This window comes from Lentzea sp. NPDC036955 (assembly GCF_055608005.1).
Genome location: NZ_JBVJRC010000005.1, coordinates 280388 through 333538 on the forward strand (window position 1 = coordinate 280388; position 53151 = coordinate 333538).

A 53151-nucleotide genomic window follows, 5' to 3' on the forward strand; every position below is an offset into this window, starting at 1 on the left:
TCGAAGAGGCGCTCCCGTGCCGCGTCCTCCTGTTCGGTCGGGACGGTGACCTCGACCACCCACAGGTCGGTGCCGTGGGGGAGCACGCGGGAGAAGTGCGAGCGCCGCAGCCCGGTCGCCTCGTCGCCCTCCACGGTCCGGTAGACGAACTGGATGCCGTCCTCCGACCGCGGCCCTGCGAGGTTGGGCGTCGGCACCTTCTCGCCGCCGTAGAACCGCGTCGCCCACCGCGCCTGCACGGCCGCCACGTACTCGGCGATCCGGCGCTTCGGGTAGAAGTCGGGGAACCGCTGCACCGCCACCTCGTACGCGCCGGGCGGCGACACGAAGTGCACCACCGCCGAGGCCGGCACGCGCTGGTCGGCCGCGCGCTGCTCCGCGTACTTCGTCCAGCTCTTGTCCACCTTCAGGGTGAACTTGCCGCCCTGGTCGCCGATCGCGGTCACCGCGTCCTCGGTGCGCTGCTCGAACGTCGGCGAGGCCGGCAGCGTCGGCAGGGTCGGCGCGCCCTGCTGGGCCGGCGGCAGCAGCGGCGCCCCGGCCACGAGCCGCGTCAGCGCGAACCCGCCGCCCGAGCCCACCAGGAACAGCAGGACCGCCGCGACCAGCACCAACGTCCTGCCCACCGGCGTGCGTTCCGGCGCCGTCGACCGCGTGACCAGGAACGGCAGCGGCCCCGGATCGGCGGCCAGCGGTGCGTCCGGCTCGATCCTCGGCTTCGGCCGCACGATCACCGGCGGCGTGCGCGGCGCACGCGCCTCGAACGCGTCCGTGCCCGGTTCCGGCAGCAGCGGGTACACCTTGCGCCGCACGTCGACCAGCGACATCCGCTGGTCCGGGTCCTTCTGCATCAGCCCGCTGATCACCGGCGCCAGCCGCCCGGCGCCCGCGGGCACCGGCACGTCGCCGTGGATGACCGCGTTGATCGTCTGCATGACGTTGCGGCCCACGTACGGCGGCTCACCGGCCATCGCCGCCCACACCGTGGCGCCCAGCGACCACCGGTCGGCCGCCGCGGACACGTCACCGCCCTGCGCCACCTCGGGCGCGATGTAGGCGGGCGTGCCGAGGGTGATGCCGCGGGCGGTCATGGTGGCCTCGGCGACGTTGCGCGCGATGCCGAAGTCCGTCAGCTTCACCCGCCCGTCGTCGGCGATCAGGACGTTGCCCGGTTTGACGTCGCGGTGCGTGATCCCGACCCGGTGCGCGGACTCCAGCGCCGCCGCGACCGCGTCCAGCACCGCCGCGCCCTGCTTCTCGGTGAGGCAGCCCTGTTCCTTCAGCACCTCGCCGAGGCTGCGCGAGGGCACCAGCTCCATCACCACGTACGGGTCGCCGTCGTGCTGGACCACGTCGTAGAGCGTCACCAGGTTCGGGTGCGACAGCGCGGCGACCGCGCGCGCCTCCCGCATCGTGCGCTCGCGCAGCTGGGCGGCCTCGGCGTCGGGCATGCCGGGCGTGTGCAGGATGCCCTTCACGGCCACCTGCCGCCCGAGCACCTCGTCGTGGGCGGCCCAGACCGTGCCCATGGAACCCTGGCCGAGCAGGTGCAGCAGCCGGTACCTAGCCGCGATCAAGCGCTCCTGGTCGTCCACCGGTCCATTGTTCCTGAGACACTTGCTGCATCGTTAACGGCGGTGAACCTCACATAGCCGAGCGCGTACCGGTCGGTGACACTGCAACGCATGATGGAGTTGGCCTTGCCCGCCGAATTCCGCCCGAACGAGTTCCCCGCGGCGTCGCGGGAACAGTGGCGTGACCTGGTCGACGCCGTGCTGAGCAAGACCGGCGCCAGTTTCGACTCCCTGGTCACCCAGACCTATGACGGCTTCTCCCTCCAGCCGCTCTACACCGCGGACGACGCGCTCGGCACCCCCTACGCGCTCGCGCCGGTCAAGCAGGGCTGGGACGTCCGCCAGCGCCACGTCGTGCCCGACCCGGTCGCGCTGATGAACGACCTCGAAGGCGGCGTCACGTCGCTGTGGCTCGCCGTGCCCGCCTCCTCGCTGGAGCGCCTGCTCGACGGCGTCTACCTCGACCTCGCACCGGTCGTGCTCGACGGTGACGTCGAGGCGGCGCGGACGATGCTGCGGATCTACGACCAGGCGCCGCTGCTGGCCGCCGACGTGCGCGGCAACCTGGCCCTGGTGCCGTCGGCGGACACCTTGCCGGTGATCCGGGACGCCGTGTCGCGGTTCCCCGGCCTGCGGACGGTCGTGGTGGACGCGTTGCCGTTCCACGACGCGGGCGGGTCGGACTCGGAGGAGCTGGGTGCGTCGCTGGCCTTGGCCGTGTCGTACCTGCGTGCTCTGGTTTCCGGTGGTCTGTCGGTCGAGTCGGCGTTCGCGCAGTTGGAGTTCCGTTTCGCGGCCACGGCGGACCAGTTCGCGACGATCGCGAAGCTGCGTGCGGCGCGCCGGTTGTGGGCGCGGGTGGGCGAGGTGTCGGGCGTGGACGTGCCGCAGGTGCAGCACGCGGTGACGTCGTCGGCGATGATGACGCGCCGTGATCCGTGGGTGAACATGCTGCGCACCACCGTCGCCACCCTGGCCGCCGGTCTGGGCGGTGCCGACGCGGTGACGGTGCAGCCGTTCGACGCGGCGATCGGGCTGCCGGACGAGTTCGCGCGCCGGATCGCGCGCAACACGCAGAACCTGCTGCTGGAGGAGTCGCACCTCGGCGCGGTGATCGACCCGGCGGCGGGGTCCTGGTACGTGGAGCAGCTGACCGAGTCGCTGGCCGTGGCGGCGTGGACGTGGTTCCAGGAGCTCGAACGGGCCGGTGGGCTGCCGGACGCCTCTGCGCTGGTCGCCTCGCGGATCGCGGAGACGTGGGCGCGGCGGTCGGCCCGGCTGGCGGACCGCAGCGACCCGATCACGGGGGTCAGCGAGTTCCCGGACCTGGCCGAGAAGCCGGTGGTCCGCCCGCCTCACGCACCCGCGCCCGCCTCGGCCTCCCCGGTGTCCGTGACCCCGCCCTTCGGAATCGATACCGACTCGCAGGCCCCCTGGGGGGACGCACCCCCCATCCCGATCATCTCAGGCGGGTCTGACAGTTTCGGGCTGCCGCGGGTGCGTTATGCACAGGCCTTCGAGGAGCTGCGCGACCTCGCCGACGCTCAGCCCGAACGCCCCGTGGTCTTCCTCGCCACCCTGGGCCCGGTCGCCGCCCACACCGCACGCGCCACGTTCGCGGCCAACCTCTTCAACGCCGGCGGTTTCGCCACCCCGAGCGCGGGCCCGACGAAGACCGCCGACGAGGTCGCGGACAGGTTCACGGGCTCGGGCGCCAAGATCGCGGTCGTGTGCGGCAGCGACTCCAGCTACGCCGAACTGGCCGTCGACACCGTCGAAGCGCTGCGGAAAGCCGGTGCGGCACGGGTGCTCCTGGCCGGCAAGAAGACCGATGCCGACGTCGACGGCCGCGTGTACGCGGGCTGCCCGGCGCTGGAGATCCTGAACAGCACCTACGACTTCCTGGGAGTGCAGCGATGATCCCCGACTTCGCGGACGTCGACCTCGGCTCGCTCCCGTCGGCGAAGTACGAGACCGATCTGCCCGTGTGGGAGACGCCGGAGGGCATCGCGGTCAAGCCGGTCTACGGGCCGCAGGACCTCGACGGTCTCGACTTCCTGCGGACCTATCCCGGTGTCGCGCCGTTCCTGCGCGGCCCGTACCCGACGATGTATGTCAACCAGCCGTGGACCGTGCGCCAGTACGCGGGGTTCTCGACGGCGGAGGAGTCGAACGCCTTCTACCGGCGCAACCTCGCGGCCGGTCAGAAGGGCCTGTCGGTCGCGTTCGACCTGGCCACGCACCGCGGGTACGACTCGGACCACCCACGGGTCGCCGGTGACGTCGGCATGGCCGGTGTCGCGATCGACTCCATCTACGACATGCGCACCCTGTTCGACGGCATCCCGCTCGACAAGATGTCGGTGTCGATGACGATGAACGGCGCGGTGCTGCCGATCCTCGCGCTGTTCGTGGTGGCCGCGGAAGAGCAGGGGGTGCGGCCGGAGCAGCTCACGGGGACCATCCAGAACGACATCCTCAAGGAGTTCATGGTCCGCAACACCTACATCTACCCGCCCCAGCCCTCGATGCGGATCATCTCCGACATCTTCAGCCACACCTCCGAGCACATGCCGAAGTTCAACTCCATCTCGATCTCCGGCTACCACATGCAGGAAGCGGGCGCGACCGCCGACCTGGAACTCGCCTACACCCTCGCCGACGGCGTGGAGTACCTGCGCGCCGGCCAGGCAGCCGGGCTCGACGTCGACAGGTTCGCACCGCGGCTGAGCTTCTTCTGGGCCATCGGCATGAACTTCTTCATGGAGATCGCCAAAATGCGGGCCGCGCGGCTGCTCTGGGCCAAGCTCGTCAACGGGTTCGAGCCCAAGTCGCCGAAGTCGCTCAGCCTGCGCACCCATTGCCAGACGTCCGGGTGGAGTCTCACGGCGCAGGACGTGTTCAACAACGTCGCGCGCACCTGCGTCGAGGCCATGGCGGCGACGCAGGGGCACACGCAGTCGTTGCACACCAACGCACTCGACGAAGCGCTCGCACTGCCCACCGACTTCAGCGCCCGCATCGCCCGCAACACGCAGCTGCTGCTGCAGCAGGAGTCGGGTACCACGCGGGTGATCGACCCGTGGGGTGGCAGCGCCTACGTCGAACGGCTCACCAATGAGCTGGCGGCGAAGGCGTGGGGGCACATCAGCGAGGTCGAGAAGGCCGGCGGCATGGCCCGCGCGATCGACGAGGGCATCCCGAAGCTGCGCATCGAGGAAGCCGCCGCGCGCACGCAGGCGCGCATCGACTCCGGCCGCCAACCGGTGATCGGTGTCAACAAGTACCCGGTGACCGGCGACGAGCAGATCGAGGTCCTCAAGGTCGACAACGCCGGCGTGCGCGCACAGCAACTGGAGAAACTGCGCAGGCTCCGCGAAGAACGCGACCAGTCCGCCGTGGACAGTGCCCTCGAAGCCCTGACGAACGCGGCAGGCGGCGGGGGAAACCTGCTGGAGCTGGCCATCGGCGCCGCCCGCGCCAAAGCCACCGTCGGCGAGATCTCCGAGGCGCTGGGCAAGGTGTGGGGCCGGCACTCCGCGCAGATCCGCACCATTTCCGGTGTCTACCGGCAGGAGGTCGGCCCAGTGTCCAACGTGGACGCCTGCCGCGAGGTCGTCGACACGTTCGCGCGGCAGGAAGGCCGCCGCCCGCGCATCCTGGTCGCCAAAATGGGCCAGGACGGGCACGACCGCGGCCAGAAGGTGATCGCCACGGCGTTCGCCGACCTCGGCTTCGACGTCGACGTCGGCCCGCTGTTCCAGACACCCGACGAAGTCGCCCGCCAAGCCGTCGAAGCCGACGTGCACATCGTCGGCGTCTCCTCCCTCGCCGCCGGGCACCTCACACTGGTACCCGCCCTGCGCGAGGAACTGGCCAACCTCGACCGCGCCGACATCATGATCGTCGTCGGCGGCGTCATCCCGCCACAGGACTTCGACGAGCTGCACGCCGCCGGAGCGGCGGCGATCTTCCCACCCGGCACCGTCATCGCCGACGCCGCCAAGGACCTCCTGGTCAAGCTCGCGGACCAGCTCGGCCACCATGGCTAGGGCGATCGACGTCGCCGAGTACGCGAAGGGTGTGCTCGGCGGCAACCGCAGCGTGCTCGCCAGGGCCATCACGCTGGTCGAGTCGACCCGCGCCGACCACCGCGCGCAGGCCCAGGAGCTGCTCGTCGAGCTGCTGCCGAAGTCCGGCGCGGCGGTCAGGGTCGGCATCACCGGTGTCCCCGGCGTCGGCAAGTCCACGTTCATCGACGCACTCGGCACGATGCTGGTCGAGCGGGGCCACCGGGTCGCGGTGCTCGCCGTCGACCCGTCGTCCACCCGCACCGGCGGCAGCATCCTGGGCGACAAGACGCGGATGGCGCGGTTGTCGGTGAGCCCGGACGCGTTCATCCGGCCCTCGCCGACCTCCGGCACGCTCGGCGGCGTCGCCCAGGCCACCCGCGAGACGATCGTGCTGGTCGAGGCGGCCGGGTTCGACGTGGTGCTGGTCGAGACGGTCGGCGTCGGGCAGTCCGAGGTGGCCGTCGCCAACATGACGGACTGCTCGCTGTTCCTCACCCTCGCCCGCACCGGCGACCAGCTCCAGGGCATCAAGAAGGGCATCCTGGAGCTCGCGGACGTCATCGCGGTCAACAAGGCCGACGGCGAGCACGAGCTGGACGCCCGCAAGGCCGCACGTGAGCTGGCGGGCGCGCTCAAGCTGCTGCGCGCGCCGGACGCGGTGTGGCACCCGCCCGTGCTCACCTGCTCCGGCCTCACCGGGGTCGGTCTCGACGAGCTGTGGTCCCGCGTGCTGGAACACCGGACGACCCTGAGCGAGGCCGGGGAGCTGGACGAACGCCGGCGGCGCCAGCAGGTCGACTGGACCTGGATGATGGTCCGCGACTCGCTGTGGCGGCAGGTGCGCGAGAGCCCGGCCGTGCGCGCGTCGGCACCCTCCCTGGAGGAGAAGGTCCGCAGCGGGGAACTCACCGCGACACTCGCCGCGGAGCAGATCCTGAAAGCCTTCCAGGCCGACGCTGGGTGAGTGCGTAACTAGTTTGGGTGACCTTCGATCGTGGTATTCGTTGTAGAGTTCAGGGCATGTCGAGGTTGCTGCTGGCCTGCGTGTTCGCGCTGATGGGCGTCTTCGGGATCGCCGGGACATCGGTCGCCGACGAGGGTGCGAACGCCCCCGCGGTGGTGGTGGCGCAGACGACGGCGAACCCCGGTCCGGCCCTCGACTCGCCGCAGGAGCCGTCCCCGGAGGTGCGGCAGGAGACCAAGCAGAAGCTGTGGATCGGCGGCATCGCGCTGGTGCTGTTCACGATCGTCTACTACCGCAACAAGAAGCGGTGGGCGGCGTGGAAGAAGGCGCGAGCGGCCAAGAAGGGCTGACTCGAGGACGTTCGAGGTGTGTTCGCCTGAGACGCCGCGTCCCACCTGATGGGACGTAATAGTCAAAGTTAAGCGTGCTTCTCGGCCATTTGCGTCATCGTTGATCGGTCAGACCGAAACTCGCTCGCCGCTCGGCGCAGCGCTGCGACCGGCCAGCCGGTTGATCATCATCAGCGCGTCGCGTCCTGGGGGCGGTGATGCAGGATGGTGGCAAATGGGTACCGACTTGAAGATCAGCACACGCTCGACCGTCGAGCGGTACTCCGACGCGCTGGTGGACCTGTCGCACTCGATCCACGCCGAACCGGAGCTGGCGTTCGAGGAGCACCGCAGCGCGGAGAAGATCACCTCCCTGCTGGCCCGCGAGGGTTTCAAGGTCGAGTCCGGTGTCGCCGGCCTGGACACGGCGTTCGTCGCGACGTTCGGCGACGGCGAGCTCGTGCTGGGACTGTGCGCCGAGTACGACGCGTTGCCCGAGGTCGGGCACGCGTGCGGGCACAACGTCATCGCTGCCGCTTCGGTGGGAACCGCTCTTGCGCTGCGTGACGTCGCCGACCGCCTGGGTGTCACCGTGAAGGTGATCGGGACGCCCGCGGAGGAGGTCGGTGGCGGCAAGGTGCTGATGCTGGAGCGGGGCGTGTTCGACGACGTCTCGTTCTCGATGATGGTGCACCCCGCGCCGTACGAGTCGTGCGCCGCGCGTTCGCTCGCCATCACCGACCTGGAGGTGCACTACAGCGGCAAGCCGTCACACGCGGCCGCCGCCCCGCACCTGGGCATCAACGCCGCCGACGCGGTCACCGTCGCGCAGATCTCGATCAGCCTGCTGCGGCAGCACCTCGAGCCCGGCCAGATGGTGACCGGCATCGTGACGAACGGCGGCACGGTCCCGAACGTAATACCCGCCCGCGCATCGGCGATGTTCGATGTGAGGGCGGAGAACCTGGAATCGTTGCAGCGCCTGGAGAACCGGATCCGGGACTGCTTCGGGGCCGGAGCGCTGGCGACCGGCTGCACCCATGAGGTCGTGCAGGTCTCGCCGATCTACGCCGAGCTGACCCCCGACCCGTGGCTCGCCGATGCCTACCGGCACGCGGCCACCGAGCTGGGGCGACGGCCGCTCTCCCGAGAAGAGGAAGCGGGCAGGAAGATCGGAAGCACCGACATGGGCAACGTCACCAGAGTGTTGCCCGCAATCCACCCGACCATTGCCATCGACTGCGGAGACGCGGTGAACCACCAACAAGAGTTCGCGACCGCCTGTGCGTCGGCATCGGCCGATCGCGCGATGCTCGACGGAGCACTCGCCATGGCCTGGACGACGATCGCGACAGCCACCGACCCCCAGCAGCGGGAACGCCTGCTGGCCAGCGGAGGTGCCGCATGACGGTCCTGGACTCCCGCCTTTCCGGCGCTGCGGTTTCTTCCTCCCCTGAGATGCTCGTCGACCCCACCGGGGTGAGCATGTCTCCTGTGGATGATCTCGGAGAGGGCCGCGGCCCCGCCTGGCTCGACGACTGGCTGAAGGCACACGCCTCGGACGTCGTCGCGTGGCGCCGCCACATCCACGCCCACCCCGAGCTCTCCCGGCGCGAGTACAACACCACCGAGCTGGTGGCGAAGCTGCTGCGCGAGGTGGGCCTCAAGCCCCGCGTGCTGCCCGGCGGCACCGGCCTGATCTGCGACATCGGCCGCGGTCCCCGCATCGTGGCCCTGCGCGCCGACATGGACGCCCTGCCGTTGCACGAGAACACCGGCTCGCCGTTCTCGTCCACTGTGGACGGTGTGTCGCACGCGTGCGGTCACGACGCCCACACCACGGTCCTGCTGGGCGCTGCGCTGGCACTGGCCTCCGCCACCGAGCTGCCAGGACGGGTGCGGCTGGTGTTCCAGCCGGCCGAGGAGGTCATGCCCGGCGGAGCGCTCGACGTGCTCGCCGCGGGTGGCCTCGACGGTGTGGAGCGGATCTTCGGCCTGCACTGCGACCCGCGCCTGCAGGTCGGCCGCATCGGCACGCGCATCGGCGCCATCACCTCCGCCTCCGACCTGCTGGAGCTGCGGCTTTCGTCACCGGGCGGCCACACGTCGCGGCCGCACCTGACCGCCGACCTGGTGCACGCGCTGGGCACGGTGATCACCGGCCTGCCGACGATGCTGTCCCGCCGCGTCGACCCGCGTTCCGGCACCGTGCTGGTGTGGGGTGCCGTCCACGCCGGTGAGGCGCCCAACGCGGTGCCGCAGGACGGCTTGGTGCGCGGCACCCTGCGCACCGGCGACCGCGACATCTGGGCCGAGCTGGAACCGCTGGTCAAGGACCTGGTGACCGGTCTGCTGCTGCCGACCGGCGTCGGGTTCGACCTGCACCACCGCCGCGGCGTCCCGCCCGTGGTCAACGAGCGGGAGTCGACGCAGATCCTGCGCGCCGGCATCGAGGCCGCACTCGGCGACGACGCGCTGGCCGGCACCGAGCAGTCCTCCGGCGGTGAGGACTTCGGCTGGTACCTGGAGCACGTTCCCGGGTCGTTCGCGCGGCTCGGCGTGTGGAACGGGGTGGAGAAGCAGCGGGACCTGCACCAGCCGACGTTCGACCTGGACGAACGGGCCCTGCTCGTCGGGGTGCGCGTGCTGGTCCACACGGCCCTGGCCGCCCTCGCCTAGCTGTGAAGGCGTCCGCAAGTACCACCAACCACGTGGTTGGTGGTACTTGCAGACGCCGTTCGCGTCAGAGGACCTGGTCCACCTGAGCGGTGTCGTGCAGCGTCCGCCACGAGTGCGCGAGAGTCACCGCCGTGTTCGGGTCGCGCTTGTCGGCGAGGTAGTGCCAGTCCATCCGCACCTGCTCCGGCGTCACGGTCAGCACCTGCGCGCCGTGCGAGTCGAGCTCCACGAACTTCACGTGCGGGTTCAGGGCGCGGAACTGGGCCTCGATCTGCCGTGACGCGGAACGCGGCGGCACGCCGATGCGTTCGTCGAAGTTGTCCGAGGTCACCGAGGTCGAGACGAACTCCGTGGCGACCGTGCCCTCGCCGAACGGCACGTCGATCGCCCACGACGAGTGGATGTCGCCGGTCAGGAACACGGCGTTCTTCATGCCCGCGCGGTCGAGGGCGCGCAGCACGACCTCGCGGTCCGCGGGGAAGCCGTCCCACTGGTCGGTGTTCGTCGGCGGCAGGCCGGGCAGGGGCGGGATCTTCAGCGGGGCCAGCATCACCGAGTTGCCGACGAGCTTCCAGCGGGCGCGGCCGTCGGTCAGCGCGGACGTGAACCAGGCGCGCTGGGCGGTGCCCAGGATGGTCGTGTCGGTGCGGTAGCTGCGCAGGTCGAGCATGGTGAGGTCGGCGAGGCGGCCGAAGTGCAGGCGGCGGGTCAGCTTGCCCTCGCGGACCGGCATCCACTCGAAGTAGGCCTGCGTGGCCGCGGCCAGGCGGGCGCCCCAGGGGCCCTCGGTGGCCGGGTCGTGGACAGGGGAGCCGATGGACGAGGAATTTTCCGCCGACTCGTGGTCGTCCCAGGTCGCGATGACCGGGTGCGCCGCGTGCAGGGCCTGCAGGTGCGGGTCGGTCTTGTACTGGGCGTGGCGGGTGCGGTAGTCGTCGAGCGTCTCGCACTCGTGCTGCGGTTCGGTGACGCGGACGCCGGGCTCGAAGTACTCGTAGACGTAGTCGCCGAGGTGGATCACGGCGTCCAGGTCGTCACGGGTGGCGAGGTAGCCGTAGGCGCCGAAGTGGCCGGCGATCCAGTTCGCGCAGGAGACGACGCCGAACGTCAGCGAGCCGCAGTCGGCGGACGGGCGGGGAGCGGTCTTGGTGCGGCCGACGGGGGAGACCACGTCGGCGGCGGTGAAGCGGTAGTAGTAGCGGGTGGCCGGGCGCATGCCGGAGACCTCGACCTTCACGGTGTGGTCGCGGTGGGCGCCGGTGAGGGTGCGGCCGCGTGCCACGACGTGCGTGAACGACGCGTCGCGGGCCACCTCCCAGCGGATCGGCCCGTCGGTGACCACGCGGGTCCACAGCAGCACGCCGTCCGGGTGCGGGTCACCGGAGGCGACGCCGTGCTCGAAGACGGGTGCGGTGGTGGCGTGCGCGGTGCCGGTGACGGCGGCACCGGCGGCACCGGCGGCGGCAGTGGCTTTCAGGAACGTTCGACGATCGACCCCGGGCATGCCGCCCAGCATGCCCGAGGCCGGCTCGTCAGCTCACGGGTTCGGTCAACTGCGGACGGGCCTCGGGAGCCGCGGCACGAACGGCGTCCGCAGCTTGGTCGTCCGCCTTCGTCTGCGAGGTGCGCTCGGACTCGACCCGCGCGTTGTAGACCTCGACCTCGCGCTTCACCGCGTCGTCGTCCCAGCCGAGGACCGGGGCCACCAGGCGGGCCACGGCCTCCGCGCAGTCCACGCCGCGGTGCGCGTACTCGATGGAGATGCGGGTGCGGCGGGTCAGGACGTCCTCCAGGTGCAGGGCGCCCTCGTGCGACGCCGCGTAGACGGCCTCGACCTGGAGGTAGTCGGGGGCCGCGGTGATCGGCTTGAGCAGCTCCGGGTTGCCCGCGGCCAGGCCGAGGACCTCGTGCACCAGCGAGCCGTAGCGGTCCAGCAGGTGGCGGACGCGGTACGGGTGCAGGCCGTGCCTGGCCGCGAGCTGGTCGGCCTGGTTGACCAGGGCGTGGTAGCCGTCGGCACCCACCAGCGGCACCTTGTCGGTGATCGACGGCTGGATGCGGCCCGGCACGTCGACCTGCGCCGCGTCCACGGCGTCGGCGCCCATCACGCGGTACGTCGTGTACTTGCCGCCCGCGATCGCCACCAGACCGGGCGCGACCCGTGCCACGGCGTGCTCGCGCGACAGCTTCGACGTCGAGTCGGACTCACCGGCCAGCAACGGGCGCAGACCCGCGTAGACGCCCTCGATGTCGTCGTGCGTCAACGGCGTCGCGAGCACGGAGTTCACGTGTTCGAGGATGTAGTCGATGTCGTGCTTGGTCGCGGCGGGGTGCGCGAGGTCGAGGTTCCAGTCGGTGTCGGTGGTGCCGACGATCCAGTGGTTGCGCCACGGGATCACGAACAGCACGGACTTCTCGGTGCGCAGGATCATGCCCGCCTCGGCCACGATCCGGTCGCGCGGGACGACGATGTGCACGCCCTTCGACGCCCGCACCCGGAACCGGCCGCGCGAACCCGAGAGCCGTTGCAGCTCGTCGGTCCACACACCGGTCGCGTTGATCACCGCGTGCGCCCGCACGTCGACCTCACGGCCGTCCTCGACGTCGCGGACCCGCACGCCGGACACGCGGTCCGCCTCCCGCAGGAAGCTGATCACCTGGGTCGACGTGCGCACGACGGCGCCGTAGTGCGCGGCGGTGCGGCCGACCATCATCGTGTGCCGGGCGTCGTCGGCCTGGGCGTCGTAGTAGCGGATGCCGCCGATCAGCGCGTCGCGCTTCAACGCGGGCACGAGCCGCTGGGCACCCGCACGGGTGAGGTGCTTCTGCCCGGGAACGGACCGGGCCCCGCCCATCGTGTCGTAGAGAAACAGGCCGGCCGCGGTGTAGGGGCGTTCCCAGATCCGGTTGGTCAGCGGGTAGAGGAACGCGACGGGCTTCACCAGGTGCGGCGCGATCCGGGTCAGCATCAGCTCGCGCTCCCGCAGCGCCTCGCGGACCAGGCCGAACTCCAGCTGCTCCAGGTAGCGCAGGCCACCGTGGAAGAGCTTGGACGACCGGCTCGACGTGCCCGACGCCAGGTCACGGGCCTCCACCAGGGCCACCCGCAGGCCGCGCGTGGCCGCGTCCAGTGCCGCGCCGACGCCGACCACGCCACCGCCGACCACGACGACGTCGAACGTCTCGGACCCCAGGCGCTGCCACGCCTCCTCGCGTTCGGCGGGGCCCAGCCCGCCGGTGACCGGAGGGGCGACGGGGGTCTGCGGTGCTTCAGCTGCGTCCTTGCTCGTGGCCACGACGGATGCCTCCCCTGTGCCGACTCGCGGATCACGTTACCTGCAGTCACCGACCTCCGCCCACGGGCGAGCGCACCGGGTCCCCACGGCCTGAAAACGGCCCGGCGAACCCACCTCGCGTGGACAACTGATCAGCCCGGTAATAGCGTCCGAGCACGTTGCAGGCGGGCAGCGCGGCCTGACGTCCGGGTGTGCGCTCCTCCTGGCCGCAGACGAAGGAGGCCGACGGTGGGTGCAGGCTCGATCTTCGTGTGGGAGGTGCTGGGGACGGCGGTCCTCATCCTCCTGGGCACCGGTGTGGTCGCGAACCAGGTGCTCAAAGACACGCTCGGCAACAGCACGGGGTTCCTGTTCGTCAACGTCGGCTGGGCGTTCGCGGTCTTCGCGGGTGCGAGCATCGCGAACCCGAGCGGTGCGCACCTCAACCCCGCCCTCACGTTCGGGCTCGCCATCGCGGGCAAGACGCCGTGGGGTGACGTCCCGTTCTACGTCCTCGGGCAGATGGCCGGTGCGATCATCGGCGCGATGCTCTGCTGGGCGACCTACAAACTGCAGTTCGACACCCACGACGAACCGCAGAACACCCTGGGCATCTTCGCCACCGGGCCGACCGTGCCGAACGCGCTGTGGAACACGGTCTCCGAGGTCATCGGCACGTTCGTGCTCGTCGCCTGGGTCCTGCTGTCCCCGTCCGCGAAGGCCGCCGAGGGCGGACTGCCGCAGTTCGGCAACTCGGCGCTCGGCTACGCGGGCGTGGCGTTCGTGGTCCTGGTCATCGGCACGTCGCTGGGCGGCCCCACCGGGTACGCCATCAACCCCGCTCGCGACCTCGGTCCGCGCATCGCCTACGCCTTCCTCATGCCCATCCGCAACAAGGGTGGCGCAAACTGGGGCTACTCGTGGGTGCCCGTCGTCGGCCCGCTGGTCGGCGGCGCACTCGCGGCGTTGCTCTACCTGGTTCTCCCGGTCTGAAAGGACACACGCGCATGACCCAGTACGTGGCCGCGATCGACCAGGGCACCACGTCGACCCGCTGCATGATCTTCGACCACTCCGGGCGGGTGGTGTCGGTCGACCAGAAGGAGCACGAGCAGATCTTCCCGAAGGCCGGGTGGGTCGAGCACGACCCGAAGGAGGTCTGGCAGAACACCCGCCAGGTCGCCGCCGGCGCGCTCGCGAAGGCCGACCTGACCACCGCGGACATCGTCGCCGTCGGCATCACCAACCAGCGCGAGACCGCGGTGGTGTGGGACCGCAACACCGGTGAGCCCGTCTACAACGCCATCGTCTGGCAGGACACCCGCACCGACCGGATCGTCACCGAGCTCGGTGCGCTGGGCGGCGGCCAGGAGCGCTACCGGGCCAAGGTCGGCCTGCCGCTCGCCACCTACTTCTCCGGCCCCAAGGTCCGCTGGATCCTCGACAACGTCGAGGGCGCCCGCGAGAAGGCCGAGGCGGGCGACCTGCTGTTCGGCAACATGGACACCTGGGTGCTGTGGAACATGACCGGCGGGGTGAACGGCGGCGTGCACGTCACCGACCCGACCAACGCCTCCCGCACCATGCTGATGGACCTCGACACGCTGCAGTGGGACTCCTCCATCGCATCCGACATGGGCATCCCGATGTCGATGCTGCCGGAGATCCGGTCCTCCTCGGAGGTCTACGGCCAGGTGCGGGAACGCGGCGCGCTCGCCGGCGTGCCGATCGCGGGCATCCTCGGCGACCAGCAGGCGGCGACGTTCGGGCAGGCCTGCCTCTCGCCCGGCGAGGCCAAGAACACCTACGGCACCGGCAACTTCATGCTGCTCAACACCGGCACCGAGAAGGTGATGAGCGAGAACGGCCTGCTGACCACGATCTGCTACAAGATCGGCGAGGCGGCACCCGTGTACGCGCTGGAGGGCTCGATCGCCGTCACCGGCTCGCTGGTGCAGTGGCTGCGCGACAACCTCGGCATGATCGGCGACGCGGCCGAGGTCGAGCGGCACGCGCGGTCGGTCGAGGACAACGGCGGCGCGTACTTCGTGCCCGCCTTCTCCGGCCTGTTCGCGCCCTACTGGCGCTCCGACGCCCGCGGCGCGATCGTGGGCCTCACCCGGTTCGTCAACAAGGGCCACCTGGCGCGCGCGGTGCTGGAGGCGACCGCGTTCCAGACGCGCGAGGTGCTCGACGCGATGAACGCCGACTCGGGCGTGGACCTCACCGCGTTGAAGGTCGACGGCGGCATGGTCGTGAACGAGCTGCTGATGCAGTTCCAGGCGGACATCCTGGGCGTGCCGGTGATCCGGCCGGTCGTGGCCGAGACGACCGCGCTGGGCGCCGCTTACGCGGCCGGGCTCGCCGTCGGGTTCTGGAAGACCGAGGACGACATCCGCGAGAACTGGGCGATGGACAAGCAGTGGGAGCCGCAGATGGACGACTCCCGCCGCACGTCGGAGTACGCGAACTGGAAGAAGGCCGTCACGAAGACCTTCGACTGGGTCGAGGACTAGGAGTCACGGCACGGCGAGTTCGTGCCGGACGACCGGCACGAACTCGCCGTCAAACAGCGTGCACGATCACGTTGTCGCGGGTGCCGCACGTGATCAGCCGCAGCCCCTGCTGGTCCGCGTCCTTCGCCACGGCCTCGGCGAAGTAGTCGTCGCGGATGACCCGCTCGGTGCGCGTCACCGTGAACCGCGCCACCGAACCGTCCTTCTTGGACACCTCGACGACGTCGCCCTCTGCCAGGTCGTTCAGCCGGTAGAACACGCCGCGGGCCCCGTTGCTCTCGATCCGCCCGACGATGATCCACTGCTTCGGTTGCGTCTGGTGCCAGCCGGCCTGCATGCCCTCGTTGGCCGGGGGCATCTGCACGGCGCCGTCCGCGCCGAGGGGCAGCTGGATCAGCGAGGACCGCACGCCGATGCGCTCGACTCTCAGCTCCATCGGATCCGAGTTGCCGAGCGGCGACACCACCGGCGGCGGTGCGCTCTCGCTCGTCGCAGCCGTCGGCTTCGGCGCCGGCTGCGAGCAGGCGGTGCCGGCCAGGGCCACGCTCAGCACCGCGATCAAGACACGAGTCCCCACGAACCCATTGACGCACATCCAGTGGTCGGGTTGCTCGTCCGGCCAGGACAGTGCCGAACTGTGATCAGGCCGTGCCGCCTCCACCGGTCTGCGGCGCGCCCTTGGGCTTCACGATGGGCGGCTTGGGCTTGGCCGTGGGCGCTGCCGGAGGCGTCGTGGAGGTCGGCGGGGTGGTCGGCGGGGCCTTGACGGTGAACGTGTTCACGAAGGTCTGGTTCTTGTAGCAGTGGACCGTCGCTTCGTACGTTCCTGGCGTGCCGGTCGCCTTGCCTTCGCCGTGCGCGCTGCCCCCGGGGTTGTTCGGGAGGCTGATCGGTGCGACGAAGCCGTTCGACTCGGCGGTGGGGCAGAACGAGTACCCGGTGACCTGCACCTTGATCGTCTCGCCCGGCGCGTACACCTCCTTGTCGAGGAACCGGCCGTCGAACGGGGGCACCGGCGGCTGCGGCTTGTCCAGCCGGTAGCGCACGACCCCCTGTGCGCTGGTGCCCTTGCACTCCAGGTACGCCGCGAACGGGCCCTGCACGTCGGCGAACCTGCCGCGCAGGGTGGCCAGGTCGAACGTCGCGAAGCCGGGCGACGTGAGCGACGTCGGACCGCCGGGGCAGGTGCCCTCCTCGATCGTCGCGGTGAACTCGGAAGCGTGCGGGAAGACCTCGCCCCCCAGCGAGAACTTCGGCGTGACGTCCTCCTGGGCAGCGGCGATCGGCGTGAGCGCGAACACCACGCCGACGGCCGCGAGCGCGGCAACTGACCTGATCATGGCTGTCTCTCCCCCCTCGGGCACATGGACTGCTGGTACCGAACACGCCCGAGCGGGCGGTTCGGTTGCCGACAGGCGGCCTTTTCCTCAGATCAGCGTCGCGTAGACGATGATGTTGTCCCGGTAGCTGTGCGCGGCCTCGTCGAAGCTGCCCCCGCAGGTGATCAGCCGCAGCTCGGGTTCGGCGGTGTCGCCGTAGACGGCCTCGGTGGGGAAACCGGCCTTGGCGATCTGCTCGGTCTTGCGCACGCGGAACCTGGCCGTGGTGCCGTCCTTCCTGGACACCTCGACCTCGTCACCGGCGACCAGTTCCTTGAGGCGGAAGAAGATCCCCGGCTTCTTCAGCCCGTCGACGTGACCCAGCAGGATCGCGGGACCGGCCTCGCCGGGAGTGCGTGCGAGCCGGTACCACCCGGCCTGCATCGGCTGTTCGACCGGCGGCACCTCGACCGTCTCGTCGGCGTTCAGGCCGAGCGGGACGAGTGACGACGTGGCGCCGATCTTCGGGATGCGCACCTCGGTCGGTTCCGACGGTGGCATGCCCTTCTCGGCGACCGTTCGTGCCGCGGAACCGGTCGGGTGCGCCGGTGAACCGCTCGGCGGCGGGGTCGTCCGCGGTTCTGCCGCGGGAGGGGTGGCACAGGCGCTGAGCAGCGCCAGTGCCACCACCACGACCGCGATGGCGAGCCGCTTCACCGGGCCGTGCCCCCGCCGCCGGTCTGCGGCGCGCCCTTGGGCTTCACGATCGGCGTCTTCGGCTTCGCCGCGGGCTGTCCGGCCTTGGCCTTGACCGTGAACTTCCTGGTCGCGGTCTGGCCGGAGCACTGCATCGACGCCTCGTAGGTCCCCGGCGTGTCGACGACCTTGCCGCGACCGTTCCGCAACGATCCCTCGGTCTTGTAGACGATGTCGATCGGCTCGACGAACCCGGCGGACGTCACCGGGCCCGTGCACATCGCCGTGACCTGCCGGTGCACGTCGATGGTGCCGCCCGCCTCGACCACGTCGTCCGGGAAGAAGTAGAACGTCTCGACCACCCTGAACTTGACCGTGACCGGCTTGCCCCCGCAGGTCGCCGTGGCCTCGTACTCACCGTTCTGGTCGACAGCGGTCCCGCGACCTGCGAGGAGGTTCGGCTGGTTCTTCTCGAGCTCGATCGGCGCGGCGAAACCCTTCGAGGTGACCGGTCCGACGCAGTTGTGCCCCTGGTCAGCGGTGACCCCGACCGGTGCGCCCGGCAGGTACTCGCTCCTGTCCAGGGTGAACCCGGCGTTCTCCTGTGCACCCGCTGCATGTGCGAATGCGAACGTGGCTCCGAGCGCGACGACGGTCGCGAAAATGCGCTTCATCTGTTTCTCCCCCTGAGTGGAACTCGCACCCCGAAGACGCCCCGGAGGGCGCCTCGGTTGCCGGGGGAGGTCTGAGCTACCTAGTCGAGATCGTCGTGCCGCATGAGCTGGCGGCCGGACTCGGTGATGGAGCCCGAGAGCGACGGGTAGACGGAGAACGTCGTCGCGAGGTGCTCGACGGTCAGCTGGTTCTGCACGGCCAGCGCGATCGGCAGGATCAGCTCGCTCGCGTTCGGCGCCACCACGACACCGCCGATGACCACGCCGGTGGCCGGGCGGCAGAACAGCTTCACGAAGCCTCGGCGCAGACCCTCCATCTTGGCGCGGGGGTTCGTGGCGAGCGGCAGCATGATCGTGCGGGCCGGCACCTCGCCCGAGTCGATCGCCTGCTGGCTGATGCCGACGCTCGCGATCTCGGGGTTGGTGAAGACGTTCGCGGCGACGGTCTTGAGCTTGATCGGGCTGACGCCCTCGCCCAGCGCGTGCCACATGGCGATGCGGCCCTGCATGGCGGCGACCGAGGCGAGCAGCAGCACACCGGTGCAGTCGCCGGCCGCGTAGACGCCGCTGACGTTCGTGCGGCTGACCCGGTCGACCGGGATGTAACCGCCGCGCCCGAGCTCGATGCCGATCTTGTCGAGACCGATGTCGTCGGTGTTCGGGACGGAACCGACGGTCATCAGGGCGTGCGACGCCTCGATCGTGCGACCGTCTTCCAGGTGGATCAGGACGCCGTCGCCGACGTTCTCGACCTTGTCCGCGCGCGCGTGCTTGACCACGGCCGTGCCGCGCTCGGCGAACACGTCCTCCAGCACCGCGGCCGCGTCGGCGTCCTCGTGGGGGAGCACCCGGTCCCGGCTGGAGACCATCGTCACCTTCACGCCCATCTCGGTGTAGGCGCTGGCGAACTCCACACCGGTCACACCGGAGCCGATGACGGCCAGGTGCTCGGGCAGCTCGGGCAGGTCGTAGATCTGCCGCCAGGTCAGGACGCGCTTGCCGTCCGGCTCGGCGCCCTGCAGGACGCGCGGGGTGGCACCCGTTGCGATGAGCACCACATCGGCGGTCAGGACCTCCTCGGCACCGTCCGGGGTCGTCGCGACCACGCGGTGCTGGGCCAGCCCCTTCGAACCGTCCGCGAACCGGGCCCGGCCGTTGATCAGCCGCACGCCCTCGCGCTGCAACCGCGCCCGCACGTCGGCGGACTGGGCGAGGGCGAGCCCCTTCACCCGGCCGTGCACGACCGGCAGGTCGACCGCCGCCTGGTCGTTGTTGGTCTGGATGCCCAGCTCACCGGCGTTGCGGAAGGCGCTGCGGGCCCCCGCCGACGCGATGAAGGTCTTCGACGGCACGCAGTCGTACAGCACGCACGCGCCACCCGCCCCGTCGGTCTCCACCAGGGTCACGTCAGCGCTGTGCTGAGCCGCAACCAGGGCTGCCTCGTAACCTGCGGGTCCGCCGCCCATGATGACGATGCGGGTCACGATCAGTTCCCTTCTGCGTGCTTGCTGGCCGGGACAACCGTACGCGTTGTCGCGAACCGCCGTGTCGCCAGGACCGAAAGCTGATCGTCGAGTCGCTACTCTGTCGGACGTGCCGCTCTATGCCGCGTACGGGTCGAACATGGATCCGAACCAGATGATGGAGCGAGCCCCGTACTCCCCGCTCGCGGGGACCGGCTGGCTCGTGGGTTGGCGTCTGACCTTCGGCGGCGAGGACCTCGGCTGGGAGGGTGCGCTCGCCACCATCGTCGAAGAGCCGGACCAGCAGACGTTCTGCGTGCTCTACGACGTCTCACCGCGCGACGAGTCGCGCCTGGACCGGTGGGAGGGGGCGCTCGGGCTGTACAAGAAGATCAGGCTGCGGGTGCAGACCCTCGAAGGGTCCGTGGTGGCCTGGCTGTACGTCCTCGACGCGTACGAGGGCGGCCTGCCCTCCGCCCGGTACATCGGCGTCGTGGCGGACGCGGCCGAGGCCGCCGGCGCTCCGCACGACTACGTCAACGACCTGCGGACCCGCCCCTGCCAGGGCATCGGCCCCTAGCTCCCTCTCCCTGCGCGCCCCGCGCCGCTGCCCTCACGCGGGGCCCTTTCGTGCGCTCACAGCGCACGAAAGCTCCCCGCGTGCACCTCAGCAGGCGGGCGAAGGGGCGCGTGACGGGTCAGAACGGCTGGCCGGTGGCCTCTTCCAGCAGCTCCACCAGGTGGTGGTGCAGCCGGCGGTAGTCCACCGGGGTGATCGTCGACCACGGCGGCCTGCCCTCCGAGGCCCGGCGCATCTGCAGGTAGCGGCCCTGAGGCGTGTCGTAGAACGAGATCACCCGGTCCGGCCGCACCCGCTTGCCCCACTTGTCGCGGGCCGCCGCGCCGAACTGGCCGCGGTGCGTGGCGTCGCGGACCATGTCGGCCAGCGCGTGGGCGTCGTCGGCGCGCAGGCCGCGGGAGCGCAGCTCGGCCTCCAGGTCCTCGGGTGAGGCCGCCGAGGAGGCCGCCGCGTCCAGGTCCGCCGACGGCAGGGTGATGGAGTGGCCCTCCCCGGCCGGCGCGGACGGCAGGACGGTCAGGGCCTCACGGGGCAGCCCGTCGGCCTCCGCGGGGCGCAGCAGGAGCTGGCCGCCGTCGAGGACGGCGAGCACACCGGCCTGGCCCTTGCCGGCCGCCAGCAGGCGGACGCTGCGCTCGTGCAGCCAGAGGCGGGCGTCGATCTCCCGCTGCGGGCGGTTGAGGACGTGCAGCAGGTCTTCCAGGGTCGGGTCCAGCGACCGCGGGCCGCCCAGGCCGCGGGCGCCGAGCTGGCGCCAGACCTGGTCCTCGAGCACGCGGCGTTCCTCGCGGGTCTTGCCCGGTGAGGGCACCTTGAGCACCAGCGGCATCGTCTCCAGGCCGAGGTGCTCCCAGAGGACGTCGAACTCCAGCGCGGAGATGACCACCGGGTCGCGCGTGTCACTCGTCCCGAGGTCCAGGCCCAGCAGCGTCATCAGTCGGTCGTGCTCTCCCCGATCACCGGCAGCGCGTAGCTGCCGATCCCGTAGATGTCATCGCGTTCGCGCAGGTAGTCGGCGGCCTTGTGCTCAAGGTCCTCTTCGTCCTCGCCCTTGCGCGGGCCCATGCCGCCGAACGGGTCGTACGACTGCGGCAACGGCACGGAGCGCTGGTGCACGCGGTCGTTGTTCTGCCCGCCGACGGTGCCCAGCGGGCCCATCGACGAACCGTGGGCGCCACCCGCGTTGTTGACCGTCGCGGTGTGGCCGACCATCTGGCCGACGGCCGCCGACGACGACGCGGTCGCGCCCTCCTCCATCTCCTTCACCTCACCGGTGCCGGCCGAGGACGAAGAGCGGTTGCCGGTGCGCTGACCGGGCACGGCGCCCGTGGTGCCGACGCCGGCCGCGCCGGTGCCCGCCGGACCGGACGTGCCCGCGGTGCCGGCCGGGCCGGCCGAGGACAGCGACGTCGAACCGGTGCCCCTGCCCGTGGTCGCCGCGGGCGACACGCCCGAGCTGCGGGTCGTGGTGCCCGGAGCGGTGCCGCTGCCGCCACGCGGGGGCGCGGTGGTCGAGCCGCGCGAGCCGGAGCCCGTGCGGGTGCGCGGACCGGTGCCCGTGCCGCCGTGCGGGCCGAAGACCCAGCCACCGGGCGTGTGCACGCCGGGGCCGCTGCTCGACGTGATGCCCGAGGCGCTGATCTGCAGCTGCGGAGGCTGGGTGAACTGGCCCAGCGTCGAGGTGTTCGCCGTCGTGGACGACGCGTAGGTGGCCATGACCTCACGGGCGCGGCGCTCCGCGGAGTCCGCTGCCGCCTCCTGCTGCTCGTGGTCGGTCTGGCCGCCGAAGAGGTGCACGATGCCGCTGACCAGCGCGTTCGGCTGCTCCGCCGTCACCTTCACCGGCGCGGGCATGTCGGCGCGGGCCTTGGCGATGTGGTCGGCCTGCAGCTCGGCCGAGTAGCGCATGACGTCGGCTCCGCCGCGGGCGCCGTCGGCCCAGGCGGCGAGCGGGTTCATGCCGGCGGCGGCCTGCTCGGCCGCCCTGCCCTGCCACCGGGCGCCGGACTTCGCGATGCCGCGGTGCAGGTCGTCGTTGATCTCGCTCAGCGCACTGGACACACCGGCCCAGCGCTCGACCGAGGTGTGCGAGGCAGCAGCGCCGGGACCGGCGTGGATGCGCGCGTAGAGTTCCTCGTGGCTGTAGCCCTGCCAGCGGTGCTCCACCATCTCAGCAACCACTCTTCCCCATCAGGCCCGTGTTGTCGCCCTCGACCACGCGGTACTGGCGTTCGATCTGGTTCAGGTTGTCCATCGCCGTCTTCAGCTGCCGCTGGTAGTTCTGCAGCGCCTCGAGGGCGGAGTCGCCGTCGGTGACCGACCGCTCGTTGAACTTCTCCGCTGCCTCGGCGCTGACCGGGTCGCCGGCCCACGGGCGGACCCGGAACTCGGTGACGGCGAGCTCGATCTGCTTGTCGAGCTTCGTCAACGCGGCTGAGAAGGTGCTGCGCAACGCGGGGATCGCGTCCGGCTCCACGTTCAGCTCGTGCTGGACGGGCGGCGAGGAGTCAGCCCCGCTGCGTCCCCCTGGCGGCATGGTGGAACCTCCGGCGGTTGTGCTTGCAAGCGCTCAGCCACTCTAACCACCGAAGGTAACGCTGTGGAGTGCAACGGGTGACTTCCCCCCGTGTGGGTCAGCGCTTCTGGGTCAAACTGGCCATCGCGGCCTCCGCCACCCGCTGGGCCCCGAGACACAAATGATCTTGTTGCGCGCCACTGGAATTGCCGCCGTCGCGGAACATGACGTCGAGGAACTGGCCCTCGGCGACGTCGACCTCGACGTTGCAGACGTCGTCGATCCCGGGTGTGCGGACAGTAATCGCCGCGAACCCCTCGATCGCCCCGATGACGTACTCGACCTGGGCGTTCTCCGAGATCCACACGTCGGCGCCGGAGACCAGGACGAGCGCGAGGCGGGCGACGTTGCCGCTGGTCGTGCTGCGGATCGAGCACGCCTTCGCGCCGTTGAAGCTCGTCTCGACGTACGGGTTCGGCGGGCTGTCCAGGCTCAGCGCCGTGCGCTGGTCGGCGGTCAGCACCGCGCACGGGTCGACCTCGTCCAGCGGGACCGCCAGCGGCCGGGGCGGCAGGGACGGCCTGGTCGCCGAGGACGTGGGCGCCGGCGGCGGGGCACTGCTGTCGCCGGAGCTGCGTTCAGGCCCGGTCGTGCACCCGGTCAGCGCCAGCGCCGGCACCACCACCGCGGCGGTGAGGAGCGCTCGGATCCGCATGGCCGGTCACCGTAGCTGCTCCGGGAAGGGGTCCGTGGCCAGGCGAGACCAGAGCAACATGTCTTCTCGCTGCTCATCGACTATCGCCTCGTCGCGAAGTCGACCCTCCAGGGTGAACCCGCACTTCTCCGCGACGCGCTGCGACGCCTTGTTCGACGCCGCGTGCCGGTAGGCGACCCGGTGCACGCCCAGCCCGCCGAACGCGAACGCGAGCGTCGAGTTCAGCGCGATCGTCAGCACGCCACGGCCGCGGTGCTCCGGCTGCGTCCAGCAGGTGATCTCGCCGAGCCCGAACTTCAGGTCCAGGTCGCGGATCACCACACCGGCCAGCAGCTCGGCCGTCGTCGCGTCGCACACCGCCCACGAGACGCGCTGCTCGTAGGTCCAGCCGTTGGTCAGGTAGTCGATGAAGATCTCGGCCGCCGCCTCGTTGTGCAGCCCCATCCTCGGCATGTACCGGCGCGTCTCCTCGTCGGCGAACGCGGCCGTGATCGCCGGGACGTCGTTGATCCGGTCGTCCCGCCGGAACGCCCTCAGGTAGTACTCGCCGGCGTTGATCTCGACTGCTTCCACGCGGGTGAGGCTAGTGCTCCGCGGCGAACCCGTCGTGCCGCTCCGCCAGCTCGTCGAGCTCGTCGCGGTGCGCGGAGGCGGGGGAGCCGTCCGGTGCGGTGGTCAGCTCGACCACCCAGTCCACGTCCTCGGCGTCGTCCTCACCGGCCAGCATGTCCCGGTGTACCCGCACGGGCGCCCAGCCCTCTCCCAGCAGCTCGGTGGCGAGCTCCTCGGCCTCGTCGCGGTCGGGCAGCACCAGCAGCACGGTCGGCGGGATCAGCCCGCGCGTGGCCAGCGCCACCCGCAGCGCCCGCACGTCCGGCACGTGCACGCCGTCCAACCCAGCCGCGGTCGCCGCGACGGCGTTCTCCTCGCTGTCGTCGCAGAACACCGCCGTGGTGCGGCCGAGCTCGTCGAGCACCCGCCGGTAGATCGCGGGGTCCGGCTTCGCGACGCCCAGGCGGGAGGAGTTGAAGACCGCGTCGAACTCCCCGTCGAGCCCGAGCACGGCCAGGTCCGCCTCCAGCCGCGTGGTCGCGTTCGACAGCAGCGCCACGAAGCACTGCCGGCGTGCCAGCCGGGCCAGGTGCAGGGCCTCGGGAACGACCTCACCGCCCGCCGCCCACGCGTCGACCCGTTCGCGGGGGATCGTCCTGGCGATCTCGTCCTGCCACTGCGCGTCGGTGATCTCACCGGTGACGGCCCGGTGCAGCAGACCGGGCTCGAACGCGACGGCGGCGATGTCCGGCGGGGTCGGCGGGTACGCGCGCAGCACCCCGTCGAGGTCGAGCAGCAGCAGCGGTTTCACCGCCGGCGCCCGTTCCACTGCCCCCACAGGATCGCGACGGCGGGGATGAGCAGGAAGATCAGCGGGTTCTTGACGAGCACGAAGAACGCGATCACCACGGCGACCCCGACCACCGGCACCACCGCGCCCTCCCAGCGGCGCGCGGGCACGGCCGAGGGCTGGTCGAACATCGGCGTCGGCACGGCGAACTGCGGCCGCGGGTCCGGCAGGTCGCGGAACTGCGCGAGCAGCTCACCGCGGGTCTTCGCGGTGGTGATCCGCGCGGACCGCTCGCCGTACTCGTCCACGTCGATGCGGCCCGCGCTCATGTGCTCACCGAGCACCTGCAACGCCTGGCTGCGCTCGGTGTCGCCGATGCGGATGTCCCGTGCCGGGTCGCTCACCCCTCAATGGTAGGCGAGCCCCCACCCTGCTTCCCCCGCAGATGCTTGAGCTGTCAGTCCTTCAGCTCGCAGATCACGGTGCCCTGGGTGATCGGGTCACCGGGCGCGGCCGCCAGCCCCGTCACGGTGCCCGCCTTGTGCGCCGTCACCGGGTTCTCCATCTTCATGGCCTCCAGCACCACGATCAGGTCCCCGGCCGCGACGGTCTGCCCGTCCTCCACGGCCACCTTCACGATGGTGCCCTGCATCGGCGCCGCCACCGCGTCACCGGACACCGCCGCCGACCCGCCGCCCGCGCGCTTGGCCTTCGCCGGCTTCTTCACGGCGGCACCACCGGCGGCCGGACGCGCGCCCACCGCGAGGTCACCCGGCAGCGACACCTCCAACCGCCGCCCGCCGACCTCGACCACCACGGTCTGCCGCGGCGCCTCCTCGGCGGCGGCGTCCGCGCCACCGGAGAACGGCGGGATCCGGTTGTCGAACTCCGTCTCGATCCACCGCGTGTGCACGGTGAAGCCCTCGGGCTTCTCGGCGGTGAACGCCGCGTCGCGCACGATCACGCGGTGGAACGGCAGCACGGTCGCCATGCCGTCGACGACCATCTCGTCCAGCGCGCGCCGGGCCCTCGCCAGGGCCTCCTCGCGGGTCTCGCCGGTCACGACCAGCTTGGCCAGCAGCGAGTCGAACTGCCCGCCGATCACGGAACCGCTCTCCACACCGGCGTCCACGCGCACGCCCGGCCCGGACGGCGCCACGAACGTGGTCACGGTGCCCGGCGCCGGCAGGAAGCCGCGGCCGGCGTCCTCACCGTTGATCCGGAACTCGATCGAGTGCGCGCGGGGCGCCGGGTCCTCGGTGTACCGCAGCTTCTCGCCCGCGGCGATGCGGAACTGCTCGCGCACCAGGTCGAGGCCCGTGGTCTCCTCCGACACCGGGTGTTCGACCTGCAGTCGGGTGTTGACCTCCAGGAACGAGATCGACCCGTCGAGGCCCACGAGGTACTCGACGGTGCCGGCGCCGTGGTAGCCGGCCTCCAGGCAGATCGCCTTGGCCGACGAGTGGATGGTGGCGCGCTGCTCGTCGGTCAGGAACGGCGCGGGCGCCTCCTCGACGAGCTTCTGGTGGCGGCGCTGCAGGGAGCAGTCGCGGGTGCCGACGACGATCACGTTGCCGTGCGTGTCCGCGAGCACCTGGGCCTCGACGTGGCGCGGCTTGTCCAGGTACCGCTCGACGAAGCACTCGCCGCGGCCGAACGCCGTGACGGCCTCGCGCACCGCGGAGTCGAACAGCTCGGGGATCTCCTCCAGCGTCCGCGCGACCTTCAGGCCGCGGCCACCGCCGCCGAACGCGGCCTTGATCGCGATCGGCAGGCCGTTCTCCTCGGCGAACGCGATGATCTCGTCGGGGCCGGACACCGGGTCCTTGGTGCCGGGCACCAGCGGCGCGCCGGCGCGCATCGCGATGTGCCGCGCGGTCACCTTGTCGCCGAGGTCGCGGATCGCCTGCGGGGTCGGGCCGACCCAGACCAGGCCCGCGTCCAGCACGGCCTGCGCGAACTCGGCGTTCTCGGACAGGAAGCCGTAACCGGGGTGCACGGAGTCGGCACCGGACTGCGCTGCGGCGGCCAGCACCTTCTCGATCGACAGGTAGCTCTCGCCGGGGGTGTTCCCGCCGAGCGCGAACGCCTCGTCGGCGAGCCGGACGAACGGCGCGTCCCGGTCGGGGTCGGCGTAGACGGCGACGCTCGTCAGCCCGGCGTCCTTGCAGGCGCGGATGACCCGGACGGCGATCTCACCGCGGTTGGCGATGAGGACCTTGCGCAGCGACACGGCGTCGTACCTCCTGCTGGGACCGGCAATTACGGCTCTGGCTGGTGCCGCAGTCTACGGAAACCGGTGAACGGGGAGAGGGAGAGACGGCTCACTTCACATCCATCGTGGGCCCATCCGCCACAATCTGCTCTGTGGGTGCAGCCAGGTCCTCGCGGGTGGTCGCCGTCGTCGCTGCCGCCGTGGTCGTCGCGGGGCTGGTGTTCGCCTACTCCCAGCGTCCCGACCACACCGGTTCGGGCCAGTCCGGCAGCGGCGGGGGAATGCGCTGCGGCACCACCGTCTGCCAGTCCGTCGTGGGCAGGTCGGTCGGCGGCGACATGGTGGAGCTGCTCGGCGGCACCGGCGGCGGGCGGATCAGGGTGACCGGGGAGACCGGCACGTTCATCTTCGAGATGACCACCGCCGAGGCGGGCGCGACGATCACCGCCGACTCGTTGCTGTGCCACGCGTCGGCGGTCAGCGTGTGCCTGGTGCGCGGCCCGCACAACGACGAGGTGCTCGGCGAGGTGCTGGTCCGCAAGAACGGCACGTGGTCGCGCATCCAGACGACGTACCTGGCGAGCGCGGCCTACCTGGGGCTGCACGACGTCGACGAGGACGGCGTCGCGGACATCGTCGCCGCGCAGCTCGCGTGCGGCGGTCAGTGCCGCGACGCGTTCGTGCAGGTGTTCAGCGCACTCGGTCCGGACATCGGCTGCACGCAGGCGGCGCCGGCGCGGGAGCAGCTGCCAGGCTGGCCCGCACCGGCGCCGAGGTTGTCCCAGCTCCGTCCCTGCACCGACGCCTAGGCGTCAGGCGTTGATCAGTTCCTTCTCGGCGGGAGCGCCGTCCTCGATCAGGCCCTCGCTGCGGGCGACCACGACCGGCACGGTGATCTGCCCGGCCACGTTCGTCGCGGTGCGCATCATGTCGAGGATCGGGTCGATCGCGTAGACCACGGCCACACCGGTCGCGATCACCTGCGGCGGCAGGCCGATGACGCCCAGCGTCAGGGTGAGCATCGTGTACCAGCCGGTGGTGCCGGCGGTCGCGAACGCGCCGAACACGGCCACCGCGACGATGCCGACGTACTGCCACACCGAGAGCTGGATGCCGAACAGGTTCGCGATGAAGATCGTCGCGACGGCCGGGTAGACCGCGGCGCAGCCGTCCATCTTGGTGGTGGTGCCCAGCGGCACGGCGAAGTTCGCGTACTCCTGCGAGACGCCGAGGTCCGTGGCTGCCTTGCGGGACAACGGGAGCGTGGCGCCCGACGAGCGGGACACGAACGCGAACTGGATGGCCGTCCACGACTTGCGGAAGAACTCGACCGGCGAGACCTTGCCGACGAACTTCAGCAGCACCGGGTAGACGACGAACAGCACGATCGCGGTGCCGAGGTAGACGGCGACGATCAACGAGAACAGCGGCCGCACGAACGAGTTGCCGTACGTGGCGACGGCGTTGCCGATGAGGCCGAAGATGCCGATCGGGGCCAGCAGGATGATCCAGCCGACGACCTTCTGCACGATGTCGAAGAACGAGCGGACCAGGTTCGTGAACGGCGCGGCCTTGTCGCCGAGCGCGTAGGCCGCGAAGCCGACGAGCACCGCGATGAACACGACCTGCAGCACGTCGCCCTCGGTGAAGGCGCTGAAGATGTTCGACGGGACCAGGTTGTCGAGCAGCGCGCTCCACGAGCCGGACGCGCGCTTGGCGAGCTTGTCGACGGCACCGGCGGCGGGTTCGATCTGCACGCCCTGGCCGGGCTTGAGGACCGCGCCGACGGCGAGGCCGATCAGCACGGCGACCAGCGACGTGATGCCGAACCACAGGAACGTCTTGCCGCCCAGGCGCGCGGCGGTGCGACCGCCGCCGAGGTGCCGCAGCGACGCGATGCCGACGACGATCGCCGTGAACACGAGCGGGATGACGGTGAGCTGGAGCAGCTTGGTGAAGTTGCCGCCGATCCAGGCGAGCACGGGTGCGAGCCACGTGCCCTTCCCGAGCCAGCCGGCCAGCGCGCCGAGGACGAGCGCGGCGAGCACGGTCAGGCCGAAGACCTTGGGTTTGCGGTATGTCTGGACGATCGACACTGGAACATCTCCTGGGCAGGGATGAGCGAAAGGGGGCTGGGGGCGGTCAGCCCGTACAGCCCGTGCTCGTCCTGCGTCCGTGGTCGATGGTCCGACGACGCGTCAAATACTCGTTCACCGCGTACCCCCAACGCGTCCGCTGGGGGCAATCTTCCCTGTTGGGAGGAAGTGTGACCAGGGCTACCAGAGTGTGGACACCGGAACACCCAACCGGCCCAGCAGCCGCCGGGTGAGCGGCAGGCTGATGCCGATCACCGAGGTGTGGTCGCCGTCGATGCCGTCGATGAACCAGCCGCCCAGCCCGTCGATCGTGAAGCCGCCCGCGACGTGCAGCGGCTCACCGGTCGCGAGGTAGGCCTCCAGCTCCTCGGCGGCCGGCGTGCCGAACCGCACGGTCGTCGACTCGGCCGCGGACGCCCGGCCGACCACCTCCCCGCCGGACACCCGCAGCACGGTGTGCCCGGTGATCAGCACACCGCTCTTGCCGGCCACCCGCTGCCACCGCTCCCGCGCGACCTCGACCGTGCCCGGCTTGCCGACCAGCTCGCCCTCGAACAGCAGCATCGAGTCGCAGCCGATCACCACGCACTCGTCGTCGTGCTCGACCGCCTCCGCCTTGGCCGCGGACAGCGCGACCACCGTCTCCTCGGGCGTCGGGTCGGTGAGCGAGGCGACCAGCGCGTCCTCGTCGACACCGGACACGCGGACGACGGGCTCGATGCCCGCCGCCCGCAGCACGCTAAGACGAGCGGGGGACTGGGAGGCCAGGATCAGGTGCACGCCCGGAGTCTGGCACGGGCGGTGCGCTCCCCGGGGGTGCGGTCGCCGGGGTCACGGGCCGGAAGGCCACCGCGGCGACCAGCCCGACCAGGAGCACCGCGATCAGCATCCAGAACGTCGCCCGCACCGCCGTGGTGAAGTCGCCGGTCGCGGCCAGCACCACCTGCAGCACCGCGCCCATCGCGGCGCTGCCCAGCACGTTCCCGAACTGCCGCGAGGTGTTGTAGATGCCCGAACCCGCACCGAGCAGCGACCGGTCGACCGTGCGGATGGAGATGTTCGTGAGCGGCGAGTACACCAGCCCCATGCCGACGCCCAGCGCGACGAGCGAGGGGACCAGCACCCACTGGTTGCCGTCGTGCAGGAGGAACGTCATCGTGCCGATGCTCACCGCCAGCAGCACGAACCCGCTGATCGGCAGCACCTTGGCGTTCGCCCGGTTCGACCAGCGCCCCGCGAAGATCGCCGTGGTGCCGGACATCAGCGACGCCGGCGCCGTGACCAGGCCCGCCATCAGCGGCGACAGCTTCGGCACGGTCTGCAGGAACAGCACCAGCGCCACGAAGAAGGCGGTGACCGTGAACCCGATGGCGATGTTCGCGACGTTGCCGAGCGAGAAGTTGCGGTTGCGGAAGATCCGCAGCGGCAGCAGCGGCTCCGGGTTGCGCGGGGCCGCCTGCCAGAGCACGAACGCCACCAGCACCACCACCCCGGCCACCACGACCTCGGGGATCGTGACCGGTCCCGCGACCCGCCCCCACCCGTAGTGCTCGCCGTTCTGGATGCCGAACACCACGAGCCCGAGCCCCGCGCAGCACAGCACCACGCCCAGCACGTCGAACCGGTGCGCCCGGCCGGGCCGCAGGTCCGGCACCCACAGCGCGAGCAGGACCAGCGCGACCACCCCGATCGGGATGTTCACGAAAAAGATCCACTGCCACCCCAGGTGCGTGACCAGCACACCGCCCAGCAGCGGTCCCGAGACCGTGGCCAGTCCCGCGACCGAGCCCCACGTGCCCAGCGCGGCACCCCGCCGGTCCGCCGGGAACAGGTGCGTGATGAACGCCATCGTCTGCGGCGTCATGGCCGCGGCCCCCAGCCCCTGCACCGCGCGGGCGGCGATGAGCGCCGTGGAGCTGCCCGCGAGCCCGCACGCCAGCGAGGCGAGCACGAACAGCAGCAGCCCGATCAGGTAGAGCCGCTTCGGCCCGTACCGGTCACCGAGCCGGCCGGTCATCAGCAGCGGCACGGCGAACGCCAGCAGGTAGGCGCTGTTCACCCAGATGATGTCGTTCAGCGAGGCACCGAGCCCGGCCTGCATCGAGGGCATCGCGACGTTGACGATCGTGGTGTCCAGCAACGTCATGAAGAAACCGACGCAAAGGGCGTACACGGCACGCCAGGCAGCCCGGTCTGCTGATTGCGTAGGACTACTGATGCGCGCTCTCCTCTTCCGTCGGCACCCTCGGTGGGGTGAAGCGCTGGGTGCTTGTCCTCACCGAACGCGGTCCCGATCGCGACGGCAAGCGCAGACGGACCGCCGCACTCCTCGTCGCGCTCGGCGCCCTCCTCGGCGCCGGTGCCGTCGGAGGCGTGCTCGCGAGCGACCCCATCGGCTACGGCGTACCCGTCTGGCCGTTCGCCAACCCTGCCGACCGCGCGGAGAACGCGTTGCTGGCACAGGTCGAACCCGCGCTGCGGTCCCGGCAGCCACTGCCCACACAGGACGCACAGGTGCTGCGCACGACCGAGTCGTACGGCAGCGTGTTCTGGACGTTGAAGCTGAGGGTGGACGGTGAGGAACGGTGCCGGGAGGTGGCCGTGGGCCTCGACTTCACGAGCCGCCGCGTTCCCTGCTAGCCAGAAGGCGTCTGCAAGTACCACCGACTGGCAGTCGGTGGTACTTGCAGACGCCGGATCAGCCGGGGAGACCCGAGGCGCGCCACGCCCCCGGCCCGTGCTGCAACGGCCTGCGCACCCGCCGGGCGGGGTTGGCCCACTCCGACCGCGGCGCCGGCGCGTCCTCGACCGGCCCACCCGCGGCCAGCCCGGCCACGACGGCCGTCAGCGCCGCCAGCTCGTAGTCGTCCGGCGCGCCCTTGACGACCCGCAGCAACGGCCGTTCGGGAGCGGCCTGCTCGTCCGCGGCGCTCACAGCGGGATGTTCCCGTGCTTCTTGGGCGGCAACGTCTCCCGCTTGTCCCGCAGCATCGACAACGCCCGCGCCACGTACCCGCGCGTGTAGGACGGCGGGATCACCGAGTCGACGTACCCGCGCTCGGCGGCCACGTACGGGTTGCACAGCGCGTCCTCGTACTCCTGCTGCAACCGGCCGCGCAACGCGTCGACGTCCTCACCACCGGCTGCCGCAGCGGCCAGCTTCTTGCGGTGCACGATGTTCGCCGCGCCGGACGCACCCATGACGGCGATCTGCGCGGTGGGCCACGCGAGGTTGATGTCGGCGCCGAGGTGCTTGGAGCCCATGACGTCGTACGCGCCGCCGTAAGCCTTGCGGGTGATGACGGTGACGAGCGGGACGGTGGCCTCGGCGTAGGCGTAGATCAGCTTGGCGCCGCGGCGGATGATGCCGTTCCACTCCTGGTCGGTGCCGGGCAGGAAGCCGGGCACGTCCACGAACGTCAGCACCGGGATGTTGAACGCGTCGCAGGTGCGCACGAACCGCGCGGCCTTCTCGGAGGCGTCGATGTCGAGGCAGCCGGCGAACTGGGTGGGCTGGTTCGCGACGACGCCGACGGAGTGGCCGTCCACGCGGCCGAAGCCGACCAGGATGTTCGGCGCGAACAGCGGCTGGACCTCCAGGAAGTCGCCGTCGTCGAGCACGCGGTTGATGACCTCGTGCATGTCGTACGGCTGGTTCGCGGAGTCCGGGATGAGCGTGTCCAGCGCGCGGTCGTCGTCGGTGATCGAGTCGGAGATCGAGCCGGCGGCCAGGGTGGGCTCGAACGCGGGCGCGTCGGACAGGTTGTTCGACGGCAGGTACGAGAGGAGCTCCTTCACGTACGCGATGGCGTCCTCCTCGTCGCTGCCGAGGTAGTGCGCGTTGCCGGACCTGGTGTTGTGCGTGCGGCCGCCGCCCAGCTCCTCGAACGTCACGTCCTCGCCGGTGACCGTCTTGATGACGTCCGGGCCGGTGATGAACATGTGCGAGGTCTGGTCGACCATCACCACGAAGTCGGTCAGCGCGGGGGAGTAGACGTGCCCGCCCGCGTTCGAGCCCATGATCAGCGAGATCTGCGGGATCACGCCGGACGCGCGGACGTTGCGGGTGAAGATCTCGCCGTACAGGCCGAGCGAGACGACGCCCTCCTGAATGCGCGCGCCGCCGCCCTCGTTGATGCCGATGATCGGGCGGCCGGTCTTGATCGCCAGGTCCATGACCTTGACGATCTTCTCGCCGTAGACCTCGCCGAGCGAGCCGCCGAACACCGTGACGTCCTGGGAGAACACGCACACCGGACGGCCGTCGACGGTGCCGTAACCGGTCACCACGCCGTCGCCGTACGGGCGGTTGGTCTCCTGCCCGAAGTTCGTGGAGCGGTGCCGCGCCAGCTCGTCCAGCTCGACGAACGAGCCGGGGTCGAGCAGGAGGTCGATGCGCTCGCGGGCGGTCTTCTTGCCCTTCGCGTGCTGCTTCTCGACCGCGCGCGCCGAGCCGGCGTGGACCGCCTCGTCGTTGCGCCGGTAGAGGTCAACGAGCTTGCCCGCGGTGGTGTGGACGTCGGGAGCGCCTGAAGCGTCGCCGGGGACGCTTCCGATCGGCTCGGTCGCACTGCTCATGGGCTCGCAGCCTAACGAGACCATTGCTGAACTGCCCCGTGCAGTTGTCCAGGTCACGGCAACCTGTTGGTCGTGTTCGATCGCACGTACCCTCTTCCGTTCCAATAGCCTGGCGCGATGGACACCGCACTCGACGCCGAAGCGCTGCGCGCGCGGCTGGTCGCACCCCACGGTCCGTACGCCGCGCTCGACGTCGTGCAGACCACCGCCTCCACGAACGCGGACCTCACCGCCGCCGCCGTCGCGGGCGCGCGGGACCGCTCCGTGCTGATCGCGCTGGAGCAGAGCGCGGGGCAGGGCCGGCGCGGGCGCAGCTGGTCGTCGCCGGAGGGCGGGCTGTACGTCAGCGTGCTGTTCCGGCCGGCGGACGTGTCGGCGCAGCGGCTGCCGTGGCTGAACCTCATCGCCGGGCTGGCGCTCGTGCGGGTGGCCCACTCGACCGGGGTCGAGGCGGCGCTGAAGTGGCCCAACGACCTGCTGCTCGGCGCCAAGGGCGAGAAGGGCGCCGGAATCCTGTCCGAGATCACCGCGGGCGTGGAGCCGGCCGTCGTGGTCGGCATCGGCCTGAACGTCGCGGCCCTGCCGGACGACGTGCAGCCCGCGCCGGGTGGGCTCGCCCCGACGTCGCTGGCCGACGTGGGCGCGAGCGAGCTGGACCGCGGCGAGCTGGCCTTCCGGTTGCTCGTCGAGCTGGCGGGGCTGGAAGGCGTGTGGCGCAAGAACGGTGGCGACGCCGTGGAGTCCGGTGTGCTGGAGGAGTACCAGGAGCACTGCGCGACCGTCGGGCAACGCGTGCGCGTCGAGCTCGCCGGTGGCGTGCAGCTCGAAGGCACGGCCCAGCGGATCGAGCCCGACGGCACCCTCGTCGTGCGCGGCACCGACGGCGTCGACCACGGCGTGTCCGCTGGTGACGTGGTGCATTTGCGCCCTGCGTAGCTAGGGTTGTCCCATGGCCTACCCCGACGACCTGCTGAGCTCCGGCGAGCACGTCGTGATCCACCGGCGCCCGCACTGGAAGGTGCTGGTCCTCCCGGTGTTCTGGCTGCTGGTGGTGGTCGTGCTCGGCACGTACCTGGCCGGGCTCGTCGGTGACCTGTCGTGGGCGGGCATCGCCTGGACCGTGCTGGCGGTCGTCGCGCTGCTGCTGGTCGTCGGGCTGACGCTCGTGCCGCTGGCCCGCTGGCGGACGACCCACCTCGTGATCACCTCGGACCGGGTGATCTACCGCGAGGGCGTGGTCAAGCGCACCGGCCTGGACATCCCGCTGTCGCGGGTGAACAGCGTCCGGTTCGAGCAGAGCCTCGTCGACCGCGTGCTCGGCTGCGGCACCCTGGTCGTCGAGTCGGCGTCGGACGCGCCGATCCCGATCGACGACGTACCGTCCGTGGAGAAGGTGCACACCTTGCTGTACCGCGAGATGAACGACAACCCCGAAGACGACTTCGAGCAGAGGACCATCAATGGGCGCGCGTGAGGTCGGCCTGCCCGACGTGGTCGGCTCCGGTTCGCTGCCGTCGTCGGTGACGATCTGGGAGGTCGGCGCGCGGGACGGCCTGCAGAACGAGTCCGCGGTCGTGCCGGTCGAGGTGAAGATCGAGTTCCTCGACCGCCTGGCGACCGCCGGTCTGTCCGTCCTGGAAGCCACGTCCTTCGTGCACCCGAAGTGGGTGCCGCAGCTGGCCGACGCCGCCGAGCTGCTGGCCGGCCTCGACCGCAGGGCCGGGGTCACCTACCCGGTGCTGGTGCCGAACGAGCGCGGCCTCGACCGCGCACTGGAGGCCGGCGTCACGCACATCGCGATCTTCGCGTCGGCCACCGAGACGTTCGCCTCGCGCAACCTGAACCGGACGCTGGACTCGCAGTTCGAGATGTTCGAGCCGACGGTGACCCGTGCGCTGGCGGCGGGCCTGTCGGTGCGCGGGTACGTGTCGATGTGCTTCGGCGACCCGTGGGAGGGCGCGGTGCCCCGCTCCCAGGTCGTGGCCGTCGGCGAACGGCTGCTGGACCTGGGCTGCTCGCAGCTCTCGCTCGGCGACACGATCGGTGTCGCCACGCCGGGCCAGGTCGAGGCGCTGCTGGGCGAGTTCAGCGACGTCTCCCGGCTCGCCGTGCACTTCCACGACACCTACGGCCAGGCGCTGTCGAACACGCTGGCCGCGTTGCGGTGCGGCGTCACGACCGTGGACTCGTCGGCCGGTGGGCTCGGCGGGTGCCCGTACGCGGAGTCGGCGACCGGGAACCTCGCCACCGAGGACCTGGTGTGGATGCTGGACGGGCTGGGCGTGAAGACCGGCGTGGACCTCGACAAGCTGGTCGAGACGTCGGTGTGGATGGCGGAACGGCTCGGGCGGCCGAGCCCGTCGCGGGTCGTGCGGGCGCTGGCGGGGTAGCGGGTCCGGTCAGCCGCGGGTGCCGAACATCCCCGTCGACTCGAACCGGTAGACCAGCTCGTCACCGCGCAGGGCCGACCCGCGCATCTCCACGAGCCCGAGCCCCGGCCGGCTCTTCGACAGCCGCGCGCCGAGGACCTCGACCTCGAACGCGAGCCGGTCGCCCGCGAACACCGGCGCGAGCCAGCGCAGCTCCCGCACCCCCGGCGAGCCCTGCCCGGTGGAGTTCGAGAGGACCTTGTCGACGTAGACGCGCATCCAGAGGGACGCGGTGTACCAGCCGGAAGCGGACAACCCACCGAAAATCGAGTCGCGGCCAGCCTCTTCGTCCAGGTGGAACGGCTGCGGGTCGAACTTCCGGGCGAAGTCGACCATCTCGTCCCGGTCGACGACCACCTCGCCGAGCGGGATGATTCGGCCTGCCGGCAGATCCTCGAAGGCGAACACGTCGTTGATCGTACGTAACTGAAGTCGCCGGGAACCGATCTAATGGCAACGGCGTCCAAGCAGCCCGAGCCCAGGGCTATGCGTGTGAGGGGGACTCGGTGGACGACCACCGTGCGCAGGTCGAGGAGCTGATGGCCGACTACCGGCGCAGCCGCGAGCAGCTGGCGTCCGTTCAGCGCGAGCTGGCGACCGTGGCCGGGCGGGCGAGCAGTCCGGACGGGACGGTCACGGCGACGGTGGGCGGCCGCGGCGAGCTCACGGCGCTGGAACTGTCCGAGGTGGCCTACCGGCGGCACCGGCCGGAGCAGCTCGCCGAGCTGGTCGTGCGCACCGTGGCCGCCGCTGCCGCGCAGGCCGCCGAGGGCACCTACCAGGCGTTGAGCGCCGTGCTGCCCGCCGCCACGGACCCCGCGGCGCTGGTCGCGGGCACCGCGGACCTCAAGCCGGACGAGTACGGGCTCGACGACAACCGGGCGGTCCTGGGTCAGCAGCCCGCGCGCCGGCGCGTGGACGACGACGAGGACAACGAGCAGCGCGAGAGCTGGCTCGACTCCGAGCTCATCAACAGGAGGGCGCGATGACCGGGTACGACGCCGATCTGGGCCGGCTCGACGCCGGTGCCGGCGAGCTGCGCGGGTTCGCCGCGCAGGCCGGTGAGGTCACGGGTGCGCTCGAGAAGACGCTGTCGGCGCTCGGTGCCTGCTGGGGCGACGACGCGGCCGGGCGCAGCTTCGCCGACTCGCACGTGGGTCCCGCGAACTCCACGGCCGCGGCGTTGACCTCGGTCGCGACCACGTTCGGCGGCGTCGGCGACAAGTTCGCCAAGACCGCGGAGACGTACCGGCACGTCGAGGAGAGCAACGCGACCGCGATGAGAAGGTTGGACGGCTGACATGGGCATCGAGCTTCCCGCCGAACTCGCCGAGGTCGCCGCCAAGGCAGGCGTCTCGTGGCCCAAGGCGGACGAGGACAAGCTGCGCGCCAGTGCCACGGCCTGGCGCGAGGCCGGCGACAAGATCACCCGGCTGGGTGCCTCCGCCGACGGCGCCGCCGGCCGCGCGTTCGAGAGCCTGCACGGCGCGACCGGTGACGCCGCACGCGGTACGTGGACCAAGGTCGTGGCACCCGACGGCGACCTCCAGCGCGCCGCGAAGGGCTGCCACGCCGCCGCCGCGCGCCTCGACCACGCCGCCAAGCAGGTCGGTGCCGCCAAGGTCGAGATCGTCCGCGAGCTCGTGACGCTCGCGAAGAACAACGACGCCGCCAAGGCCGCCGCCGGCACCGGCAACCAGACCGCGCTGCTCGGCCTCGAGACGCTGATCCGCGGCGCCGCGGCCAACGTCGCGAACCTGACCAACACCCTGACCTCCGCCATCCGCCTGGACAACGGGGTCGACATGGGCCAGGCCGGCCAGCCGGTCAACACCGCGCCCGGCTCCCACGGCCCCGGCCTGAACCTCGGTGGCGCTCCCGGCGGTCTGCTCGGCGGCGTCCTCGCGCCCGTCGGCGAGGTCGTCACCGGTGTCACCGCCCCGGTCGCCGAGGTCGTGTCCGGCGTGACCGCACCCGTGGCCCCCGTGGTCGGCGCGGTGACGGCACCGGTCGCACCCGTGCTCGGCGCGGTCACCGCCCCGGTCGCCCCGGTGGTCGGCGCCGTGACCGACGTCGCCGCACCCGTCCTCGACGCAGCGGCCCCGGTCACCGCACCGGCCGCCGCCGTCGTGGCGCCCGTCCTCGACGCGGTCCCCGGTGGCCGCGAGGCCGCCGCACCGGTCCTCGACGCGGTCGACGGCCCCGGTGACGGGCACGGCCGCGGTGAGGGTCGCGGTGAGGGCCACGGTCCCGCCCAGGGTGGGGGCCAGGGTCCTGCCGACGGTCCCGGCCGCGGTGGCGAAGGCCCCGGCCGCGGCCAGGGCCCGCAGGTCCTGCCGCAGGTGCTCGGCCCGGTCGCCGACGCCGTCGCCCCGGTCGCGCAGCACGCCGCCGACGCCATCCCGAGCGTCCACGGCAGCCTCGGCCCCGTCGCCGAGGGCACTACGCAGGCCGCAGGTGCCGCGGTCCTCGACCGCCCGTTCACGCCCGATCTGCACAACCAGCCCGCGGCCCCGCAGACCGGTGCCCCGAGCGCTCCGAACGCACCCGCCGGCCCGGGGATGAGCGGCCCGTCCGGCCCGATCGGCGGACCCGCCGGTGGTGTCGGTGGCGCGGTGGGTGGTGCTGCCGGTGCCGTCGGCGCGGCTCCGGCCGCAGCGGCCCACGCGGGTGCCGCGGTCGCCGGTCAGCAGGGCCAGGCCGGTGCGACCGGTCAGGGCCAGCAGGGTCAGGGCCAGCAGGGTGCCAAGGTCGGCGCTCAGCCCGGTGCCCAGGCCGCGGCCCAGGGCACGGCTCAGCCGGGTGCCCAGTCCGGCCCCGGCGCGCAGTCCGGTCCGGGTGCGCAGTCCGCGGCGGGCAAGGCGGGTGCGCCCGGCGCGGCAGGTGCCGCGGGTGCGGCGGGCCAGGCCTTCGGCAACCAGCCGGGCCAGCTCGGCACCCAGACCGGCCAGAGCGGTCCCGGCCAGTCCGGCCAATCCAGCCAGTCCGGTCAGTCCGGTCAGGGCCAGCCCGGTGCCAAGGACGGCCTCACCAAGGACGGCCTCGCCAAGGACCCGGCGAAGGACGCCCTGCTCAAGGACGGCCTGCCCGACCCGGCCGACGACGCGCCCGGCGGTGCCGCGACCGGTGGCTCCACCGCACCGAACCCCGGCGACACCCTCGTCTCGGCCCCGGTGGCCCCCGGCGTGGACCTCGGCCAGCAGTCGAGCCCGATCGCCGACCGCCTGGAGAACCGCGACCAGTCGCAGGCACTGGCCGGTGCGCCCGGCATCGCCTACGACATCGCCCGCCACGCTTACACGGCGGCCGCGGTCGGCAGCTGGTTCATGGCGGTCTTCCTCAGCGCGGGCCAGCCCCCGCGACTGGCCCCGAAGCCCGCACGCCAGCTGCCCGCGCCGAAGCAGGAGGAGACCGAGCCGGTCGCCCGGTTCGCCCCGCAGGACCACCCGCGGGCGGACCTGGTCGACCCGTCCACCCCGCGGCCGTTCGAGCCGACCGGTGGGCTCGGCGCGGACCACCCGGTCGTGCAGGCCCTGCTGGAGGGCTACGACCCGTTGGCGGGCATGCACGAACGCGACTGGGACGCCCTCTTCCTCACCGAGGACGGCGAGCCGAGGTGGCCCGCCGAACGCGAGGGCGGCTACGAGGCCAGCCGGCCGGAGGTGCTCCAGGCGGGCGCGGAGCTCGACCGGTTCGGCACGCCGGAGGGCCGGGTCCTGAGCACCGCGGGCACGCCGTACGCGGAGCGGTCCCTGCCCCCGCACAGCGCCGGACAGGGCTACCGCCGCTACCGGGTCGTCCGCGACCTGCCCGTCCACCGCACGATCAGCGCACCCTGGTTCGGCCAGCCCGGCGGCGGCGCGCGGTACCGCACCACCCACCCGGTCGCCGACCTCGTCGCGCTCGGCTACCTCACGGAGATCACCGCATGAACGTCGAGACGCTGCCCGAGTGGCTGACCAGGATCGGTGTGCCGGACGACGTCGTCAGCATCGGCGAGGAGGCGGACCAGCGCTGGTGCGTCCTCACCGAGGACGGCTACGAGGTGTTCTGGCAGGAGCAGGGCAACCGGTACGACTGGGCCAGGTTCGACGACGAGAGCGTGGCGTGCCACTACCTCTTCGGCCGCCTCGCCTGGGCCCAGGTCGCACGCGGAACCCTCACGGCGCCAACAGCGTGAGAGCGGCCTCGTGCAGGTGGCCGTTCGACGTCAGCACGTTGCCGGCGTCGTAGCGCTCCTCACCCTCCAGTGAGGTGAAGCGGCCACCCGCCTCGGTCACCAGCACCTGGAACGGCGCGATGTCCCACGGGTTCGCGACCGCTTCCGGGGCCAGGTCGATCGCACCCTCGGCGACCAGGCAGTGCTGGTAGAAGTCGCCGAACGCGCGGCTCTCCCAGGTGGCGTCGACCAGCCGCAGGTACGACTCGCGGGTGCGGTACTGCACCCACGTCTTGAGGTCGGTCGTCGAGACGTAGGCGTCCTCCAGCTCCCGCACCCCGGACACGGAGATCGCCCGCTCACCGGCGGCGTCGGAGGCGAACGCGCCCCCGCCCGCGGCGGCCCACCAGCGGCGGCCCAGCGCGGGGGACGACACGACGCCCACGACCGGCACGCCGTCGACGACCAGGGCGATCAGCGTCGCCCAGATCGGCACGCCGCGCAGGAAGTTCTTGGTGCCGTCGATCGGGTCGAGCACCCAGACCCGTGCGGCGTCCAGCGTGCCGCCGCGTTCCTCGCCCATGACGACGTCGTCGGGGCGTTCGGCGGTGAGCAGCGCGCGGACGGCGTCCTCGACGGCGATGTCGGCGTCGGTCACGGGGGTGCGGTCCGGTTTGCGCTCCACGGCGAGGTCGTGGGAGCGGAACCGGGTGGCGGTGATCGCGTCGGCGGCGTCGGCGAGGCGCAGGGCGAGTTCGAGATCAGCATCGTGGCGTGACACGCGGCGATCGTTCCACGAATAGTCTGATTGCCGTGAGCGTGGTGTTGCTGGCCGAGGACGACCCGGCCATCGCGGAACCGCTCTCCCGCGCGTTGACGCGGGAGGGCTATTCGGTGCAGGTCGTCGGGGACGGGCCGAGCGCCTTCGACGCCGCGATCACCGGGGGCATCGACCTCCTGGTGCTCGACCTGGGACTGCCCGGCATGGACGGGTTGGAGGTGTGCCGCAGACTCCGGCAGAACGGCAGGGGCATCCCGGTGCTGATGCTCACGGCCCGTGCCGACGAGGTCGACTTCGTGGTCGGCCTGGACGCGGGCGCGGACGACTATGTGGCCAAGCCGTTCCGCCTGGCCGAGTTGATGGCCCGCATCCGCGCCCTACTGCGCCGCCGCGCGCCCGGCACGCTGGAGGTCAACGGCGTGCGGGTCGACCTGGCCGCGCGCAGGGTGACCGTCGACGGCGGGGAGGTCCAGCTGGCGAACAAGGAGTTCGAGCTGCTCAAGGTGCTGATCCAGCGCGCTGGTCAGGTCGTGAGCCGCGACGAGATCCTCTCCGAGGTCTGGAACGACCCGGACCTCAAGGGCAGCAAGACGCTCGACATGCACATGTCGTGGCTGCGGCGGAAGCTCGGCGACGGCACCCCGAACTCCGCGGAGAAGCGCATCGCGACCGTGCGCGGCCGCGGTTTCCGCTTCAACGCCGACTGATGCGCCGCCGCATCCTGCGGGCGATCCTGCTCGCCGTCGCCGTCACCGGGTTCGTGCTCGGCCTCCCGCTGGGCTACTCGGCGCTGACGCTCGTCGAGGACAGCGCCCGCGGCGACCTCACCGAACGCGCCCAGAGCATCGCGACCAAGCTCGACGACCAGATCGCCGGCCGGCAGGTCCTGGACGTCGAGGCCGTGAAGTTCGCCGTTCCCACCGGTGGCCGCCTCACCGTGGTGTCCGGGGGCGCGACGACCGTGACGGGTCCGTCGCCCGGTGCCGACCCGCTGACCGTCGAGCTGACGATCGCCCAGCAGGGCACCGTGCGGCTGGAGATCCCCTCCGGTCCCATGCACACCACGCAGTACCAGGTGGCGGGCCTGGTGCTGCTGCTGCTCGCGCTCTCCGTCGGCACCGGCACGGTCGTCGCGCTGGTGACGGCGCAGACGTTGTCGCGGCCCCTCATCTACGTCGCGACCCGTGCGTCCCGCCTCGGTGCCGGCGACTTCCGCGAGGACGGCCAGCGCTTCGGCATCCCCGAGCTCGACGCCGTCTCCGAGGCCCTCGACACCTCCGCCACCGCCCTCGCCCGCCTCGTCCAACGCGAACGTGAGCTCGTCGGTGACGTCTCCCACCAGCTCCGCAGCCGCCTGACGGCACTGCAGCTGCGCCTGGAGGCCCTTGCCGAGCACCCGGAACCCGACACGGCCGCCGAGGCCCGTGCCGCCCTCGAACAGGCCGAACGCCTGGCCGCCGTCCTCGACGAGCTCCTCGCCGCCGCCCGCGCCGCCCGTGCCGTGGATGCGGAACCGCTGGAGATGCGCCCCGCCCTGACCGCCATCGCCGAGGAATGGCGCGAACAGGTCAAGAGCCAGGGTCGTGCGTTGCGCGTCCGTGTGCCCGATGGCCTGCTCGCGCGCGCCACGCCCGCCCGTCTGCGCGAGGCCATCGGCGTGCTGCTCGACAACGCCCTGCGCCACGGCGAGGGTTCCGTCGTCGTCTCCGCGCGAGGGGAGGAGGGCACGGTCGTGGTCGAGGTGTCCGACGGCGGCGCCGGTGTGCCGGATGAGCTGGCCGCGCACATCTTCGAGCGTGGCGTGTCCGGCGGTGGCTCCACGGGCGTGGGCCTGGCGCTGGCCCGCGCGCTCGTCGACGCGGACGGCGGGCGGCTGGAGCTGTCGACGGCACGGCCCGCGACGTTCGCGGTGTTCCTGCCGGTCCCGAAGGCCAAGGACGTGATCGGCATCCCCTGGAAGGCGCCGAGCACGCCCCGTTAGCCCTCCCGCATCTTCGGGGAGGGGGTCAGGAGTGGCCGAGCGCCTGCTCGTCGTCGAGGGGGCGCTGGTTGCGGGCGTTCTCCTCGGGGAACACCCACTTCTTGTACCCGTACCAGCGGAACGCCATCGCGACCAGCGTGCCGACGATCTGCGCGCTGAGGAAGTCCGCCAGCTCCTCCGTCACCCGCGTGACGTGCGGCTCCTGGAGGTCGAACAGGTAGCGCGACACCCACAGCGGCGCCGAGTTCAGCACGATGCCGATCCCGTTGACCAGGAAGAACAACGCGGCCTCGTGATGCCGCTCGCGGCCGCCTCGGGTGCGGAATGACCACTCGCGGTTCAGGACGTACGACACGATCGTGGCGACCAGGGTCGCGATGATCTTCGCCGTCACCGGGTGCGATGGGAGCACCAGGGTCTTGATGCCGAAGAACAGCACCGTGTCGATGATGAAGCAGGTGCCCCCGACCAGGGCGAACTTGACCAGTTCACGATGCTTCAGCGCGATCGACCGGATCGGTTCCGGAAACCGGGAGACCACTGTTTCGGATAGTGACACGAGACGAGTCTACGGAGATCGGGTGAACTCGCCGGTCAGGCCGGGCACCGGCGTCCGGGAACACCCACCGGCGCATGGCCCAGAACTTGAACCCGGTCGCGAGCAGCATGCCGATGATCGAGCCGGACACGAAGTCGGCGATCTCCTCGGTCAGTGCCGGCACGGCTGGCGCCTGCAGGCCGAACAGGTGCCGCGACAGCCACAGCGGCAGGATGTTGATCGCCACGCCCAGGCCGCTGACCAGGAAGAACAGCGCCGCCTCGTGGTGGCGCTCGCGGCCGCCGCGGGTGTGGAACGACCACTCGCGCGACAGCACGTACGAGGCGATGATCGCCACCAGCACGCCGATGACCTTGGCCGTGACGACCTTGTCGGTCAGGATCGTCAGCTTCAGCGCGTACCAGACGCCGTTGTCGATGAGGAACGTCGTGCCGCCGACGACGGCGAACCGGATCAGCTCACGGTGCTTGTTGATGAGGAACCGGAGAGGTTCGGGGAACCAGCTCAGGACCTTGCGAGCGATCGGCAGCACCGCGCCAGCTTACGGATCAAGGTAACGGCCATCGCCCCGGGGTGTTACTTTCCGCAACGTCCGGATTGGTCTGGAATGTCCGGAAATCAGTGTTCAGGCGTCCGGCACGGCCACGGCAGGAGGTCCGGGATCAGCGGCAGCCGCCACACCGGCGGCGGCTCGCACGGCTCCGACGTGGGCGGTGGCGTCGTGGGCGGAGTGGTCGTGGGCGGCACCGGCACCGTGGTCGACGGTGGTGTGGACGGCAGCGGCAGGGTCGGCACCGGGACCGGAGGCACTGCCGGGGTGGTCGGTTCGACCGGCGTGGACGGCTTCGTCGGCTCGGTCGTCCGGCCCGGCTTCGTGGGCTCGGTCGGCTTCGCCGGCTCGGTCGTCGGCACGGGGGCCGGGGCCGGCGGCTCCACCGGGTCGACCGGCCAGTGGTCCGGCCGGCCCTTCACCGGCACGGTCACCGACTTCGTCGCGTTGCCCAGGGTGGCGGTCACGGTGATCGACCCGCCCCGGTGCGGCGGCCCGAACGCCCACGCGGACATCCGGAACTTCGCGCCCTGTTCGAGGTCCGCGACGCAGCGGAGGACGTTCCTGTCCGTGCGCGTGCAGTCGCGGTACGGCGTGAACACCACAACGTCGGACGACGCGGACAGCTCCAGCTTCAGCGTGCCCGGCCGCGGTCCGCGGTTGCGCACCTGGACGTCGACCCGCGGGTCCCAGAACACCTGGTGCCACGTCGAGGCGGTGAGCTCGATGTCGTCGTTGACCGGCGGCACCTCGACGCCGACGCTGACGTTCACGCTGATCGCCGTGCCCGCGCTGACGGCGCCGGTGATGACGCCGGTCACCGCCTCGGGCGTGGCGCGCAGCCGGAAGAGGAACGTCGCCTGCCCGCCGGGGGCGATGCCCTGCGGGGTCGTGCAGGTGATCACGCCGCTGCCGGCCGGGCAGTTCACGGTCTGGTCGGCGGCGCCGTCCGGTTGCAGCAGGCGCGCGGCGAACGACGAGGGCCCGCCGGTCGACAGCACGCCCGGTGGCAGCGTGAGCACCATGCTCGCGGGCGGTGCCGCGGTGCCGCCGGTGTTGCGGACGGTGATCGGCAGGTCCTTGGCCTCCTCGCCGGGCGTGAGCGTGAACCCGGTCGGGACGGTCGGGGTCAGCACGGCGGGCGGCGGCGGAGCCGGCTCCTCGGCCGGTGGCGCCTGCGGCGGCGGGGCGGGGACCGGCGCTTCGGGTGCCGGTTCCGGAGTCGGGACCGGCGCCGGCGGAGACGGCGGAGGTGGCGGGACGGGCGTCGGCACCTGGACCGCGGGCGGGGGCGGCGGCTGGACGACCGTCTGCGCGGGCGGCGCTTCGGCCTGCACCCGCGCGGGCGCCTGCTCGCCGCCACCGGAGGCGAGCGCGATCGCGACGGCGGCCACCACCGCGGCGGCGGAACCACCGACGGTGAGCAGCTGGCGGGGCAGCGCGGCACCGGCCGCGCCCGCGCCACCCGCGGCGGCACCGGCACCGACGGCGACCTTGGTCGCGCCCGCGACCGTGAGGTAGGTGGCGGCACCCGCGCCCAGCACCAGCGGGGCGACGAACCCGCGCAGCGCGCCGTTGACGTCGGCGAGCTCCGCGGCCAGCGAACGGCACCGGTAGCACTCGTCGAGGTGCGCCTCGACCTGCGTCGCCTCGCGCCTGGACAGACCGGCGCGGGTCCACGCGCCGAGCCGGTCGACGGTCGCCTTGCAGCGCTCGGCGTCGGTCTCGGCCAGGTGCATCTGCAGGTACTGCTGCTTGAGGCCCTCGCGGGCGCGGTAGGCGAGCGCGGACACGCCGTTGGCCGTCAACCCGAGCAGCGGGCCGACCTCGGCGGGCGACTGGCCCTCGATCTCGGTGTGCCAGAGCACTGTCTGCCAACGCTCGGGCAACGCGGCGAACGCGCGCGCTGCGAGCGACCGTTCCAGACCGGCGACCGCGGTGTCGCTGAACGCCACGGGCGGCGCGACGTCGGTCATGTCCTCGGTGAGGTCGACCTTCTTGTCGCGGCGGGTCTTGTCGTAGGCGGTGTGCCGCAGCGCGGTCAGCAGGTACGCGCGGAACGCCGAGTCGGGGCCGCGGCCGGCGCGCAGCGTGTCGAGCACCTTCGCGAAGGCCTCCGACACCAGGTCGTCCGCCTCGGCCTGCGAGCGGGCCAACTGGCGGGCGAGGTTGTAGGCCGCCGAGACGTGCCGTTCGTACAACTGGCCGTAGGCGTCGATGGTCCCTCCGCGCACGGACTCGATGAGTTCCGCGTCGCTCGGGCCCTGGACGTCTGCAGGAACGGTCGCCAAGATTCTTTCCCCTCCTCGCGCGCCCAGTGTGACCTACGGCCCGCGGAAGAGTCATCTCAATCCCCCGCGAGGGTTGCGTCACGAGCCGGGCACGGGCGCGTCTCCCACCTGGAATCCACGGAGAAGGGAGACGGACCGGGTGGGAGTCGCACAAGCGGAACGCCTGCTGAAGGCCAGATGGCGGACCGCCACGATGGCCGCGGGCTGGGCGTTCCCCGCAGACTGGCCGCTCGCCGAGGTCGACGAGGTGTGCGCGGCGGTGTCGGAGGGCACCGACCCCTCCGACGCGCTCGTGCGGCTCGGCCGGGCTCGTGCCGAGGCGGGTGCCGGTCTCGGCGAGACGCTGCTCGACCTGGCGGCGCTGCACGCCGTGCTGACCGACGAGTCGCACGTCGTGTCGCCGGACGTCGACGCGCTCCCGTCGCGGATGGTGCGCACGACGGCGCTGGGGTGGGCGGACGTGGTGACGAGGCAGGCGGGCGACTGCGCGGCCGAGGACCCGCTGACCGGGCTGGCCACCACCGCCTACCTGCGGACGCGGCTGGGCGAGGTGTACCGCGAGACGCCGGTCGTGCCGCTCGACTACGCGCTGGTGCTGCTGCGCCTCGACACGCACCGCGCTACGGGCTGGTCCCGCGTGGTCGCTATGACGCTGGCCTCCGACGCCCTGCGCACGGTCTTCGACGGCGGCGAGACCCTGGCGACCCTCGGCCCGAGCGTGGCCGCGGTGCTGGCCCGCCGCGACGAGACCCTCGCGCGCCGCGTTTCCAACCTGCGCGTCCTCAGCGCGGACCGGCTCGCCGACGACCCGCACGTCAGCCCGGCCGGTCCCGCGAAGGTGTGGACCGAACGCCTCCCCGACACCCACTCCCAGGCCTGCGCCCTCCTCACGTCGCTCGGACGCTGACCCCCCTGTCCCGCGCCCGCGCGCTCCCCGTTCCCCACCGTCACGCGGGGACCCCACGTTCCCTTCTGGGGAACGCGGGGCCCCCGCGTGCGCTCCTGGAGTACGAAAGCTCCCCGCGTGCACTTCACAACGGCGCGAGAAGTGTTCTATTGTCTTAGTTCAGTAGCACAATCTGGGGAGCGTGTGTGGTCGAGTTCCACGTCGACCGCGGCAGTGGCCTTCCGGCGTACCTGCAGCTGGGGCAGCAGGTCAGGGAGGCCATGAGGCTCGGCTGGTTGCAGCCGGGCGACCGGTTGCCGACGGTCCGCGACGTCGTCGCGCGCAGCGGGGTGAACGCGAACACCGTGCTGAAGGCCTACCGCGAGCTGGAGCTCGCCGGTCTCGTCGAGGCCCGCCAGGGCTCCGGCACCTTCGTCAAGGCGTCCCTGGGGTCCGCCGCCCCCGAGGACCTGGACCCGCTGCGGGTCACGCTCGCCGGCTGGGTCGCGGGGGCACGCGCCGCCGGGTTGGAGGACGACGACATCTACGCGCTGCTGCGCGAGGTGCTGAGCAGGGGAGCGCAATGAGCGTGGTCGCGGCCGAAGTCTCGAAGTGGGCCATCCGTGGCGTCTCCTTCGAGCTGCCGCCGGGCAGCGTCACCGCCGTGGTCGGCGCCAACGGTTCCGGCAAGTCGACGCTGCTGAACGTGCTGGCCGGGCACCTGCCCCCGGAGTCGGGGCACACGGCGGTCGCGGGCCGCGTCGCGTACGTGCCGCAGCACAAGCCGATCTACCGCAACTTCAAGGTGGCGGACGTCCTGCAGTTCGGCCGGCGGATGAACGCGGTGTGGCACAACGACCTCGCCGACGCGTGGCTGACCAGGTTCAAGGTGCCGCGCCGGCTGCAGATGGGCGACCTCTCCGGCGGCCAGCGCACCCACGTGACGCTGGCGCTGGCGTTGGGCGCACGCCCGGACGTGCTGCTGCTGGACGAACCACTGTCCGAACTGGACCCGTTGGCGCGCCGCAGGGTCATGAGCGCGTTGCTGACCGAGGTCTCCGACAACGGCATGACGCTCGTCTTCTCGACGCACGTCGTCGCCGAGATCGGTGGCGTCGCCGACCGGTTGCTGCTGATGCACGACGGCCGCGTGCTCGTCGACGGCGACACCGACGAGCTGCTGGAGGAGCACGTCCTCTACACCGGCCCGCACGCCTTGCAGCCACCGGTGGAGGGACCGGTGGTGCTGGCCAGGCACGGTCAGGCGCAGTCGACGTTCCTGGTGCGCTCCGGCGGTGCCCGGGTGGACGAGCCGTGGACCGCCCGGTACGTGACGCTGGAGGAGCTGGTCGTGGCACACCTGGAGCGTGCGGCGTGAACGCGGAGACGATGATCTGGCTGACGTGGCGCCAGCACCGCTGGGCCATCACCACGACCTCGGCCCTCGCCCTGTTCGCGGCGTACGGGCTCGTGTCGGCGGAGCTGCGGCACTTCCAGGTGACGATGACGCTGGCCGCGTTCTACGGCCTGGTGGTGCAGCTCGGGTTCGGCGCTGTCGTCGGGGCGTTCTGGGGCGCCCCGCTGCTGGCCCGCGAGCTGGAGGAACGCACCTACTTCGTCGCCTGGGGTCAGGACGTCACGCCCGCGCAGTGGTTGCGCGGCAAGCTGGTCGTGCTCGGCCTGCTCGCCGCGGTGCTCGCCGCGCTGGTCGGCGTCGACGACGGCCTGGGCGGCAGCGAGGACCGGTCGTGGTCGATGTTCGAGGCGAACTGGGTGGTGCAGGTCGGGTACGCGCTGCTGGGCCTCGCCATCGGCGTCCTGGCCGGTCTGCTGACCCGGCACACGCTCACCGCCATGGCCGCGACCCTCGTCTGCTACACCGTCGTCCGGACCGTGCTCGCCGTGGTGGCCCGCGACCGCTACCTGCCGGTGCACCGCTCGATCGCGCGCTGGGACCAGAACCCGGCGGTGCCGAACGACGCGTTGAAGATCGGCGACGGCTTCGTCGGCCGCGACCTGGAACCGGTGCCCGTGCCCGACCAGTGCGCGGGCCTGGTCCCCAACGGCTGCATGCGCCGCACCGGCTCCGCCATCGGCACCTACACCGACTACCAGCCGGCGGACCGCATCGACGTCTTCCGCTGGATCGAGTTCGGCGTCTGCGCGGCACTGGCCGCGGCGGCGTTGTGGCTGACGTTCCGCTTGCTGCGCAACGGCGGCGGCTGGCGACCCTCGCGTTCGCACCGCCGTGACGTCTCGACGGCTCCGGTCGCCCCCGCCCCGGCGCAGGGGTAGGCCGGTCCCGCTCGCCTGCTGAACGGCTCCACTGGGGGTGTGGCCGTTCAGCAGGCACCGTTCGGCGGTTGCGGAACGTGCAGGTAGGCTGCCTGAACCGTGGACTCCCGTACCCGTCTCCCCGTCGTCGGAATGATCGGCGGCGGGCAGCTCGCCCGCATGACCCACCAGGCCGCGATCCCGCTCGGACAGTCGCTGCGCGTGCTCGCCGTCTCGGAGAACGACCCCGCCGCCCTCGTGGCGCGCGACGTGGTCCTCGGCACGCACACCGACCTCGACGCGCTGCGCTCGTTCGCGAAGGGCTGCGAGGTGGTCACGTTCGACCACGAGCACGTGCCCGGCGACCACCTGCGCGCGCTCGTCGCCGAGGGCGTGAAGGTGCACCCCGGCCCGGACGCGCTGCAGTACGCGCAGGACAAGCTGAAGATGCGGGTGCGGCTGGCGGAGCTGGGCCTGCCGGTGCCGCCGTTCACCGAGGTGAACGACGTCCGCGACGTGCTGCGGTTCGGTGCCGAACACGGCTGGCCGTGCGTGCTGAAGGCGGTCCGCGGCGGCTACGACGGCCGTGGCGTGTGGATGCTGAACACCCCGTCGGGCGCCGAACGGGTCGTGCCCGAGCTGCTGGAGGCCGGGACACCGCTGATGGTCGAGCAGTGCGTGCCGATGCGCCGCGAGCTGGCCGCCGTGGTGGCGCGCTCGCCGTTCGGCCAGGGTGCCGCGTGGCCGGTCGTCGAGACCGTGCAGTCCGACGGCATCTGCGTCGAGGTCCTCGCCCCCGCCCCCGCGCTGGACGGTGACGAGGCCCAGGAGCTGGCCCTGAAGGTCGCCGACGCGCTGGGTGTCGTGGGCGTGCTGGCCGTGGAGCTGTTCGAGACCGCCTCCGGCGTCGTCGTGAACGAGCTCGCCATGCGCCCCCACAACTCCGGCCACTGGTCCATCGAGGGCGCCCGCACCTCCCAGTTCGAACAGCACCTGCGCGCGGTCCTCGACTACCCCCTCGGCCGCACCGACCTGATGGCCCCGGCCGTGGTGATGGCGAACGTGCTGGGCGCCACCGAACCGCCCGCCATGGGCCCGGACGAGCGCGTGCACCACCTGTTCGCCCGTTTCCCGGACGCGCACGTGCACCTCTACGGCAAGGAGGAACGGCCGGGCCGCAAGGTCGGCCACGTGACGTTCCTCGGCAACGACATGACGACGGTCCGCACGCGCGCACGGCTGGCGGCGGACTGGCTGTCCACCGGCGTCTGGTCGGACGGGTACGACATCCACGGCGAAGAGAAGCGGAGCGCGCAGTGAGTGCGGTTCAGGTTGGCGTGATCATGGGCAGCGACTCGGACTGGCCGGTGATGAAGGCCGCCACCGAGGCACTGGCCGAGTTCGACGTGCCGTTCGAGGTGAGCGTCGTCTCCGCCCACCGCACCCCGCAGCGCATGCTCGACTACGCGTCCTCCGCGGCGTCGCGCGGTCTGCGGGTGATCATCGCCGGCGCGGGCGGCGCCGCCCACCTGCCCGGCATGGTGGCCTCCGCCACGGTGCTGCCGGTCATCGGCGTCCCGGTGCCCCTGAAGTACCTCGACGGCATGGACTCGCTGCTCTCGATCGTGCAGATGCCCGCAGGCGTCCCAGTCGCGACCGTCTCGGTGGGTGGAGCGCGCAACGCGGGCCTGCTGGCCGTGCGGGTGCTGGCTTCGTCCGATGTGGCGTTGCAGGAGCGCATGGCCCGCTTCCAGGCAGAACTCGAGCAGCTCGTACTAGACAAGGACGCGGCTCTGCAGAAGTCCCTCTGAGTGCTCAACGGCACAGCGGCGCCCGGTGTGAACGGGCGCTAACATCGTGCCGAGTACTCACTACCGGGAGGTAACAAGGTGAACCCGAGCTTCGGCACCTACCAGCTCGCCGAGGAGCACGAGGCGCTGCGAGAGGCCGTCCGCTCGCTCGCCGAGAAGGAGATCAAGCCGTACGCGGCCGAGGTCGACGAGAACGAGCGCTTCCCGGTGGAGGCCCACAACGCCCTGGTCAAGGCCGGCTTCGCCGCCGTCCACGTCCCCGAGTCCTACGACGGCCAGGGCGCCGACTCCGTCGCCACCTGCATCGTGATCGAGGAGGTGGCCCGCGTCTGCGCGTCCTCCTCGCTGATCCCGGCGGTGAACAAGCTCGGCACCATGCCGATCCTCCTGTCGGCCTCGGAGGAGCTCAAGCAGCTCGTCATGCCGTCCATCGCCTCCGGTGAGGCGATGGCTTCCTACGCCCTGTCGGAGCGCGAGGCCGGCTCGGACACCGCCTCGATGCGCACGCGTGCTCTGCTGGACGGCGACCACTGGGTGCTCAACGGCACCAAGTGCTGGATCACCAACGCCGGCGAGTCCACCTGGTACACGGTCATGGCGGTGACGGACCCGCAGGCGGCCAAGAAGTCCGCCGGTATCTCGGCTTTCGTGGTGCACAAGGACGACCCCGGGTTCTCCGTGGGCCCCAAGGAGCGCAAGCTCGGCATCAAGGGCTCGCCGACCCGGGAGATCTACTTCGAGAACTGCACGATCCCTGCCGACCGGATCATCGGTGAGCCGGGTACCGGCCTGAAGACGGCTCTTCGCACTCTGGACCACACGCGTCCGACGATCGGTGCGCAGGCCGTGGGCATCGCGCAGGGTGCCCTGGAGGCCGCGGTCGCGTACGTCAAGGACCGCAAGCAGTTCGGGAAGTCCATTTCGGACTTCCAGGGCGTGCAGTTCATGCTCGCGGACATGGCGATGAAGATCGAGGCCGCGCGGCACATGGTGTACGTCGCCGCTGCGAAGGCTGAGCGTGGTGAGGCGAACATCGGGTTCATCACCGCTGCGGCCAAGTGCTTCGCTTCGGACGTGGCCATGGAGGTCACCACCGATGCCGTGCAGCTGTTCGGTGGGGCGGGGTACACGCGGGACTTCCCCGTGGAGCGGATGATGCGGGACGCGAAGATCACGCAGATTTACGAGGGCACGAACCAGATCCAGCGCGTTGTGATGTCGCGGGCGGTTCTGAACGGCTGAGTTCTTCGGCTTTGTTTTGCGGCTTGGCGGCCGGGCTGATCTTTGGATCGGGTCCGGCCGCCGAGCCGTTTTTTGTTGCCTACTCGGGCATTGGGGGGAGTGGGCCGAAGGTCTCCGCCGGCAGGCGGTCGATGTGGCCGTCGCGGACGACCTGCCAGCCGAGCCAGCGCCATGCGCCGTCGGTGCAGCCGACCAGCTCTTCGGTTTTAGAGTCGATGACGGCGAACTCTTCTTCGGGGAAGAACACCAGGTAGGTGCCTACTTGCTTGCCGGTGATGGGGTCCCAGATGCGTGCGGTGTTGTCGTGGCTGCCGGTGAGGATGTGGGTGCCGTCGGGGGACCAGGCCACGGAGTTGATCACGCCGGTGTGTCCGGTGAGTGTGTGGAGTGGTTGTCCGGTGGTGGGGTCCCAGGTGCGTGCGGTGTTGTCGCCGCTGCCGGTGAGGATGTGGGTGCCGTCGGGGGACCAGGCGACTGCCTGAATCCACTCGGTGTGTCCGGTGAGTGTGTGGAGTGGTTGTCCGGTGGTGGGGTCCCAGGTGCGTGCGGTGTTGTCGCCGCTGCCGGTGAGGATGTGGGTGCCGC

The 53151-nt window shown here is 71.5% G+C and carries 54 protein-coding genes (1 of these 54 running past the window's edge); 27 read left to right on the forward strand and 27 right to left on the reverse strand.

Annotated features, from left to right (window positions below):
• Positions 1-1595, reverse strand: partial view of a serine/threonine-protein kinase gene (locus ACZ7CF_RS18605; protein ID WP_360396057.1) — the 5' portion only. 31 nt of this gene lie to the left of the window's left edge; the window shows 1595 of its 1626 coding nt (coding positions 1-1595); the start codon lies at positions 1593-1595; its stop codon lies beyond the left edge, outside the window.
• 90 nt (positions 1596-1685) lie between these two features.
• On the opposite strand from ACZ7CF_RS18605, the gene ACZ7CF_RS18610 reads away from it, so the two are divergent.
• From ACZ7CF_RS18610 to ACZ7CF_RS18635, 6 genes are all read left to right on the forward strand, one after another.
• Positions 1686-3494: a methylmalonyl-CoA mutase family protein gene (locus tag ACZ7CF_RS18610; RefSeq protein WP_470370104.1), complete on the forward strand. Its 1809-nt coding sequence runs from the start codon at positions 1686-1688 to the stop codon at positions 3492-3494.
• Positions 3491-5626: a methylmalonyl-CoA mutase gene (scpA, locus tag ACZ7CF_RS18615; RefSeq protein ID WP_470370105.1), complete on the forward strand. Its 2136-nt coding sequence runs from the start codon at positions 3491-3493 to the stop codon at positions 5624-5626. The genes ACZ7CF_RS18610 and scpA overlap by 4 nt, the downstream gene beginning before the upstream one ends.
• Positions 5619-6611 (forward strand): methylmalonyl Co-A mutase-associated GTPase MeaB, encoded by a 993-nt coding sequence (gene meaB / locus ACZ7CF_RS18620; RefSeq protein WP_458430277.1) that lies wholly within the window; start codon positions 5619-5621, stop codon positions 6609-6611. The genes scpA and meaB overlap by 8 nt, the downstream gene beginning before the upstream one ends.
• A 56-nt stretch (positions 6612-6667) precedes the next feature.
• On the forward strand, positions 6668-6961 hold the full coding sequence (locus ACZ7CF_RS18625; RefSeq protein WP_360401648.1) for a hypothetical protein: 294 nt from the start codon (positions 6668-6670) through the stop codon (positions 6959-6961).
• A gap of 214 nt (positions 6962-7175) precedes the next feature.
• The gene (locus tag ACZ7CF_RS18630; protein WP_360401651.1) at positions 7176-8348 is read left to right on the forward strand and encodes a M20 family metallopeptidase; all 1173 of its coding nucleotides are present in this window, start codon (positions 7176-7178) and stop codon (positions 8346-8348) included.
• Positions 8345-9619 carry an amidohydrolase gene (locus tag ACZ7CF_RS18635; protein WP_360401654.1) on the forward strand — a complete coding sequence of 425 codons (1275 nt, stop codon included), beginning with the start codon at positions 8345-8347 and terminating at the stop codon, positions 9617-9619. Before ACZ7CF_RS18630 ends, ACZ7CF_RS18635 begins: the two co-directional genes overlap by 4 nt.
• A gap of 64 nt (positions 9620-9683) precedes the next feature.
• On the opposite strand, the gene ACZ7CF_RS18640 is transcribed toward ACZ7CF_RS18635, so the two are convergent.
• Positions 9684-11123: an alkaline phosphatase D family protein gene (locus ACZ7CF_RS18640; RefSeq protein WP_470370106.1), complete on the reverse strand. Its 1440-nt coding sequence runs from the start codon at positions 11121-11123 to the stop codon at positions 9684-9686.
• Between the two features lie 28 nt (positions 11124-11151).
• Complete coding sequence (gene glpD, locus ACZ7CF_RS18645; RefSeq protein WP_360401723.1) at positions 11152-12849, reverse strand: glycerol-3-phosphate dehydrogenase; 1698 nt, start codon at positions 12847-12849, stop codon at positions 11152-11154.
• Between the two features lie 294 nt (positions 12850-13143).
• On the opposite strand from glpD, the gene ACZ7CF_RS18650 reads away from it, so the two are divergent.
• Positions 13144-13887 carry an MIP/aquaporin family protein gene (locus ACZ7CF_RS18650; RefSeq protein WP_470370107.1) on the forward strand — a complete coding sequence of 248 codons (744 nt, stop codon included), beginning with the start codon at positions 13144-13146 and terminating at the stop codon, positions 13885-13887.
• A 14-nt stretch (positions 13888-13901) separates the two neighbouring features.
• The gene (gene glpK, locus ACZ7CF_RS18655; RefSeq protein ID WP_458430279.1) at positions 13902-15410 is read left to right on the forward strand and encodes a glycerol kinase GlpK; all 1509 of its coding nucleotides are present in this window, start codon (positions 13902-13904) and stop codon (positions 15408-15410) included.
• Positions 15411-15459: 49 nt separating this feature from the next.
• On the opposite strand, the gene ACZ7CF_RS18660 is transcribed toward glpK, so the two are convergent.
• The 5 genes from ACZ7CF_RS18660 to ACZ7CF_RS18680 form a co-directional block, all read right to left on the reverse strand.
• A complete protein-coding gene (locus tag ACZ7CF_RS18660; protein WP_360401666.1) occupies positions 15460-15987 on the reverse strand; it encodes a sortase domain-containing protein in 528 nt (175 codons plus the stop codon).
• 64 nt (positions 15988-16051) lie between these two features.
• Positions 16052-16750, reverse strand: a complete 699-nt coding sequence (locus ACZ7CF_RS18665; protein ID WP_458430280.1) for a hypothetical protein — start codon at positions 16748-16750, stop codon at positions 16052-16054.
• Positions 16751-16837: 87 nt separating this feature from the next.
• The gene (locus ACZ7CF_RS18670; protein WP_360401672.1) at positions 16838-17446 is read right to left on the reverse strand and encodes a class F sortase; all 609 of its coding nucleotides are present in this window, start codon (positions 17444-17446) and stop codon (positions 16838-16840) included.
• Positions 17443-18099, reverse strand: coding sequence for a hypothetical protein (locus ACZ7CF_RS18675; RefSeq protein WP_360401675.1), 657 nt, complete (start codon positions 18097-18099; stop codon positions 17443-17445). The genes ACZ7CF_RS18670 and ACZ7CF_RS18675 overlap by 4 nt, the downstream gene beginning before the upstream one ends.
• An 80-nt stretch (positions 18100-18179) precedes the next feature.
• The gene (locus ACZ7CF_RS18680) at positions 18180-19583 is read right to left on the reverse strand and encodes an NAD(P)H-quinone dehydrogenase (protein WP_360401678.1); all 1404 of its coding nucleotides are present in this window, start codon (positions 19581-19583) and stop codon (positions 18180-18182) included.
• A gap of 109 nt (positions 19584-19692) precedes the next feature.
• Between ACZ7CF_RS18680 and ACZ7CF_RS18685 the strand changes: the two genes are divergently transcribed.
• A complete protein-coding gene (locus ACZ7CF_RS18685) occupies positions 19693-20142 on the forward strand; it encodes a gamma-glutamylcyclotransferase family protein (RefSeq protein ID WP_360401681.1) in 450 nt (149 codons plus the stop codon).
• 118 nt (positions 20143-20260) lie between these two features.
• Here ACZ7CF_RS18685 and ACZ7CF_RS18690 read toward each other — a convergent pair whose 3' ends face one another.
• From ACZ7CF_RS18690 to ACZ7CF_RS18725, 8 genes are all read right to left on the reverse strand, one after another.
• Positions 20261-21076, reverse strand: a complete 816-nt coding sequence (locus tag ACZ7CF_RS18690; RefSeq protein WP_470370108.1) for an ESX secretion-associated protein EspG — start codon at positions 21074-21076, stop codon at positions 20261-20263.
• Complete coding sequence (locus ACZ7CF_RS18695) at positions 21076-22311, reverse strand: PPE domain-containing protein (protein WP_470370109.1); 1236 nt, start codon at positions 22309-22311, stop codon at positions 21076-21078. The genes ACZ7CF_RS18690 and ACZ7CF_RS18695 overlap by 1 nt, the downstream gene beginning before the upstream one ends.
• 1 nt (position 22312) lies before the next feature.
• Positions 22313-22678 carry a transcriptional regulator gene (locus tag ACZ7CF_RS18700; RefSeq protein ID WP_360401690.1) on the reverse strand — a complete coding sequence of 122 codons (366 nt, stop codon included), beginning with the start codon at positions 22676-22678 and terminating at the stop codon, positions 22313-22315.
• 97 nt (positions 22679-22775) lie between these two features.
• Entirely contained in the window at positions 22776-23372 is a 597-nt protein-coding gene (locus ACZ7CF_RS18705) for a DUF3558 domain-containing protein (protein WP_458430283.1), read from the reverse strand.
• A gap of 6 nt (positions 23373-23378) precedes the next feature.
• Complete coding sequence (locus tag ACZ7CF_RS18710) at positions 23379-23945, reverse strand: GNAT family N-acetyltransferase (protein ID WP_458430284.1); 567 nt, start codon at positions 23943-23945, stop codon at positions 23379-23381.
• Positions 23946-23955: 10 nt separating this feature from the next.
• Entirely contained in the window at positions 23956-24735 is a 780-nt protein-coding gene (locus tag ACZ7CF_RS18715; RefSeq protein ID WP_470370110.1) for an HAD-IA family hydrolase, read from the reverse strand.
• On the reverse strand, positions 24732-25118 hold the full coding sequence (locus ACZ7CF_RS18720) for a DUF1707 SHOCT-like domain-containing protein (protein WP_360401702.1): 387 nt from the start codon (positions 25116-25118) through the stop codon (positions 24732-24734). The genes ACZ7CF_RS18715 and ACZ7CF_RS18720 overlap by 4 nt, the downstream gene beginning before the upstream one ends.
• Before the next feature lie 53 nt (positions 25119-25171).
• Positions 25172-26947 carry an acetyl/propionyl/methylcrotonyl-CoA carboxylase subunit alpha gene (locus tag ACZ7CF_RS18725; protein ID WP_360401705.1) on the reverse strand — a complete coding sequence of 592 codons (1776 nt, stop codon included), beginning with the start codon at positions 26945-26947 and terminating at the stop codon, positions 25172-25174.
• A 134-nt stretch (positions 26948-27081) separates the two neighbouring features.
• Here ACZ7CF_RS18725 and ACZ7CF_RS18730 point away from each other — a divergent pair, with 134 nt between their 5' ends.
• The gene (locus tag ACZ7CF_RS18730; protein WP_360401708.1) at positions 27082-27738 is read left to right on the forward strand and encodes a hypothetical protein; all 657 of its coding nucleotides are present in this window, start codon (positions 27082-27084) and stop codon (positions 27736-27738) included.
• A gap of 3 nt (positions 27739-27741) precedes the next feature.
• On the opposite strand, the gene ACZ7CF_RS18735 is transcribed toward ACZ7CF_RS18730, so the two are convergent.
• The 3 genes from ACZ7CF_RS18735 to ACZ7CF_RS18745 form a co-directional block, all read right to left on the reverse strand.
• A complete protein-coding gene (locus ACZ7CF_RS18735) occupies positions 27742-29025 on the reverse strand; it encodes a dicarboxylate/amino acid:cation symporter (RefSeq protein ID WP_360401711.1) in 1284 nt (427 codons plus the stop codon).
• A 180-nt stretch (positions 29026-29205) separates the two neighbouring features.
• Entirely contained in the window at positions 29206-29805 is a 600-nt protein-coding gene (locus ACZ7CF_RS18740; protein ID WP_360401714.1) for a Maf family protein, read from the reverse strand.
• Positions 29765-31198, reverse strand: a complete 1434-nt coding sequence (locus tag ACZ7CF_RS18745) for an MFS transporter (RefSeq protein ID WP_470370111.1) — start codon at positions 31196-31198, stop codon at positions 29765-29767. The genes ACZ7CF_RS18740 and ACZ7CF_RS18745 overlap by 41 nt, the downstream gene beginning before the upstream one ends.
• 80 nt (positions 31199-31278) lie before the next feature.
• Here ACZ7CF_RS18745 and ACZ7CF_RS18750 point away from each other — a divergent pair, with 80 nt between their 5' ends.
• Complete coding sequence (locus tag ACZ7CF_RS18750) at positions 31279-31665, forward strand: hypothetical protein (RefSeq protein WP_470370112.1); 387 nt, start codon at positions 31279-31281, stop codon at positions 31663-31665.
• A gap of 58 nt (positions 31666-31723) precedes the next feature.
• Here ACZ7CF_RS18750 and ACZ7CF_RS18755 read toward each other — a convergent pair whose 3' ends face one another.
• On the reverse strand, positions 31724-31960 hold the full coding sequence (locus tag ACZ7CF_RS18755) for an acyl-CoA carboxylase subunit epsilon (RefSeq protein WP_470370113.1): 237 nt from the start codon (positions 31958-31960) through the stop codon (positions 31724-31726).
• On the reverse strand, positions 31957-33603 hold the full coding sequence (locus ACZ7CF_RS18760) for an acyl-CoA carboxylase subunit beta (protein ID WP_360394875.1): 1647 nt from the start codon (positions 33601-33603) through the stop codon (positions 31957-31959). The genes ACZ7CF_RS18755 and ACZ7CF_RS18760 overlap by 4 nt, the downstream gene beginning before the upstream one ends.
• 117 nt (positions 33604-33720) lie before the next feature.
• Between ACZ7CF_RS18760 and ACZ7CF_RS18765 the strand changes: the two genes are divergently transcribed.
• Genes ACZ7CF_RS18765 through ACZ7CF_RS18775 form a run of 3 tightly spaced genes read left to right on the forward strand, consistent with a single transcriptional unit; the run spans position 33721 to position 35993 of the window.
• Positions 33721-34539, forward strand: coding sequence for a biotin--[acetyl-CoA-carboxylase] ligase (locus tag ACZ7CF_RS18765; RefSeq protein ID WP_470370114.1), 819 nt, complete (start codon positions 33721-33723; stop codon positions 34537-34539).
• A gap of 13 nt (positions 34540-34552) precedes the next feature.
• Positions 34553-35077 carry a PH domain-containing protein gene (locus tag ACZ7CF_RS18770; RefSeq protein WP_360394880.1) on the forward strand — a complete coding sequence of 175 codons (525 nt, stop codon included), beginning with the start codon at positions 34553-34555 and terminating at the stop codon, positions 35075-35077.
• The gene (locus ACZ7CF_RS18775) at positions 35064-35993 is read left to right on the forward strand and encodes a hydroxymethylglutaryl-CoA lyase (RefSeq protein ID WP_470370115.1); all 930 of its coding nucleotides are present in this window, start codon (positions 35064-35066) and stop codon (positions 35991-35993) included. Before ACZ7CF_RS18770 ends, ACZ7CF_RS18775 begins: the two co-directional genes overlap by 14 nt.
• Before the next feature lie 9 nt (positions 35994-36002).
• Here the strand turns inward: ACZ7CF_RS18775 and ACZ7CF_RS18780 are convergent, their stop codons facing one another.
• Positions 36003-36440, reverse strand: a complete 438-nt coding sequence (locus ACZ7CF_RS18780) for a MaoC family dehydratase (protein ID WP_470370116.1) — start codon at positions 36438-36440, stop codon at positions 36003-36005.
• A 98-nt stretch (positions 36441-36538) separates the two neighbouring features.
• Here ACZ7CF_RS18780 and ACZ7CF_RS18785 point away from each other — a divergent pair, with 98 nt between their 5' ends.
• Genes ACZ7CF_RS18785 through ACZ7CF_RS18800 form a run of 4 tightly spaced genes read left to right on the forward strand, consistent with a single transcriptional unit; the run spans position 36539 to position 40212 of the window.
• The gene (locus ACZ7CF_RS18785) at positions 36539-37021 is read left to right on the forward strand and encodes a YbaB/EbfC family nucleoid-associated protein (protein ID WP_458430290.1); all 483 of its coding nucleotides are present in this window, start codon (positions 36539-36541) and stop codon (positions 37019-37021) included.
• On the forward strand, positions 37018-37332 hold the full coding sequence (locus ACZ7CF_RS18790; protein WP_360394889.1) for a WXG100 family type VII secretion target: 315 nt from the start codon (positions 37018-37020) through the stop codon (positions 37330-37332). The genes ACZ7CF_RS18785 and ACZ7CF_RS18790 overlap by 4 nt, the downstream gene beginning before the upstream one ends.
• A 1-nt stretch (position 37333) precedes the next feature.
• Complete coding sequence (locus ACZ7CF_RS18795) at positions 37334-39964, forward strand: TNT domain-containing protein (RefSeq protein ID WP_470370117.1); 2631 nt, start codon at positions 37334-37336, stop codon at positions 39962-39964.
• On the forward strand, positions 39961-40212 hold the full coding sequence (locus tag ACZ7CF_RS18800; RefSeq protein WP_360394894.1) for a hypothetical protein: 252 nt from the start codon (positions 39961-39963) through the stop codon (positions 40210-40212). Before ACZ7CF_RS18795 ends, ACZ7CF_RS18800 begins: the two co-directional genes overlap by 4 nt.
• Here ACZ7CF_RS18800 and hisN read toward each other — a convergent pair.
• Complete coding sequence (hisN, locus tag ACZ7CF_RS18805) at positions 40193-40972, reverse strand: histidinol-phosphatase (protein WP_470370118.1); 780 nt, start codon at positions 40970-40972, stop codon at positions 40193-40195. The genes ACZ7CF_RS18800 and hisN overlap by 20 nt on opposite strands.
• Positions 40973-41004: 32 nt before the next feature.
• Here hisN and ACZ7CF_RS18810 point away from each other — a divergent pair, with 32 nt between their 5' ends.
• Together ACZ7CF_RS18810 and ACZ7CF_RS18815 are read left to right on the forward strand one after the other, a co-directional pair.
• A complete protein-coding gene (locus ACZ7CF_RS18810; RefSeq protein ID WP_360394899.1) occupies positions 41005-41679 on the forward strand; it encodes a response regulator transcription factor in 675 nt (224 codons plus the stop codon).
• A complete protein-coding gene (locus tag ACZ7CF_RS18815) occupies positions 41679-42953 on the forward strand; it encodes an ATP-binding protein (RefSeq protein ID WP_470370119.1) in 1275 nt (424 codons plus the stop codon). The genes ACZ7CF_RS18810 and ACZ7CF_RS18815 overlap by 1 nt, the downstream gene beginning before the upstream one ends.
• 25 nt (positions 42954-42978) lie before the next feature.
• Here the strand turns inward: ACZ7CF_RS18815 and ACZ7CF_RS18820 are convergent, their stop codons facing one another.
• The 3 genes from ACZ7CF_RS18820 to ACZ7CF_RS18830 all read right to left on the reverse strand — a co-directional run bounded on the left by ACZ7CF_RS18820 (position 42979) and on the right by ACZ7CF_RS18830 (position 46353).
• The gene (locus tag ACZ7CF_RS18820; protein ID WP_360394904.1) at positions 42979-43512 is read right to left on the reverse strand and encodes a GtrA family protein; all 534 of its coding nucleotides are present in this window, start codon (positions 43510-43512) and stop codon (positions 42979-42981) included.
• Positions 43442-44041 carry a GtrA family protein gene (locus tag ACZ7CF_RS18825; RefSeq protein ID WP_360395657.1) on the reverse strand — a complete coding sequence of 200 codons (600 nt, stop codon included), beginning with the start codon at positions 44039-44041 and terminating at the stop codon, positions 43442-43444. Before ACZ7CF_RS18825 ends, ACZ7CF_RS18820 begins: the two co-directional genes overlap by 71 nt.
• An 89-nt stretch (positions 44042-44130) precedes the next feature.
• On the reverse strand, positions 44131-46353 hold the full coding sequence (locus ACZ7CF_RS18830) for a sigma-70 family RNA polymerase sigma factor (RefSeq protein WP_470370120.1): 2223 nt from the start codon (positions 46351-46353) through the stop codon (positions 44131-44133).
• Between the two features lie 139 nt (positions 46354-46492).
• On the opposite strand from ACZ7CF_RS18830, the gene ACZ7CF_RS18835 reads away from it, so the two are divergent.
• From ACZ7CF_RS18835 to ACZ7CF_RS18865, 7 genes are all read left to right on the forward strand, one after another.
• A complete protein-coding gene (locus ACZ7CF_RS18835; protein ID WP_360394909.1) occupies positions 46493-47260 on the forward strand; it encodes a GGDEF domain-containing protein in 768 nt (255 codons plus the stop codon).
• A gap of 185 nt (positions 47261-47445) precedes the next feature.
• On the forward strand, positions 47446-47826 hold the full coding sequence (locus ACZ7CF_RS18840) for a GntR family transcriptional regulator (RefSeq protein ID WP_470370121.1): 381 nt from the start codon (positions 47446-47448) through the stop codon (positions 47824-47826).
• Positions 47823-48617: an ABC transporter ATP-binding protein gene (locus ACZ7CF_RS18845; protein WP_470370122.1), complete on the forward strand. Its 795-nt coding sequence runs from the start codon at positions 47823-47825 to the stop codon at positions 48615-48617. Before ACZ7CF_RS18840 ends, ACZ7CF_RS18845 begins: the two co-directional genes overlap by 4 nt.
• Positions 48614-49534, forward strand: a complete 921-nt coding sequence (locus ACZ7CF_RS18850; protein WP_470370123.1) for a hypothetical protein — start codon at positions 48614-48616, stop codon at positions 49532-49534. The genes ACZ7CF_RS18845 and ACZ7CF_RS18850 overlap by 4 nt, the downstream gene beginning before the upstream one ends.
• A gap of 99 nt (positions 49535-49633) precedes the next feature.
• On the forward strand, positions 49634-50833 hold the full coding sequence (locus ACZ7CF_RS18855; RefSeq protein ID WP_360394920.1) for a 5-(carboxyamino)imidazole ribonucleotide synthase: 1200 nt from the start codon (positions 49634-49636) through the stop codon (positions 50831-50833).
• Positions 50830-51324, forward strand: a complete 495-nt coding sequence (gene purE, locus ACZ7CF_RS18860) for a 5-(carboxyamino)imidazole ribonucleotide mutase (RefSeq protein WP_360394923.1) — start codon at positions 50830-50832, stop codon at positions 51322-51324. Before ACZ7CF_RS18855 ends, purE begins: the two co-directional genes overlap by 4 nt.
• A 78-nt stretch (positions 51325-51402) precedes the next feature.
• Complete coding sequence (locus ACZ7CF_RS18865; RefSeq protein WP_470370124.1) at positions 51403-52566, forward strand: acyl-CoA dehydrogenase; 1164 nt, start codon at positions 51403-51405, stop codon at positions 52564-52566.
• A gap of 79 nt (positions 52567-52645) precedes the next feature.
• Here the strand turns inward: ACZ7CF_RS18865 and ACZ7CF_RS18870 are convergent.
• The coding region (locus ACZ7CF_RS18870; protein ID WP_470370125.1) for a WD40 repeat domain-containing protein at positions 52646-53151 on the reverse strand (506 nt) is incomplete at its 5' end.

What these genes read in the sequence shown, in the direction of transcription:
- ACZ7CF_RS18610 (WP_470370104.1), top strand. Translation starts at nt 1,686, where the DNA reads ATGATGGAGTTGGCCTTGCCCGCCGAATTCCGCCCGAACGAGTTCCCC.
- scpA (WP_470370105.1), top strand. Translation starts at nt 3,491, where the DNA reads ATGATCCCCGACTTCGCGGACGTCGACCTCGGCTCGCTCCCGTCGGCG.
- meaB (WP_458430277.1), top strand. Translation starts at nt 5,619, where the DNA reads ATGGCTAGGGCGATCGACGTCGCCGAGTACGCGAAGGGTGTGCTCGGC.
- ACZ7CF_RS18625 (WP_360401648.1), top strand. Translation starts at nt 6,668, where the DNA reads ATGTCGAGGTTGCTGCTGGCCTGCGTGTTCGCGCTGATGGGCGTCTTC.
- ACZ7CF_RS18630 (WP_360401651.1), top strand. Translation starts at nt 7,176, where the DNA reads ATGGGTACCGACTTGAAGATCAGCACACGCTCGACCGTCGAGCGGTAC.
- ACZ7CF_RS18635 (WP_360401654.1), top strand. Translation starts at nt 8,345, where the DNA reads ATGACGGTCCTGGACTCCCGCCTTTCCGGCGCTGCGGTTTCTTCCTCC.
- ACZ7CF_RS18640 (WP_470370106.1), bottom strand. Translation starts at nt 11,123, where the DNA reads ATGCCCGGGGTCGATCGTCGAACGTTCCTGAAAGCCACTGCCGCCGCC.
- glpK (WP_458430279.1), top strand. Translation starts at nt 13,902, where the DNA reads ATGACCCAGTACGTGGCCGCGATCGACCAGGGCACCACGTCGACCCGC.
- ACZ7CF_RS18665 (WP_458430280.1), bottom strand. Translation starts at nt 16,750, where the DNA reads ATGATCAGGTCAGTTGCCGCGCTCGCGGCCGTCGGCGTGGTGTTCGCG.
- ACZ7CF_RS18675 (WP_360401675.1), bottom strand. Translation starts at nt 18,099, where the DNA reads ATGAAGCGCATTTTCGCGACCGTCGTCGCGCTCGGAGCCACGTTCGCA.
- ACZ7CF_RS18690 (WP_470370108.1), bottom strand. Translation starts at nt 21,076, where the DNA reads ATGACGCTGCTGGGCCTGGACCTCGGGACGAGTGACACGCGCGACCCG.
- ACZ7CF_RS18695 (WP_470370109.1), bottom strand. Translation starts at nt 22,311, where the DNA reads ATGGTGGAGCACCGCTGGCAGGGCTACAGCCACGAGGAACTCTACGCG.
- ACZ7CF_RS18700 (WP_360401690.1), bottom strand. Translation starts at nt 22,678, where the DNA reads ATGCCGCCAGGGGGACGCAGCGGGGCTGACTCCTCGCCGCCCGTCCAG.
- ACZ7CF_RS18705 (WP_458430283.1), bottom strand. Translation starts at nt 23,372, where the DNA reads ATGCGGATCCGAGCGCTCCTCACCGCCGCGGTGGTGGTGCCGGCGCTG.
- ACZ7CF_RS18760 (WP_360394875.1), bottom strand. Translation starts at nt 33,603, where the DNA reads ATGAGCAGTGCGACCGAGCCGATCGGAAGCGTCCCCGGCGACGCTTCA.
- ACZ7CF_RS18765 (WP_470370114.1), top strand. Translation starts at nt 33,721, where the DNA reads ATGGACACCGCACTCGACGCCGAAGCGCTGCGCGCGCGGCTGGTCGCA.
- ACZ7CF_RS18770 (WP_360394880.1), top strand. Translation starts at nt 34,553, where the DNA reads ATGGCCTACCCCGACGACCTGCTGAGCTCCGGCGAGCACGTCGTGATC.
- ACZ7CF_RS18775 (WP_470370115.1), top strand. Translation starts at nt 35,064, where the DNA reads ATGGGCGCGCGTGAGGTCGGCCTGCCCGACGTGGTCGGCTCCGGTTCG.
- ACZ7CF_RS18790 (WP_360394889.1), top strand. Translation starts at nt 37,018, where the DNA reads ATGACCGGGTACGACGCCGATCTGGGCCGGCTCGACGCCGGTGCCGGC.
- ACZ7CF_RS18795 (WP_470370117.1), top strand. Translation starts at nt 37,334, where the DNA reads ATGGGCATCGAGCTTCCCGCCGAACTCGCCGAGGTCGCCGCCAAGGCA.
- ACZ7CF_RS18800 (WP_360394894.1), top strand. Translation starts at nt 39,961, where the DNA reads ATGAACGTCGAGACGCTGCCCGAGTGGCTGACCAGGATCGGTGTGCCG.
- ACZ7CF_RS18815 (WP_470370119.1), top strand. Translation starts at nt 41,679, where the DNA reads ATGCGCCGCCGCATCCTGCGGGCGATCCTGCTCGCCGTCGCCGTCACC.
- ACZ7CF_RS18845 (WP_470370122.1), top strand. Translation starts at nt 47,823, where the DNA reads ATGAGCGTGGTCGCGGCCGAAGTCTCGAAGTGGGCCATCCGTGGCGTC.